The organism is Candidatus Methylomirabilota bacterium, from assembly GCA_036002485.1.
Lineage (GTDB): Bacteria > Methylomirabilota > Methylomirabilia > Rokubacteriales > CSP1-6 > AR37.
Genome location: DASYTI010000041.1, coordinates 1 through 46,933 on the forward strand (window position 1 = coordinate 1; position 46,933 = coordinate 46,933).

The 46,933-nt window shown below is 67.4% G+C and carries 46 protein-coding genes; 24 read left to right on the top strand and 22 right to left on the bottom strand.

Annotation, left to right across the window (positions count from 1 at the left end):
- A partial coding sequence (locus VGT00_04815) for an SDR family oxidoreductase (GenBank protein ID HEV8530715.1) occupies positions 1 to 515 on the top strand: 515 nt, incomplete at its 5' end.
- Positions 516 to 669: 154 nt separating this feature from the next.
- Here VGT00_04815 and nbaC read toward each other — a convergent pair.
- The gene (gene nbaC, locus VGT00_04820; protein ID HEV8530716.1) at positions 670 to 1,209 is read right to left on the bottom strand and encodes a 3-hydroxyanthranilate 3,4-dioxygenase; all 540 of its coding nucleotides are present in this window, start codon (positions 1,207 to 1,209) and stop codon (positions 670 to 672) included.
- Positions 1,210 to 1,304: 95 nt separating this feature from the next.
- On the opposite strand from nbaC, the gene VGT00_04825 reads away from it, so the two are divergent.
- Positions 1,305 to 2,087 carry an SDR family NAD(P)-dependent oxidoreductase gene (locus tag VGT00_04825; GenBank protein HEV8530717.1) on the top strand — a complete coding sequence of 261 codons (783 nt, stop codon included), beginning with the start codon at positions 1,305 to 1,307 and terminating at the stop codon, positions 2,085 to 2,087.
- Between the two features lie 189 nt (positions 2,088 to 2,276).
- On the opposite strand, the gene VGT00_04830 is transcribed toward VGT00_04825, so the two are convergent.
- Positions 2,277 to 3,425 carry an LLM class flavin-dependent oxidoreductase gene (locus VGT00_04830; protein ID HEV8530718.1) on the bottom strand — a complete coding sequence of 383 codons (1,149 nt, stop codon included), beginning with the start codon at positions 3,423 to 3,425 and terminating at the stop codon, positions 2,277 to 2,279.
- A gap of 91 nt (positions 3,426 to 3,516) precedes the next feature.
- Between VGT00_04830 and VGT00_04835 the strand changes: the two genes are divergently transcribed.
- The 4 genes from VGT00_04835 to VGT00_04850 all read left to right on the top strand — a co-directional run bounded on the left by VGT00_04835 (position 3,517) and on the right by VGT00_04850 (position 9,866).
- Positions 3,517 to 4,851, top strand: a complete 1,335-nt coding sequence (locus VGT00_04835; GenBank protein HEV8530719.1) for a TAXI family TRAP transporter solute-binding subunit — start codon at positions 3,517 to 3,519, stop codon at positions 4,849 to 4,851.
- A 90-nt stretch (positions 4,852 to 4,941) separates the two neighbouring features.
- Positions 4,942 to 6,291, top strand: coding sequence for a response regulator (locus VGT00_04840; GenBank protein ID HEV8530720.1), 1,350 nt, complete (start codon positions 4,942 to 4,944; stop codon positions 6,289 to 6,291).
- A 13-nt stretch (positions 6,292 to 6,304) separates the two neighbouring features.
- Positions 6,305 to 9,661 (top strand): response regulator, encoded by a 3,357-nt coding sequence (locus VGT00_04845; GenBank protein ID HEV8530721.1) that lies wholly within the window; start codon positions 6,305 to 6,307, stop codon positions 9,659 to 9,661.
- Positions 9,654 to 9,866, top strand: a complete 213-nt coding sequence (locus VGT00_04850; protein ID HEV8530722.1) for a hypothetical protein — start codon at positions 9,654 to 9,656, stop codon at positions 9,864 to 9,866. The genes VGT00_04845 and VGT00_04850 overlap by 8 nt, the downstream gene beginning before the upstream one ends.
- Here VGT00_04850 and VGT00_04855 read toward each other — a convergent pair.
- Entirely contained in the window at positions 9,851 to 10,387 is a 537-nt protein-coding gene (locus VGT00_04855) for a hypothetical protein (protein ID HEV8530723.1), read from the bottom strand. The two genes, VGT00_04850 and VGT00_04855, sit on opposite strands and share 16 nt — an antisense overlap.
- A 378-nt stretch (positions 10,388 to 10,765) precedes the next feature.
- Complete coding sequence (locus VGT00_04860) at positions 10,766 to 11,167, bottom strand: rhodanese-like domain-containing protein (GenBank protein ID HEV8530724.1); 402 nt, start codon at positions 11,165 to 11,167, stop codon at positions 10,766 to 10,768.
- Positions 11,168 to 11,413: 246 nt separating this feature from the next.
- Here VGT00_04860 and VGT00_04865 point away from each other — a divergent pair, with 246 nt between their 5' ends.
- From VGT00_04865 to VGT00_04875, 3 genes are read left to right on the top strand one after another with little or no spacing between them, the layout of a single operon-like run.
- The gene (locus VGT00_04865) at positions 11,414 to 11,821 is read left to right on the top strand and encodes a response regulator (GenBank protein HEV8530725.1); all 408 of its coding nucleotides are present in this window, start codon (positions 11,414 to 11,416) and stop codon (positions 11,819 to 11,821) included.
- Positions 11,818 to 12,447, top strand: a complete 630-nt coding sequence (locus tag VGT00_04870; protein ID HEV8530726.1) for a peroxiredoxin-like family protein — start codon at positions 11,818 to 11,820, stop codon at positions 12,445 to 12,447. The genes VGT00_04865 and VGT00_04870 overlap by 4 nt, the downstream gene beginning before the upstream one ends.
- The gene (locus tag VGT00_04875; protein HEV8530727.1) at positions 12,444 to 14,006 is read left to right on the top strand and encodes an ATP-binding protein; all 1,563 of its coding nucleotides are present in this window, start codon (positions 12,444 to 12,446) and stop codon (positions 14,004 to 14,006) included. Before VGT00_04870 ends, VGT00_04875 begins: the two co-directional genes overlap by 4 nt.
- Here the strand turns inward: VGT00_04875 and VGT00_04880 are convergent.
- From VGT00_04880 to VGT00_04900, 5 genes are all read right to left on the bottom strand, one after another.
- Positions 13,999 to 15,051 carry an LLM class flavin-dependent oxidoreductase gene (locus tag VGT00_04880; GenBank protein HEV8530728.1) on the bottom strand — a complete coding sequence of 351 codons (1,053 nt, stop codon included), beginning with the start codon at positions 15,049 to 15,051 and terminating at the stop codon, positions 13,999 to 14,001. The genes VGT00_04875 and VGT00_04880 overlap by 8 nt on opposite strands.
- A 56-nt stretch (positions 15,052 to 15,107) precedes the next feature.
- The gene (locus tag VGT00_04885; GenBank protein ID HEV8530729.1) at positions 15,108 to 16,106 is read right to left on the bottom strand and encodes an amidohydrolase family protein; all 999 of its coding nucleotides are present in this window, start codon (positions 16,104 to 16,106) and stop codon (positions 15,108 to 15,110) included.
- Position 16,107: 1 nt separating this feature from the next.
- The gene (locus VGT00_04890; protein HEV8530730.1) at positions 16,108 to 16,962 is read right to left on the bottom strand and encodes a TauD/TfdA family dioxygenase; all 855 of its coding nucleotides are present in this window, start codon (positions 16,960 to 16,962) and stop codon (positions 16,108 to 16,110) included.
- 46 nt (positions 16,963 to 17,008) lie between these two features.
- Positions 17,009 to 18,055 carry an LLM class flavin-dependent oxidoreductase gene (locus VGT00_04895; protein ID HEV8530731.1) on the bottom strand — a complete coding sequence of 349 codons (1,047 nt, stop codon included), beginning with the start codon at positions 18,053 to 18,055 and terminating at the stop codon, positions 17,009 to 17,011.
- A gap of 278 nt (positions 18,056 to 18,333) precedes the next feature.
- Complete coding sequence (locus tag VGT00_04900) at positions 18,334 to 18,588, bottom strand: hypothetical protein (GenBank protein ID HEV8530732.1); 255 nt, start codon at positions 18,586 to 18,588, stop codon at positions 18,334 to 18,336.
- A 202-nt stretch (positions 18,589 to 18,790) separates the two neighbouring features.
- Here VGT00_04900 and VGT00_04905 point away from each other — a divergent pair, with 202 nt between their 5' ends.
- Complete coding sequence (locus tag VGT00_04905) at positions 18,791 to 19,990, top strand: FAD-binding oxidoreductase (GenBank protein ID HEV8530733.1); 1,200 nt, start codon at positions 18,791 to 18,793, stop codon at positions 19,988 to 19,990.
- 195 nt (positions 19,991 to 20,185) lie between these two features.
- Here the strand turns inward: VGT00_04905 and VGT00_04910 are convergent, their stop codons facing one another.
- The 7 genes from VGT00_04910 to VGT00_04940 all read right to left on the bottom strand — a co-directional run bounded on the left by VGT00_04910 (position 20,186) and on the right by VGT00_04940 (position 26,547).
- Positions 20,186 to 20,542 carry a J domain-containing protein gene (locus VGT00_04910; protein ID HEV8530734.1) on the bottom strand — a complete coding sequence of 119 codons (357 nt, stop codon included), beginning with the start codon at positions 20,540 to 20,542 and terminating at the stop codon, positions 20,186 to 20,188.
- Complete coding sequence (locus VGT00_04915) at positions 20,539 to 21,279, bottom strand: hypothetical protein (protein HEV8530735.1); 741 nt, start codon at positions 21,277 to 21,279, stop codon at positions 20,539 to 20,541. Before VGT00_04915 ends, VGT00_04910 begins: the two co-directional genes overlap by 4 nt.
- A gap of 6 nt (positions 21,280 to 21,285) precedes the next feature.
- A complete protein-coding gene (locus VGT00_04920; protein HEV8530736.1) occupies positions 21,286 to 22,146 on the bottom strand; it encodes a DUF2167 domain-containing protein in 861 nt (286 codons plus the stop codon).
- Between the two features lie 58 nt (positions 22,147 to 22,204).
- Positions 22,205 to 22,639 (bottom strand): hypothetical protein, encoded by a 435-nt coding sequence (locus tag VGT00_04925; GenBank protein HEV8530737.1) that lies wholly within the window; start codon positions 22,637 to 22,639, stop codon positions 22,205 to 22,207.
- Positions 22,640 to 23,125: 486 nt separating this feature from the next.
- Positions 23,126 to 23,986, bottom strand: a complete 861-nt coding sequence (locus VGT00_04930; GenBank protein ID HEV8530738.1) for an ABC transporter permease — start codon at positions 23,984 to 23,986, stop codon at positions 23,126 to 23,128.
- Positions 23,986 to 24,909, bottom strand: a complete 924-nt coding sequence (locus VGT00_04935) for an ABC transporter permease (GenBank protein HEV8530739.1) — start codon at positions 24,907 to 24,909, stop codon at positions 23,986 to 23,988. Before VGT00_04935 ends, VGT00_04930 begins: the two co-directional genes overlap by 1 nt.
- Positions 24,910 to 24,918: 9 nt before the next feature.
- Entirely contained in the window at positions 24,919 to 26,547 is a 1,629-nt protein-coding gene (locus tag VGT00_04940) for an ABC transporter substrate-binding protein (GenBank protein ID HEV8530740.1), read from the bottom strand.
- 371 nt (positions 26,548 to 26,918) lie between these two features.
- On the opposite strand from VGT00_04940, the gene VGT00_04945 reads away from it, so the two are divergent.
- From VGT00_04945 to VGT00_04960, 4 genes are all read left to right on the top strand, one after another.
- The gene (locus VGT00_04945; protein ID HEV8530741.1) at positions 26,919 to 28,388 is read left to right on the top strand and encodes an amidohydrolase family protein; all 1,470 of its coding nucleotides are present in this window, start codon (positions 26,919 to 26,921) and stop codon (positions 28,386 to 28,388) included.
- 183 nt (positions 28,389 to 28,571) lie between these two features.
- Positions 28,572 to 29,333, top strand: a complete 762-nt coding sequence (locus VGT00_04950; GenBank protein ID HEV8530742.1) for a hypothetical protein — start codon at positions 28,572 to 28,574, stop codon at positions 29,331 to 29,333.
- An 18-nt stretch (positions 29,334 to 29,351) separates the two neighbouring features.
- Positions 29,352 to 29,606: a hypothetical protein gene (locus VGT00_04955; GenBank protein ID HEV8530743.1), complete on the top strand. Its 255-nt coding sequence runs from the start codon at positions 29,352 to 29,354 to the stop codon at positions 29,604 to 29,606.
- A gap of 61 nt (positions 29,607 to 29,667) precedes the next feature.
- Positions 29,668 to 30,339 carry a DUF1614 domain-containing protein gene (locus tag VGT00_04960; protein ID HEV8530744.1) on the top strand — a complete coding sequence of 224 codons (672 nt, stop codon included), beginning with the start codon at positions 29,668 to 29,670 and terminating at the stop codon, positions 30,337 to 30,339.
- A 211-nt stretch (positions 30,340 to 30,550) separates the two neighbouring features.
- Here the strand turns inward: VGT00_04960 and VGT00_04965 are convergent, their stop codons facing one another.
- Together VGT00_04965 and VGT00_04970 are read right to left on the bottom strand one after the other, a co-directional pair.
- Positions 30,551 to 31,786, bottom strand: a complete 1,236-nt coding sequence (locus VGT00_04965; GenBank protein ID HEV8530745.1) for an ATP-binding protein — start codon at positions 31,784 to 31,786, stop codon at positions 30,551 to 30,553.
- A 36-nt stretch (positions 31,787 to 31,822) separates the two neighbouring features.
- Positions 31,823 to 32,341 (bottom strand): hypothetical protein, encoded by a 519-nt coding sequence (locus VGT00_04970; protein HEV8530746.1) that lies wholly within the window; start codon positions 32,339 to 32,341, stop codon positions 31,823 to 31,825.
- Between the two features lie 249 nt (positions 32,342 to 32,590).
- Between VGT00_04970 and VGT00_04975 the strand changes: the two genes are divergently transcribed.
- From VGT00_04975 to VGT00_04985, 3 genes are all read left to right on the top strand, one after another.
- Positions 32,591 to 33,142, top strand: a complete 552-nt coding sequence (locus tag VGT00_04975) for a VOC family protein (GenBank protein HEV8530747.1) — start codon at positions 32,591 to 32,593, stop codon at positions 33,140 to 33,142.
- Positions 33,143 to 33,172: 30 nt separating this feature from the next.
- Positions 33,173 to 33,604, top strand: coding sequence for a VOC family protein (locus VGT00_04980; protein ID HEV8530748.1), 432 nt, complete (start codon positions 33,173 to 33,175; stop codon positions 33,602 to 33,604).
- Between the two features lie 133 nt (positions 33,605 to 33,737).
- Positions 33,738 to 35,228: a chlorohydrolase family protein gene (locus tag VGT00_04985; GenBank protein ID HEV8530749.1), complete on the top strand. Its 1,491-nt coding sequence runs from the start codon at positions 33,738 to 33,740 to the stop codon at positions 35,226 to 35,228.
- A 126-nt stretch (positions 35,229 to 35,354) separates the two neighbouring features.
- On the opposite strand, the gene VGT00_04990 is transcribed toward VGT00_04985, so the two are convergent.
- Positions 35,355 to 35,867, bottom strand: coding sequence for a DinB family protein (locus VGT00_04990; protein HEV8530750.1), 513 nt, complete (start codon positions 35,865 to 35,867; stop codon positions 35,355 to 35,357).
- Between the two features lie 18 nt (positions 35,868 to 35,885).
- Positions 35,886 to 37,070, bottom strand: coding sequence for a Xaa-Pro peptidase family protein (locus VGT00_04995; protein HEV8530751.1), 1,185 nt, complete (start codon positions 37,068 to 37,070; stop codon positions 35,886 to 35,888).
- Positions 37,071 to 37,101: 31 nt separating this feature from the next.
- On the opposite strand from VGT00_04995, the gene VGT00_05000 reads away from it, so the two are divergent.
- The 4 genes from VGT00_05000 (at position 37,102) to VGT00_05015 (ending at position 41,902) form a co-directional block, all read left to right on the top strand.
- Positions 37,102 to 37,788 carry a dimethylsulfonioproprionate lyase family protein gene (locus VGT00_05000; GenBank protein HEV8530752.1) on the top strand — a complete coding sequence of 229 codons (687 nt, stop codon included), beginning with the start codon at positions 37,102 to 37,104 and terminating at the stop codon, positions 37,786 to 37,788.
- Positions 37,789 to 38,016: 228 nt separating this feature from the next.
- Positions 38,017 to 38,955 carry an ABC transporter permease gene (locus tag VGT00_05005; GenBank protein HEV8530753.1) on the top strand — a complete coding sequence of 313 codons (939 nt, stop codon included), beginning with the start codon at positions 38,017 to 38,019 and terminating at the stop codon, positions 38,953 to 38,955.
- Between the two features lie 9 nt (positions 38,956 to 38,964).
- Entirely contained in the window at positions 38,965 to 39,861 is an 897-nt protein-coding gene (locus VGT00_05010) for an ABC transporter permease (protein ID HEV8530754.1), read from the top strand.
- Positions 39,854 to 41,902: an ABC transporter ATP-binding protein gene (locus VGT00_05015; protein HEV8530755.1), complete on the top strand. Its 2,049-nt coding sequence runs from the start codon at positions 39,854 to 39,856 to the stop codon at positions 41,900 to 41,902. Before VGT00_05010 ends, VGT00_05015 begins: the two co-directional genes overlap by 8 nt.
- On the opposite strand, the gene VGT00_05020 is transcribed toward VGT00_05015, so the two are convergent.
- Positions 41,892 to 42,494 carry an urea carboxylase-associated family protein gene (locus tag VGT00_05020; protein HEV8530756.1) on the bottom strand — a complete coding sequence of 201 codons (603 nt, stop codon included), beginning with the start codon at positions 42,492 to 42,494 and terminating at the stop codon, positions 41,892 to 41,894. The genes VGT00_05015 and VGT00_05020 overlap by 11 nt on opposite strands.
- Before the next feature lie 156 nt (positions 42,495 to 42,650).
- Entirely contained in the window at positions 42,651 to 43,472 is an 822-nt protein-coding gene (locus VGT00_05025; GenBank protein ID HEV8530757.1) for a DUF1989 domain-containing protein, read from the bottom strand.
- Positions 43,473 to 43,626: 154 nt separating this feature from the next.
- On the opposite strand from VGT00_05025, the gene VGT00_05030 reads away from it, so the two are divergent.
- From VGT00_05030 to VGT00_05040, 3 genes are all read left to right on the top strand, one after another.
- A complete protein-coding gene (locus tag VGT00_05030; GenBank protein ID HEV8530758.1) occupies positions 43,627 to 44,898 on the top strand; it encodes a branched-chain amino acid ABC transporter substrate-binding protein in 1,272 nt (423 codons plus the stop codon).
- A gap of 236 nt (positions 44,899 to 45,134) precedes the next feature.
- Complete coding sequence (locus VGT00_05035) at positions 45,135 to 46,073, top strand: branched-chain amino acid ABC transporter permease (GenBank protein ID HEV8530759.1); 939 nt, start codon at positions 45,135 to 45,137, stop codon at positions 46,071 to 46,073.
- 140 nt (positions 46,074 to 46,213) lie between these two features.
- The coding region (locus tag VGT00_05040) for a branched-chain amino acid ABC transporter permease (protein ID HEV8530760.1) at positions 46,214 to 46,933 on the top strand (720 nt) is incomplete at its 3' end.

Sequence of the window (46,933 nt, forward strand, 5' to 3'; positions counted from 1 at the left end):
TCGACATCCTCCTCAACAATGCCGGCACCTCGGCGGCGGCGGCCTTCGAGAAGGTGGACGACGAGACCTGGCAGGCCGACTGGGACCTCAAGGTCATGGGCGCGGTGCGCATGTCTCGCCTCGTGATCCCCCACATGAAGAAGCGCGGGGGCGGGCGCATCGTCAATATCACCACGGTGGGCGGCAAGGCGCCGCAGCCCCGGGCCCTGCCCACCTCGGTGACGCGCGCCGCGGGCCTCAACCTGACCAAGTCGCTCGCCAACGAGTACGCCGCCGACAATATCCGGGTCAACACGATCTGCATCGGGCTGGTGCGCAGCGCCCAGATCGCCAAGCGGGCCAAGGGCGACCTCGAGGCCCACTACGCCGAGCTGGCCAAGCTGCGCGTGCCCCTCGGCCGCGTGGCCCATGCCTCGGAGTTCGCGGACCTCTTCGCCTTCCTCGTCTCCGAGCGGGCGACGTACATCACGGGCGCCTCGGTGAACTTCGACGGCGGCAGCGGCATGACCGTGTAGGGCGGCTGAAAAAGGCCCATCTGCTTCGTTGGCGCCCTCGGTCGCACGCTCAACGTACAGGGAGTACGCCTCGCGTGCGACCTTCGGGCGCCGCCTCGCATCTGGACCTTTTTGAGCCGCCCTCCTCTTTCAACAAGGCTTAAGGCGGGAAGGCCTAGGGCGGGGGTATCGGGAGGGGCGCTTGGTTGCTTTGGATGTGGCCGCAGGCACGGCAGGTGCGGAGGTCCGCGCTGGCGTCGAAGGCTTCGATGGCGGCACGGAGATCGCGCTCGATGTCCATGGCGCTCATGGTCAAGCGATGGAGCTCCCTGTCACAGCGCTCGCAGAACCAGAGCAGGGATTCCTCGTCCCGGGCGCCGCGCTTAATCTCGATGACCAGGCCCCACGTATCGGCGGGGCGATGGGGCGAATGGGGCGTGTGGGCGGGGACGAGCAGCATCTCGCCCTCCTGGATGACGGCGTGCTGGCGCCGGCCGCCCTCGTCGATGTACTCGAGCGTCATGCCGCCTCTGAGCATGTAGAAGATCTCGTCGGAGGGATCATCGTGGAAGTCGCGCCGGCGGTTCGGCCCGCGGATGACCATGGCCGTGAACTGCGAGTCCTCCCAGATCACCTTGTTGCCCACGGGCGGCTCGAAGCTGGCGCGATTCTCCTCGATCCATCGCCACAGCCCCGTGCTGATCAGCGGCCGCATGGCCTGGTCTCCTTTCGAGCTGGATCGATGAACCCTCTGCGCCAGGGGAGCCGGCTTTCGTAGACTAACTCTGATCTGGAAATGGAGGCGGGAGTATGCGCTTGCCGGAACGGGTGACGGCCATCACAGGGGGAGCGCTCGGTATCGGGCGCGCGACAGGGCTGGCCTTCGCGGCCGAGGGTGCTCTGGTGGCACTCGGCGATGTCGAGCTCGAGGCCGCCCAGGCCGTGGCCAAGGAAATCGGCGAGGGTGGCGGCAAGGCCATCGCGGTCCGGGTGGATGTCGGTGACGCCGGGCAGGTGCAGGCCTTCGTGGAGCGGGTGGTCGCGGAATTCGGACGGCTCGACGTGATGTTCGCCAATGCGGGAATCGCGCATTCCGCGCCGTTCCTCGAGCATCCCGAGGCTCAGTGGCATCGCGTGCTGCGCGTCAATCTGACCGGCGTCTTCCTGTGCTGCCAGGCCGCCGCGCGCCAGATGGTCAAGCAGGGCGGGGGACGGATCATCACCACCGCGTCGATCAATGGCTTTCGCGGGGTCGAGAACCTCGTCGGCTACAACGCCGCCAAGGCCGGCGTGGTCGAGCTGACGAAGACCATGGCGGTGGAGCTGGCCCAGCATTCCATCACGGTGAACGCGATCGCCCCCGCCCAGATCGACACGCGGCTCACCCGGAGCCTTCCCGAGGAGGCGCGGCGCCGGCGAGTGGAGCGCATTCCGCTGGGACGCTTCGGCGAGCCTGAGGACGTGGCGCGGGCCGCCCTTTTCCTCGCGTCCGACGACGCGCGCTACATCACCGGACACACCCTCGCGGTGGACGGCGGCTATTTGGCGGGAGGGCTCTGGTCCGGCCCGAAGGGAAGCCCGCCCAAAGTCTGAAGGGGGCGGAGTCTGTCCTAGCAGTTCCCCAGCCCCGCGAGCGGGGATGTTCCGCTTCGAGCGCCGGCTTGCCGGCGCAGTTCTCAGATCGTTCGCCTCGGACGGCGGGGCCCCAGCCCCACGACGTCCTGCGGCTCGCACTGCGTCGGGGGAGGCTTCGGAAGGGGGCGGAGCCCCCCTCCGAGCTATCTACCGGCGAAACGCCGGCATGACCTCTCGAGCAAAGCGGGTGAGTTGCTCGATCATGACCTCTCTCGGCGTCCCGATGGCCCAGCCGATCATGACGTGGTCCAGCCCGGGGTACCGCTGCTCGATCTCTTTCAGATAGGCGACGATGTCTCCGGGCGGCCCGCAGAGCCACGCGCGATTGCGCACGCCGTTCTCCAGAGTGGCCGCGGTCGCCGACTGCGGCTGGCGGGCGACCACGGCCTTCACGTGCTCTTCGCCGTAGCGCAGCATGCCCAGAGGGGCCATGACCTTCGCGTGCTCTTCGAAGTACGGCCGCGCCTTCTGCATCGCTCGATCCGCGGTCTCATCGATGCACATCCGGAAGCCGAAGATCAGGTCCTCTCCGAGCTCGAGCTCTCGTCCGTGGCGGCGAGCCGCCTCCTGGTAGTCGCGGAACCAGCGCTGGACGAGCTCCTCGGCGGTAGCCGAGACGATGCCCTTGATGCCGTGCCTGGCCATGAAGTCCAGGCCCCGTGCGCTGCCGCTCACGATGGGCTGCCAGATCTCGACGGGCTGACGCACGGGTCGGGGCACCAGCGTGATCTCTTTCAACGGGTACCCGCGATAGGGCACCTCGGGGGGAATGGTGTATCGCTTGCCCTGGTGCGAGAAGGATTCCTCACGGAATGCCTTCAGGATGATCTCCATCTGCTCTTCGAAGAGCTCGCGGTTCGCCTCGGCGTCCAGCATCGGGTTGCCGAAGCTCTCCACTTCGCGGGTGTGGTAGCCGCGTCCGACTCCGAAGACGACCCGGCCCTTGGTCAGGATATCCGCGGTGGCGTAGTCTTCGGCGAGCCGGAGGGGATGCCAGGTGGGCACGACGTTGAAGGCGCAGCCGATCTTGATGCGCTCGGTGCGATGGGCGAGGTCCACGGCCAGCATCGGAATATTGGGGATGCACTCGTACCCTTCGTGCTGGAAGTGGTGCTCGGCCAGCCACAGGGTCTCGTAGCCCAGCGTGTCGGCGGCGCGGGCCAGGGCGATGGTGGTGTCGAACGCCTCGATGAGCCGGTCATTGGAATACCGCCGGTCATCGGCGGGCGTACCGGACAGGCCGCAGTGCTCGAGCTCGATATGACCGACGTAGAGCGTCGAGAACCGCGTGATCATCGCGGAGGAAGAATACGGGCCCCGACACGACTTGGCAAGAGGAGCGATTCCTTTCTGGCGGCGCCGGCAGCGCTGGCATAGCATGTCACTGATGCCGGCGCGCCGAAGGCTTCGGGACTGGTTGTCGCGAGATCACCTGTACATCTCCGCGCCCGCGCTCGTTTTCGTGATCGCGGCATTTGTGGTGGCCTGGTCCTTCATGAAGCCGGCTCCGCCGCGGCGCCTGGTCATGGCCACGGGACCGCCGGACGGCGTGTACTACCAGGTGGGACTCCGGTTCGGCAAATTGCTCGCGCACGAGGGGATCGCCCTCGACGTGCGGTCCACTTCGGGTTCGGTCGAGAACGTGCGCCTTCTTGAGGATTCCGACCGCGGTGTCGATGTCGCCTTCGTTCAGGGTGGCGTGTTGACGGCGGGGCCGTCATCTGACGTGCTCGCCCTCGGCAGCCTCTATCTCGAGCCCGTCTGGGTGTTCACGCGCGCCACGATCCAAGGCCATGATCTCAACGGGCTGAATGGTAAGCGCCTGGCCATCGGGCCGGAGGGGAGCGGCACACGCGCCCTCGCCGAGCTTCTTCTCGGAGCCAACCGGGTCACGTCGGCCTCCGCACAGCTCCTGCCCCTCACCGGGCTCGACGCCGTCAGGGCCCTCGAGCGCGGAACAGCCCACGCGATGTTTCTGGTCGCCGGGCCGGAGGCGCGCGCCGTCCGGGAGGCTATTCGCGGCCGGGGCGTCACTCTGGTCAGTTTCTCCAGAGCGGATGCGTATACGCGATTGTTCCCATTTCTCAGGAAGGTCATCCTCCCCGAGGGGGCGTTGGATCTGGCCGCGGATCTGCCCGCCAAGGATACGGTGCTGATGGCGGCGGCGGTCAACCTCGTGATCCGACGTGACCTTCATCCCGCCTTGAGCAATCTCCTCTTGATCACGGCGAGCACCGTCCACAGCCCGGGCGGCCTCTTTGAGCAGCCCCGACAGTTTCCCTCGCCGGATGGCGTGGACGTGCCTCTGAGTGACGAGGCCCGGCACTACTACCAGGCCGGTCCGCCGTTCCTGATCCGCTACCTGCCCTTCTGGGCGGCCACCCTGGTCGATCGGTTGAAGATCATGCTGGTTCCTCTGATTGCCGTCCTGTTTCCGCTCATCAAAATTGCCCCATCCGTGTACCAATGGCGAGTTCGGTCAAAAATCTATCGCTGGTACGACGATCTCGATGCCGTCGATCTCCTTTTGCGCGAAAAGCATTCGCCCGGCCAGAAGGCGACGCTTCGGCAGGAGATGGACCGCATCGAACGTGAAGTGCGACAGGTGGAGGTGCCGGCATCGTACCGAGAGGAGCACTATCACCTGCGGCTGCATCTTGAGTATCTTCGCGCGAAGGTCGCGGCCGCCGAAGGCGATCCGCGGTCGACCGGCGATATCTGAAGCGCGCGCACGGTTCCCGGCAGGTGTAGCCTTGCTCTCGCCGGAAGGGTGCGCTACGGTGTCGACGCGAAAGGCAGTCCAGGGGGCGGGATGCTGATCCGATTCTGGGGCACCCGGGGATCGCTGGCCAAGCCGGGACCGACTACGCTCCGCTACGGTGGCAACACGTCGTGCGTGGAAGTGCGCACGGCGGAGGGGACGCTCATCGTTCTGGATTGCGGCACCGGGGCCCACGGGCTGGGGCAGTCGCTGGAATCCGGCGGGTCACCGCAGCGCGGACATCTCCTCATCACGCACACGCACTGGGATCACATCCAGGGGTTTCCCTTCTTCGCGCCCCTCTTCGGCCCTCGCAACGAATGGGACATCTATGCTCCGGGCGGCCTCGGACAGGAGCTGGAACGAACCCTGGCCGGACAGATGGAGTACACCTACTTTCCCGTCACCCTGAAGCAGCTCGGCGCCACCGTCCGCTATCACGACCTCGTCGAGGGCAGCTTCGCGCTCGGCGGGGTGCGGGTAGTCGCCAAGTATCTCAATCATCCCGCCCTCGCCTTGGGATATCGTCTCGAAGTCGGCTCGGTGGCGGTCGTCTATTCGGTCGATCACGAGCCCCACGCGCCCCACGTCGTCGACGCGGCCACTCGGGCCCTCGCGGGGGTTGGCGTTCCCCCCGTGCATGCCGAGGATCGCCGTCACGTCGAGTTCCTGGCCGGCGCGGATCTCGTCATCCACGACGCTCAGTACAGCCTTGATGAGTATCCACAGAAGACGGGTTGGGGTCACTCGCCCGCCGAGTGGGCGGTGGACTATGCCCTGGCCGCCGGCGCCAAGCGCCTGGCCCTCACTCACCACGATCCCCTGCGGGACGACCAGGCCGTGGATCGACTGGTGGAGCTCTGCCGACGGCGGTCGACGGCGGCGGGAAATGGGCTCGAAGTATTTGGCGCCGCCGAGGGCCAGGTGCTGGAGCTTGCCGAGCGAGAGGGTGCCGAAGCTCAACCCGCGAGCCCGGAGGCGAGCGCAACTCCGGGAGCAGGACCGGCGACCATCCTCGTGGCCGATGACGATCCGACCATCGTGAGGCTCTTGACCCTCAGCCTGGAGCCGAGCGGCTTCCGCGTGCTCACCGCGAGCGATGGCGAGACGGCCTTGCGTCTGGCCCGCGCCGAGCGCCCGGCCCTCCTGCTCCTGGACTGGCAGATGCCGGGATTGAGCGGCGTGGAGGTGACACGCATGCTCCGAAAGGACGCAGACCCGCACCTTCGCGGATTGCCCGTCGTGCTGATCACTGCGCAAGCGGGTGTGGAGAACACATCGGTAGGCTTCGCGGCAGGGGTGACCGACTATCTGACGAAGCCGTTCCGACCCGCGCACGTGCGGGCGCGAGTACACGCGTGGCTCCTGCGGCGCGGCGTGGACTCCGGCGGCGGCGCATGAGCGAAGCTAGCGAATGACCACGGCACGGCTCGCGGAGACGAACCTCGACCCCCAGTGGGTCGCTTCCTCGAAGACCGTGTCGCGAGTGATGAGCCTGTTCGTATTGGCGGTCGGCGGCCTCGTCCTCATCGGATGGCAGCTCGACATCGCCGCGCTCACGAGCGGTCTTCGCAAACATGTCGCCATGAACCCCCTGACCGCTCTCGGTTTCATCGCGGGCACCGGCTCGCTGTGGCTGCTGCAGGCGCCCTCTGCCACGACGGCCCGCCGCGCGGCGCAGCTAGGGGCCGGCTTCGTCATCGTCATCGGCGGGACCACCCTGATCGGGTACGTGATCGGCGATAACCTCGGGCTCGACCAGGTCATGTATCGAGAGAAGCTCGGTACCAACCGAATCGCGCCTAACACCGGGCTGAACTTCCTGCTCATTGGTGCGACGTTGCTGCTGCTCGACTGGGAACCTCGGCCCGGGTACCGTCCGGCCCAACTCCTCGTCCTCGTCCCCACTACCGTCGCCCTGACGTCGGTGGTGGGATATGCCTACGACGTCGGCGAGCTCTACGGTGTCGCTAACTACATTCCCATGGCCCTCCCGACCGCGATCGCCTTCCTTGCTCTCGGTCTGGGCATTGTCTGCGCGCGACCGGACCGAGGGTTCGTGTCGGTCATGGCCAGCGTCCACGCGGGCGGTGTCCTGGCCCGCCGCCTGCTCCCCGCTGCGATCCTCATCCCGATCTTGCTGGGCTGGCTCCGACTGCTGGGCCAGCGGGCCGGGCTCTTCGGCTCCGAGCTTGGCCTGGCCATGGCGGTGGTGGCCAACATCGTCATCTTCGCGGCGCTGATCACGATCACTTCCGCATCACTGGATCGAGCAGACCGCCGGCGCAAGGTCGGCGAGCGCCGGCTGGCCACCCAGTACGCGACGACCCACATCTTGATCGAGTCAAGGACCGTCGAGGAGGCGATGCCCCGGATTCTTCAGGAGGTGTGCGAAAGCCTGGACTGGGTGGTGGGCGCTCGCTGGGCCGTTGATCCGGACGCGAAGGTGCTTCGCTGCGCCGAGATGTGGACGGCTCCGACCTGGAAGCTCCAGGAGCTCACGGAAATGAACCACCGCATCACGTTTCCGCCCGGCGTCGGGTTGCCCGGCCGCGTGTGGAGCGGAGTCAGAGCCGCCTGGATCTCCGATGTCGTCCAGGACCCCAATTTCCCCCGCGCCGGCTCTGCCGCCAAGGACGGGCTCCACGGAGCCTTTGGTTTCCCCATCGTGGGCTCGAGCGGGTTCCTGGGGGTGATGGAATTCTTCAGTCCCGAGATCCGGAAGCCCGACGAGGACGTGCTCAAGATGTTCGAGGCGGTGGGCGGGCAGGTCGGCCAGTTCATCGAGCGAAAGCGGGCGGAGTCCGACCTCGAGCACGCCAAGGAGGTGGCCGAGGCGGCGACCCAGGCCAAGTCGGAGTTCCTCGCCAACATGAGTCACGAGATCCGGACGCCCATGAACGCGATCATTGGCATGTCGACTCTGCTGATGGACACGCGACTCGACGACCAGCAGCGCGAGATCGCGGAGACGATTCGGACGAGCGGCGACCACCTGTTGACCCTCATCAACGACATCCTTGACTTCTCGAAGATCGAGTCAGGAAAGCTCGAGCTCGATCAGGCGCCCCTGGACCTGGCCGGGTGCATCGAGGAATCCATCCAGCTCGTGGCGTCGAACGCAGCGGAAAAGAGCCTGGAGCTCACCTACCTCGTCGAGAGCACAGTACCGCCGACCCTCGTCGGAGATGTCGGACGCCTGCGGCAGATCCTGGTGAACCTCCTGAGCAACGCGGTCAAGTTCACCCAGGCGGGAGAGATCGTGGTCACGGTGTCGGCGGCCCCGCGGGACGGGTCTCGGCACGAGGTGCATTTCACCGTGCGCGACTCGGGCATCGGAATTCCTTCGGACCTGTTCGGTCGTCTCTTCAAGTCGTTCAGTCAGGTCGATGCGTCTACCACGCGTCGTTACGGGGGCACGGGTCTCGGGCTCGCCATCTGCCAGCGCCTGTGCGAGCTGATGGGCGGCCGCATCTGGGCGGAGAGCGAGGTCGGCAAGGGTTCGACGTTTCATTTCACCATCGTGGCCGAGGCGGTCCCGGCCCCCGCGGCACGGCCGGGCGGGCATCGCGAGCTGGAGGGAAAGCGAGTACTGATCGTCGATGACAATCGCTCGAACCGTCGCATGTTGAAGCTGCAGACGGAGCGATGGGGGTTGCTGGCCCGGGAGACCGGATCGCCGCACGAGGGGCTCGAGTGGATCCGACGCGGAGATCCCTACGACGTGGTCCTCCTGGACTACCAGATGCCCGACATGGATGGCCTCGCCCTCGCCCGGGAGATCCGCCGTCACCGCGGTCCTGAGTCGCTCGCCCTCGTCCTGCTGTCTTCCATGGGCCAGGCCCTTCCCGCGGCCCATCGGGAGGTCGGCTTTGCCGCCGTGCTGTCGAAGCCTCTGAAGCTCTCGCTCCTCTACGACCGGCTCCTCGAGATCTTCGGAGAAGCTCCCGACGCTGCGCGGGCCGCGACCGGGGAGCCATCGCCGGAGTCGGTGACGCCCGCGGGCCCGTTGCGGATCCTCGTGGCCGAGGACAATGCCGTCAACCAGAAGGTCGCCCTGCGCTTGCTCGAGCGACTCGGGTACCAGGCCGATATGGCGGCCAATGGGCACGAAGCGCTGGACCACCTCGACCGCGCGCCGTACGACGTGGTTCTCATGGACGTGCAGATGCCCGGGATGGATGGCCTCGAGGCGAGCCGGGCCATCTGCGCACGCTGGCCTCCCCGCGAGCGCCCCCGCATCATCGCCATGACGGCGGAGGCGATGGAGGGCGATCGCGAACGGTGTCTGGCCGCGGGCATGGACGACTACGTCGTCAAGCCGGTGCGTCTCGATGAGCTGGCGCGAGCGCTCAGCCGGTGCCGACCGTTGACCACCGAGCGGATGGCCGAGCGGGCGTCCGTTGGCGACGGGACCACCACTCGAGATGCCCTCGATCGGCGGGTGCTCGATCAACTACGCGAGGATCTGGGCGATGCCGCCGCCTTGCGGGAGGTCGTCTCGACGTTCCTGGATCGCAGCCCGTCGGTGCTCCTCGCCTTGCGAGAGGCCGCGGCGCGAGGGGACGTGGCGGCGGTGTCGGCGAGCGCCCATGCCCTGAAGGGCACTAGCGCAACCCTCGGAGCCTTCGCCCTCTCTTCGCTGTGTGCCGAGCTCGAACGTCTGGCGCGAGCGGGAAGCATGTCGGACGTCGTGACCCAGGTGCCCGCGATCGAGGCGGAGTATGGCTCGGTCGATCGCGCGCTGCGGGCGGAGGCGGGTCGTGAGTGAGTCCGAGCGGCCAACGCAGTTCGGACGGACCCAGGCGCCGGACGAGGCGTGGCTGGCCAAGCAGCCCTCGGAACTGATTCTGGACCCCGATCTTCCCATCATCGCCCAGTGGAATGCCTTCAAGCGCATCGCCTCCGGCGCCTCCGCCGACGAGAAGCGGGCATTGTTCAACGGGACGGCGCGGCGGGTCTATCGGCTGGACTGACGGCCCGGCTCGCGGAGGTAGGGCGGCTCCCAGTCCGCAGGGTCGGGGAATCGCGCGGGTCCCAAGGGTCCGGTGACATCGAAAACCTCGACGAGCAATTGCGGAACCATGGGGATGCAGTGCAGATCGGCATTCTGCCGGTCCGGCCTCGCGGGCAGCTCCTCCAGGGAGTTGGAGAGGATGATCTCGATGCCGATATCCCCGGGCCGATCGATCAGGATGTCCCCGGCCCGCACCTGATCCAGATTCACGACCTCGCTGGCCTCTACCTGGTAGAGCACCAGGTGGGTGAGAACAAGGGACACCTCGCCCGTGTATCCGGTCAGCGGGCGCCGCCGGCCGCGGGTCCGTTGACCGCCGGAATGATCGAAGCACACCCCGTCCTCATGGTAGGAGAGGTGCTGCCCGGCGCCGGCTTTCGGCATGGTGCCTACCACGAACAGACCGTTGGGAGTTCGCGCGAGGCGGTAGAGAGTGACCACACCGCCATTGGGAAGGGCCAGATAGACTCGTCGTCTCATTCGGTCAGCCGGTGGCCTCCACGCGGGCGGCCACTATCGGTCGCGGGAGCTGCTCCTTCGGTATGCGGGCCGCCCGTGCTCTCTGGCGCAGTCCAGGTGAACACGCTCCCCCGCGGAATTGGCCGTCCACTTCTGCTCATCGAGGACCCACTCCTGACATACCGGGCAGATGGAAACTTTCAGCATCGCGGTCTCCTCAGTTCGAGCCCTCGTCTCGGGGCGCTCGTGCCTGCGGCAGCTCGGCCGCCCCTCATCTCGAAAACCTTCGGGGCGGGCTCCGCCGCCGATTACCCTCACCCCGGTAATCGGCCTTCCCGAGGCCAAAGAGGACCCCTCCCGCCGAGTCTTGCGAGGCAGGGATGACTCCTGCGGGGAGGGCTAGCTCTTCTTCGGGCGGTCCGCGACGGGATGGCCCGCCTTCTTCCACGCGGCAAAGCCGCCGTCCATCTCGCACACGGGCTCGAGCCCCATTTGCTGGGCAACGTCGGCCGCCAGGGCCGATCGCCAGGCGCCGTTGCAGAAGAAGACGAACTCTTTTCCGGAGGCAAAGACCTCCTTGTGGTAGGGGCTCTCCGGATCGATCCAGAACTCGAGCATGCCGCGGGGGCAATGGAAGGCGCCGGGGATGATGCCCTCCCGCTCGAGCTCGCGGACGTCGCGCAGGTCGACAAAGACCACGTCGTCGCGGCCGTAGCGGGCGCGGGCCTCGTCCAGGCCGATGGTCCGAATCCGCGATTTCGCTTCGTCGACCATCTGGCGGAACCCTTTACGCAGCTTCATCGGTCGAGCCCTCGTCTCGGGGCGCTCGTGCCTGCGGCAACTCGGCCGCCCCTCATCTCGAAAGCCGGCCTCAGTCTACCCCTCCGGGGTGGTCAGGTCTCACAATGTGACACGGGTGCCCAGGAAGGCCACCAGTGACGATTTTCGGAACGAGAATGCCCGGGGAAGCGTCCGCAAGCCCTTGGGTTTTCGAGGTTTCAGGAATGGCCTGGCCCTTGAATACAGTTGTCTGGGAGAACCTGGCCAATGTCCTCCGAGCATGCGTCCGCCGCCCAGATCCGTCGTCACCGTATCCTGGTCGTTGATGACGAGCCTCTGGTGACGCTGCTCATTGCCGAGGCTTTGGCCCTGGAAGGCCACGAGGTCGATACCGCCAAGAATGGTCGGGAGGCGCTGGAAAAGGTCTCCGCTTGCGCCTACGAGGCCATCCTGAGCGACCTTAGGATGCCCGAGCTCGACGGCGTGGGACTCTATCGGGAGCTCGACCAGCGGAACCCGGGTCTGCTCCGTCGGATCGCCTTCGTGAGTGGGACGACCGAGCCCGTCGAGTACGCGAGCTTTCTCAAAAAGACCGGCGTCCCCGTCCTGCGCAAGCCCTTTGCCATCGACGATCTCCAGCGCCTCGTCCAGCGCTTGCTCCAGGACAATCCATGATGTCTGCGGCTCTCCAGACCGCGGCAGGCGAAAGGGCGCCGCAGTTCACGCTGCCCTCGGTCCAGGGAGGCACGGTCGATCTCGCCGCCTATCGCGGGCGTCGAAACGTGGTCATCTGGTTCTCGCGGGGCTTCACCTGCCCCTTCTGCCGGAGCTACATGCAAGGGATCATCCAGGGATACGAGACTCTGCGCGCCGCGGAGACCGAAGTGATCCAGGTGGCGCCTAACCTTCTCGAGAGCGCGCGGAGATTCTTCGGGCTGGCCGGGGTCCCCTATCCATTCGTCTGCGATCCCGACAAGCGGCTCTACGCGATCTACGGATTGGGGGACCGGGGAGCGCTGGAGGCCACGCGCACGGCGGTGGTGAGCTTCGCCCGCGCCTTCACCACCGGAGACGGCGAGGCCCAGATTCGCGGCGCCTGGCTCGACGTGATGAACCGCAACTTCGTGCGTCGCCTCCACCATCACGCGACCACGGCACTGGAGCAGGGCATCTTCCTCATCGACAAGCAGGGCAGGATCCGCCACCGCACGCTCGTCGGGCCCATCGACCCGGTGCCGGACGGCCTGGAGCTGGCGGCCCTTACCCGAGTCCACTGCGCGGACGAGCTCCCGGCAACGTGAGCATCTCCAAGCGCCTCACGCGGCTGTGCGAGATCCTCGTCGCGCTTTCCGCGTCTCCCATCCCTAGTCATCTCTTCCAGACCCTCGCCGATCAGGCGGGCGAAGCCCTCGCGTGCGACTACCTCGCCCTTTGCCTCACGGACACCGATGGCAAGGGGTACCTCGTCCACTCGCTCGTCGGCGGGGCGTCGGGGGCGTCCCCCGTCGGGCCGTTCCCGCTCGACGAGGGTCTGCCCGGGCTCGCCATACGGTCGGGTCGAGTGATCCTGAGCGGCGACCTCGGCGCCGAGCTGGATCACATGACCGAGCTCGAGCGAGGCTGGGTCGAACTCGGCCTCCGTGCGGTGCTGATCGCGCCGGTACGGCGGGGCGGAGACGTGCTGGGGGCGCTGTGCTTTGCCGCCCGCGGGCCCGCCACCTATACGCCCGACGACATTCAGATGGCCTCGCTCATGGCCGCCGGCCTCTCCGCCGCGCTGGAGACATCGCGCGCCTATCAGGCCCTGGCCGATGAGCGGAGCACGCTGGCCGCGGTGGTCGGCAGCATGCAGGACGCCGTGGTCATGGCCAACCAGGACGGCATCGTGCTCCTCGCCAATCCCGCCGTCAGATCGATGTTGCAGCTCGAGCCCGAGGCCATCACCGGCCTCCCGCTGCCTGACGCGCTGACCAAGGAGCCGCTCCGTGCGCTGCTGGAGGCGGGCCGCCCGGGGACGGGCGAGGTGGCCCTGCCCGACGGCCGCACGGCCCAGGCGAGCGTGGTGCCCGTGAGCACGCCCTATGGCGAGATGGTGGGGCTCGCGGCCATCCTGCGGGACATCACCCTGCTCAAAGAGCTCGAGAACCTGAAGGACGAAATCGTGCGGTCGGTGTCTCATGACTTGAAGAACCCGCTGACCGTAATCTACGCGACCGCCCAGCTCCTGCTCCGGGCGGGGCCTGCCGATCCGCGCTTTGCCACGTGGTGCGAGCGCATCATGAAGACGTCCGACTACATGACGGAGCTGATCACCGACTTGCTCGACCTCGGCAAGATCGAGGCCGGCCTCGATCGCCCCACGGAGGAGGTGGACCTCAACCCCCTCGTGGCCGACGTGGTGGCTACCTTGCAGCCGCAGGCCGAGGCCGAGGACATCGCGATCACCGTCGAGATGCCTTCGCAGGTTCCCGTGTCCGCGAACCCCAGTCGGATCAAGCAGGCTCTGCTCAATCTCGTCGGCAATGCGCTGAAGTACTCACGGCCCGGCAGCTCGGTAGCGATTGCCGTCTCCATGAGCGACTCCTCTCACTCCGCGGGCGCGTCTGTCCCGGCGGTGGTCGTCACTTTGACGGACACGGGCATCGGCATTCCCGCCGCGGACCTGCCCCATGTCTTCGACAAGTTCTATCGAGTGAAGAGCCAGGCCACCAGCGAGATCCCGGGGACCGGGCTCGGTCTCGCCATCACGAAGAGTATCATCGAGGCCCACGGCGGCCGCATCTGGGCCGAGAGCCAGGAAGGCAAGGGCAGCACCTTCGCCTTCTGCTTGCCGGCGGGCGGGAGTCTCGAGCCTAGCTGACGAAGCGGGCCATGATCTGCTCGCCGAGGATGCGCATGTAGTGCGCCTGGCGGTCCATGCTGTCCGCGCGCAGGCCGACCCAGATCTTGCGGGCGCCCGCCTGGGCGATCTGCTCGATGCGGGCGATCCAGTCGTGGGCGTTGCCGGCGAGGGCGAAGCGCTCGAGGGCGTACTGGGTCAGCCCGAGCTGGTCCATCCACTTGGGATTCCGGCCTTCCTGGAGCACGTGGTCATAGAGCTCGTAGCCGTCGACATAGGTCTGGATCTTGGACTTCAAGTCCTCCGGGACGTGCTTGTCCTCGAGGCCGAAGCGCATCGAGTGGTTCAGGATGGACGACACCGAGGCCTTCACGTTCTGGACGGCCTTCTCGCGGTCCTCGTCGAGCGATGTCCGCGTGGTGAACCAGATGTCGACGTCGGACGGGTCGCGACCCGCCTCGCGGGCCCCCGCGTGGATCCGGGCGATGGTGCCCTGGATGACTTCGGGGAGCAGGCCGGTGCCGGCGATGACACCGTCACCGATCCGCCCGCCCAGGTGGAGCATCTTCGGCCCCTCGGCGCAGATCGAGATGGGAATGCGCGGGCGGACCACCGTGGACGCCCAGCGGACTCGCTGCGGGCGGCCCTGATACGCGCCCTCGCCCCTGGCGATGAGGTCGCGCACGCAGCGCACGTAGTCCTCGATGCGCGCGCGGGAGGCGACGCGGTAGCCGATGTTGAGCACGCCGCTGTCACCGCTGGCGATGTCCATGAAGGCGCGGCCACCCGTCAGGCTGTCGATGGAAGCCAGGAAGGAGGCCATGACCTGCGGCTCGCGGGTGAGGGGATTCGTGGGACGGAGTCCCACGCGGGCCCGCGAGGAGGCGAGAGCGAGCAGGGTGGCCCTGACATAGGCGTCGCCCCCGATGAACGCGGTGTCGTAGGTCCCGAGGGCCTCGGCCCCGTAGTCGTCGGCCATCTTGGCCAGATCCATGAACCGCTGCTTGTCCTTCTCGGGCAGGAGTGGAGTGCCCGGGCTCAGGCTGATACCGAACGAGACTTTCACGCGGATTGTTCTCCCGTGTTCCGAGAGCGACGGCGGCTTCAGGTGACGGGGCTGACCTACTTCAAGCCGAGCAGGGCTTCGAGATTGCGCCAGAGGATTCGCTCTTTCTCGTCCTGGCTGAGGCTCTTGAGCCCCTGTACCCAGGCCACGGGCGAGGGATGCCACGAAACGAACGGCCAGTCGCTGCCCAGCACCACGCGGTCGGCGCCCACCTGATCGAGCAGGAACCGGAGAGCCTCTTCGCTGCCCGTCACGGAGTCGTAATAGAGGCGGCGCTGATACGTGCTGGGCGGCTGCGGGATGCGTCGAGCCTCCGGACGGCTTTGCCACCCGCGATCGAGCCGGCCCATGGCGAAGCACGCGGGGCCGCCGCCGTGGGCGATGCACACCCGGAGATCCGGACACGCCTCCAGCACGCCGCCGGAGATCAGGATGGCCACGACGATGGCGTCGTCGAGGATGACGCCGAGGCTGTTGAAGAGCCCGTCGCGGGGGGTGCGCTGCATCAGGAAGTTGTGCTGCGGCTGCGGATGGAAGAAGAGGACGGCGCCCATGGCCTCGGCGGCCTTGAAGAGCGGCAGGAACTTCGGTTCGTCCCATTGCTCGCCGTTCACGTTCGTGTCGAGCTCGGCGCCCTTGAGGCCGAGCACGGTGACGGCACGCTCCAGCTCGTCGATGGCCGCCTTGACGTCCTGCACGGGCAGGGTGGCGAGGCCCGCGAAGCGCTGGGGCGACTGGCGGGTCAGGCCCGCGATTTCGTCGTTGACCTCGCGGGCGAGCTGGCGGCCCTGCGCGGGCTCGAGGTGGTAGCCGAAGAACGGGGTGTGGATCGAGACCACCTGCACGTCTACCCCCTGCGCGTCCATGTCGTTCAATCGCTCTTCGATGGTGAAGCGCACCTTGGGCGAGCTGAAGCCGGTGCGCTTGCCATTGCCCACCATGACGCCGAGGCCTTCGCCGGGCTCGTGCCGGTAGCCGTACCATTCCTTCCCGGCCTCGGCGGCCCGCCACAGCGACGGCGGGACGAGATGGGCGTGAATGTCGATGGCGCGCATGCTAGGCGGACGCGCGCGGGCCCGCGGCGGAGCGCTCCTTGATCGAGACGCGCCAGTGGATGCGGTCTTCCTCGGGCGGGTAGTCGCCCGCGGCTTTGTGGTACGAGCATCGGTTGTCCCAGATGACGATGTCGCCCTTGCGCCACTTGTGGCGGTACTCGCCGCCGGGCTGGATCATGTAGCCGGTCAGCTCATCGATCAACTCGTCGCTCTCCCGCGCGTCGACGCCCTCGATGCGCAGGATCTTGCCGGGATCGAAGTAGAGGCTCTTGCGCCCCGTCTCGGGATGGGTGCGGATGATCGGGTGGAAGACGGGCGTCCAGTCGCGGTCCTCCTCGTTGAGGAGGGCCGTGGCCTTGCGGCGGCCACCGTAGGTGAAGGCTCCCTTCCGTCCTTCGAGGCGCTGCTTGAGCCGGGGCGGCAGCGCCTCGTAGGCCGCGTACATGCTGGCGAAGAACGTGTCGCCCCCCGTGGTCGGCACGGCGAGGGCATAGAGCTGGGTCGCCTTGAACGGTTCTTGATCGTAGGCGCCGTCGGTGTGCCATCCCTCCGCGCCCCGTCGATAGATCGCCTGGTCGAGCTGGCCGTCCGGGCCGAACTTGTTCACGCCCAGCAGGGTGATCTCGGGGAAGTCCGGATGGCGCGTCATCTTCGACGGATGGGGGTGCACGATCCCGAAGCGGCGGCTGTAGCGCAGGAAGTCTTCGATCTGGAGCTCCTGGCCCGGCACCACGAGGACGTTGGCATCGAGCCACGCCCGGTAGATCGCCGCGAAGCCCCCGTCGTCGAGCGTCTTGACGTCGACCCCATGGATCTCGGCGCCTATCTGCGGGCCCAGCCGACGAACCTCGATCATCGCTACGTCCTCCCTCTTGGTGGAACGAGCCCATGGTGGACCCGACTCACTTGAACGCGGGCATCACCTCGTGCGTCAGGATCTGGAGGCTTCGCGTTTCCAGCTCCGGGGGAATGCGGCCGCCCGGATTCAGCTCGGCCACGATACCGTCCAGCCCGAGCTCTTCTCGCAGCTCGGCCAGACGATCGATCACGCCAGCGGCGGTCCCGAACACCACTTTTTTCGCGAGGATGTCGTCATACGAGAGGTTGGCCATACGCTCGGCCTGAAATCGCCGCCGGTCGGCGGGACCAGCCCCAGCCCGACCCACCGCCGAGCGGGCGAGTTCGGTCTGGCGGGCGAAGAAGGCGGCGAGGCTCTCGCGAGGCTCCTCCCGAGCTCCCTCGGCGGTGGTGGAGACGTAGACGGGGATGCGCAGATAAACGCTGGGTTCACCGGGATGGTCCGCCTCGCGCCAAGCTTGCCGGTACGGCGCGAGCTGCGCCTGCAGATCGGGGATCTCCGTGGCGCGGAGCCCGATGAAGATGGGCAAGCCCAGCCGGCCGGCCGCGGGAAACGTCTCTTCGCTGGTGGCGGCCATGCGAATGGGCGGATGCGGCACCTGATACGGACGAGGGGCCACAGTGGCGTTCTGCACGCGATAGAACTCGCCCTCGTAGCTGAAGGGCTCTCCCTTCCAGGCCTGCCGGATGATCTCGAGCCCTTCGCGGAAGCGGGCCTGGCTCTCGCCATAGGGCACGCCGTAGGTGTCATACGAGCGCACGACGCCGCTCCGGCCAATCCCGAACTCGAAGCGGCCCTCGCTGATATGGTCGATGGTCGCGACCTCTTCGGCGATGCGCAGCGGATGGTTCAAGGGAAGGACCTGGACGGCCGTGCCCACCCGGACTCGGCGCGTGCGCGTGGCGATGGAGCTGGCCACCTGAAGCGAGGCGGAGATCACCGAGCGAGCAGGGGTGAAATGGATCTCCCCGAGCCAGACGCAGTCGATGCCCCAGGCCTCGGCCCGGTCGGCCTGCTCGAAGATGTCCCGGAACGACTCGACTTGATTCGCCCCGTAACGAATTTCCTCGACGAAGATCCCGAAGTGCACGCCTCGATACTCGCCCGCGGGTGAGACGCAGTCAAGGGGTAGGCAGGAGCGTGAGCTCGAACTCAGCTACGAACTGTAAGAATCTCCTACACTCTGGCCGCCGCGTGACTCAACGAGCCTCCAAAGGAGTGCTCAAGAACTCGCAGGCGGCTCAAAAAGGTCCAGATGCGAGGCGGCGACTGCGGCGGCACCCCGAGGCGTACTTGCTGTACGTTGAGCGGGTGCCGCCGCAGTCGCCAACGAAGCAGATGGGCCTTTTTCAGCCGCCTGCCCGCCTGCTAGAGGTCTTGGGCCAGGCGCTTGATCTCCCGGCGGAGATAGTCCCACTGGCCGACGAGAGCTCGAACTACTTCGGGTGCGCTCCCGGCACGGAGGCGCTTGATTTCGCCCGTCAGAATGTTCCGGTAGCGGGTGGTCTTGCTCAGAATCGCGTACAGCCGCTTGTCTCGCTCCTCGAGGGTGGCGAGGAGGTCGATGTCGAGCTCGTCTATGGTGCGGCGGTGCGTTGTCGTCACTGATGCGGCGCGTTTCATGGCTTTAGTGCCTCCTCCTTCAATTCTTCCGACACTTCCTCATGGAGACAGTTCAGGAAGCATCATCCATACCGCGGGCACGAATGCTTGAATGATCGATGATTGCAAGCCGCCGCCGCCCACCGGTCCCGCAGATCGTAAAATTCGGCTACGCTCCGACTCTACCGAGCTGGGGTAACATGCCCGGCATGCGGGCGACGCGGTGAGCCAGACGGCTGACGTGGTGGTGGTGGGCGGGGGCGTGAACGGCGCCAGCATCGCCTATGCGCTGGCCGCGCGGGGCGTGAAAGTCGTGCTGGTCGAGAAGGGCGCTCTGGCCAGCGGCGCCTCGGGACGATCGAGCGCGCTTGTTCGCATGCACTACACGAACGAATGGGACGCCCGGCTGGCCTGGGCCAGCTTCCCCGTGTTCAAGCACTGGACCGAGCTCATGGGTGGCCCCCCGGTCTTCACCCATACCGGCTTCGTGAATGTCGTGGCGCCGCGGTACGCGGACAACCTGCGGCTCAACGTCGAGATGCTCCAGGGCCTGGGAGTCAATACGACCGCCCTCACGGGCCAAGAGCTGAAGGAGCTCCAGCCCTTCGCCCATGTCGACGATGTCGGCGCGGCCGCCTATGAGCCGGAGAGCGGCTATGCGAATCCCGCGGAGACCGTCGAGGGTTTCCGCCGGCGGGCCACAGAGCTCGGCGCGCGCATTCTCCCGTGGACGGCGGTGACGCGCGTGGTCTGCGAGGAGAGCCGGGTGACCGGGGTCGAGACCTCGGCCGGACGCATCGACGCGGGCAGCGTGATCGTTGCGGCCGGCGCGTGGTCGACGCGGCTGTGTCAGGAGTTCGGCCTGGCCCTTCCCGCGCGGCCCAAGGCCATTGACACGGTCGCCGTGACGCGACCCCCCGAGCTTCGCGACCCGCACATGATCTTCATCGACAATGTCCAGGGAAACTACTTTCGCCCGGAGGCGGGCGGGCTGACCCTCGTGGGTGTCCCGTGTCAGGAGTGGGACATCGAGCCGGACACCCTGGGAACCGGCCTGCCTCCGCAGGCGTCCGATCTCGGCGCCCGGCTTCTCATGCATCGCATTCCGTCGATGGAGCGCGCGACCTTGGCCCGCGGATACCGGGCCTTCGATGGGTACAGCGCGGATCGCCACGCGATCCTGGGACGAGTGAACGGACTTGACGGTCTGCTGCTCGCCACCGCCTTCAGCGGCTCCGGGTTCAAGATCGCGCCCGCCGTCGGCATGTGCATGGCAGAGCTCGTCACCGAGGGGTGCGCCAAGACCGTCGACATCGAGCCGTTCAGCCTCCGCCGCTTCGCCGAAGGCCGGACGGTCGAGGGGCCCTATCCCTATGCCGTGCGGCCCGACTACATCGATCCCCAGACGACAGCCGGCGTCTAGTGCACTGTCCTGTAAGTTCGGGACCCACGTTTGGCACCGAAGTTACGAGGGAGAAGTTGTCCCATGGCTGGGTCTCGAATCTCCGGGACACTGCACTAGCAGGCTGCTGAAGAACCCGCAGGTTGCTCAAAAAACCCAGCAGCCGAGGGCGCCAACGAATCAGATGGGCCTTTTTCAGTAACCTGCCAGGGGCTCCTACGCGCCGGAATGCGAGCGCATGGCCCACGTGTAGGCCGCGTTCAGGTCTTCGATCTTCCGTGCCGCCAGTGACCTGAGCTCGGGCCCCAGCCCCTCGGTCCGGTCCGGGTGGTATTGCTGCACCTTGGACCGGTACGCGGAGTAGATGGCCTCGAAGGGTGCGTCCGGGCTGACTCCGAGGATCTCGTGGCAGTGCGCCCGGACCCATTCGTGGTGGGGACCGTCGAAGCCGGTCGCGTCTTCTCCAGTCACGACATCGCGACTCCGGGATCCCCGCCGGCCCAGCCACCGCGAGATGATTCCGTACCCGAGCAGGAGGCCGAAGACGATCGTGAGCAGCTCGGCCGCGCTCATTGCGCGGCTTTCACGGTGGCGAGATAGGAGCGGAGCTGCTCCTGCTCGGGCCCGTCCGGGCTCGTCTCATCGATCAGGTCCTCGGTCTGGCTCTCGAGGCGTGAGAGGAATCGCTCCTTGACGTCGGAGGCCGCGGTGGCGAAGAGCACCTGGGCTCCGTCGGCCTCGATGGGCTGAGGGGTGGTGATCTTGCGGACGAGGTTGGGGAGGAAGGCCGGACAGACAAGGAGGTCGAGGCTCAGCCAGGCCGCCCGCGCAGTGGTGAGGCGCAGACGTCGACGCTGACACCAGAGCACGACGATGGCGGTGAGGGTGGTCGGATACACACCGATGGCCGTGTAGACCACCGCGGCATTGGGGCCCATGGAGAGAGTGAGGGCGGGGGCGAGGACGAAGAGCAGCAGGAAGGCCCAGGTGGCAAGCACTCGCACGACCAGGAGCGAGCCTCTGAGCTCTTCCACGGCCTCCAGGGCCGCCTGGAGCGCGGCGGAGTCGACCCAGCGCCGGCCCCAGGGAGCGATGAAGGCGCCGCGATACGGGAAGACGAGTGGGCTGAAGGCGAGCACCCGTCCGGCAATGGTGAAGGGGCTCTCGCTGAAGACGGTGGCGAAGCGGCGGCGTCCCGCCTCCACGAGGAGGAGATGACGCGGCGACAGCAGGATCGCCGAATCCCAGACGTACAGGAGCAGAGCGACGATCCAGATGACGTAGTCGGAGCTCCGCACCTGGTCCAGCACGGCGGACTACCCCCGGCGAAAGAGCTTGCGGAGAAAGGCGAGGATCGTTCCGCCCGCGGCGACCGCGCCGAAGATCAGGAACTTGCCGAGCGCCTTGCCCGCCCCGGTCTTCATGGCCACCGCGGCCGCGCCACCGAGGACCAAGGCCCCCAGCCCGAATTGCGCGACCCGATCGCCCGACCTGAACTCCGCGTAGCGCTCGCCCGGCACGAAGTCGTAGGCGATGAGCGATGTCTTAAACACGGCGGTGTTCTGATTGAGGCTCTCGGGGTCGGAGACGAGGGTCACGTGCATGACCCCTCGGCGGCTGAGAATACGCGTGGTGTAGTTGACGACGGTACGGCCGCTCCCCGTGCGGAGCCGCACACCCCACTCCAACCGCTTGGTGTTGAGATCGTAGTGGGGCGCCACCGTCCAGCCTTCTGTATAGATCGGGGGCATGCCCAGGCGCTCGCGCTCCTTGTTGCCCGGGCCGTCGCTTTCCTTGAGCGACTTGAGGAGGGCATCCGGATCCAGCTTCTCGTCGTCCTTGACGTATCCGGTGTCCTCGAAGTAGAAGACGGCGAACCACGAGAAGTCCTGCGCCGACAGCGTGAAGTGATTGTCGCGCGGCGGATTCCGGTTCAGCTCGAGAAACCGGCGCGTGTTGGGGCCATCGAGGAAAGCCTGGCCCTCCGGGACCTTGATGGTGGCCAGGCTGCCCACGCGTCCCTCCGTCGGTCCGCGTTGCCAGGCGAGGGCGAGGATGTCGCGGGCCAGCTGCTCCTGGCTCGGGGGCTGCTGAGACAGGACCGGCGTGGCCATGATGAGCACGGCGAGCACGGCGGTGGCGGCGAAGACACGGCGAACGAGACGATGGCGAGTCATGGAAGCTCCCTTCCGCTCGAGCCGCGCTCGAGCACAGCGACGTGGGGAAGCGCGGTGCTCAGCTCGCTCGCGCCGCGAGGTGACGCGCGGCCTGAAAGCCCTTGAGAATCATGATCACCACGAAGACGTGGAAGCCCAGGCCCAGCCAGTCGTGGGCGAGAACGGAGATGAGACCGTCGAGCCCATAGAGACTGACGCCCAGGAGGAAGGCCCAGGCATGTCCGCGAACCGCGCGGGTGCCGAGCAGCACGAAGCCGCCGATCAGGGGCCCGTCGAAGAGAAGCGCGGCCGTCCAGCCGCGGCCCGCCCGAGCGGCCAGCGCGTCGACGATCTGGGTCATGCCAAGCCCGATGATGAATCGCCAGTCCTGCCCGGCGAAGGCCAGGACCGAGTTGACGAGCGACAGCGAAGCGATCCAGTAGAACCAGAACGCGCCTCGCCGGCTCTGCGCCTCGAGCTGCTGCTGCTCGGTGCTCGCGGGCGCGGCCGCCACGGTCGTCGCGGGGGAGGCTGGTGATGCGGGCGGCGCAGGAGGAACGCTGGTGACGAGTCGAACGGCGGGCGCGGACGCGCCCATGCTCGTGGCTCGAGGCGCAGCCGGAGGCCCGCCGGGAGCGGGCCGCTTGAAAGGGCTCGGTCCGTCTATCCGCGGGCCTATGGGGGCTTCAAGTGGCTCCATGTGCGCACCTCCGTCACCGCCGGTGACAATCCTGTGCAGTCCGGGGGTCTTTCAGACCCGGTTCTGGGCGTCCTAGCGGTAAGAGGCAAACCATGTGCCATGGGCAGCCGCCTAGATGTCTATCCGAGTAATTCCCATGCCCTCGCGAGCAGGAATGTTCCGCTTCGAGCGCCGGCTTCGCCGGCGCAGTTCTCAGATTGCTCGCCTCGGACGGTGGGGCCCCAGCCCCACGACGTCCTGCGGCTCGCACGGCGTCGGGGGGAGGCTTCGGAAGGGGGGCGGAGCCCCCCTCCGAGCTACCTAGATCCCGCGCTCGAGACGCGGATCGAGCAGATCGCGGAGCCAGTCCCCCACGAGGTTGATGCCAAGGACGACCACGAGGATGGCCAGTCCCGGGAAGAGGGCGAGCCACCAGCCCGTGGTGAGGTAGTTGCGCCCCTCGTCCAGCATGGCCCCCCAGCTCGGCGCCGGTGGCGGCAGGCCGAGGCCGAGAAAGCTCAACGATGCCTCGGCGATGATCACGCGCGCGATGGAGAAGGTCGCCACGACCACGATGGGCGCCCAGACATTCGGAAGGATGTGACGGAAGATCAGGTATCGGTCCGCCGCCCCCAGGGCACGGGCGGCCTCCACGAAGCCGCGCTCCTTGAGCGAGAGCGTCTCGCCGCGCACGATGCGCGCATAGGTGATCCACCCGCTGACGCCGAGCACGAGGATCAGGTTGGCCAGGCTGGCCCCGAGCACGGCGAGGAGGGCGATGCCGAGCAAGAGCACGGGAAAGGCCAGCTGGATGTCGCCGAGCCGCATGAAGAGGTCGTCGGACCACCCACCGCGGTAGCCGGTCCAGAGCCCGATCGGCACGCCCAGGATCGCCCCGATCATCACCGCGGTGAGCCCGATCCAGAGCGAGACGCGCGCGCCATAGAGGAGCCGGCTCAGGACGTCGCGGCCCAGGGTATCGGTCCCGAGCGGATGCGCGCGGTCCCCACCCTCGAGCCACATGGGAGGCGACAAGCGTCCGAGCAGATCGTTCGTCACGGGATCCGCCGGCGACAGGACGGGCGCCATGACGGCAGCGATCAAGGCCGCGGCCAGCGCGAGCAGGCCGAGGATGGCCGCGCCGTCACGACCCAGCCGCCGCGCGGCGCCCGCGCGCGGCATCAGGAAAGCCGGACCCGCGGATCGACCACCGCGTAGAGGAGGTCCACGGCAAGGTTGACGAGCACGAAGATCAGGGCGAAGACGAAGACGCCGGCCTGGATGACGGGAAAGTCGCGGCCCGGTATAGCCTGGACGATGAGGCGCCCGAGCCCCGGCCACGAGAAGACGGTCTCGATCACGATGGCGCCGCTGAGCATGAAGCCCACGGACAGACCCGTGACGGTCAGGAACGGGATGGCCGTGTTCCAGATCGCGTGTCGATAGAGGATGAGGCGCTCCGGCAGTCCCTTGGCGCGCGCGGTGCGGATGTAGTCCTGGGGCAGGACATCCAGCAGCCCGGCGCGGAGAAGACGCACATTCTGGGCGAGGGGGGCCGCGGCCAGCGTCACCGCGGGCAGGATCAGGTGTCGCCACGTTCCCGCGCCGTACGCGGGCAAGAGCCCGTTCAGCTGGACGGCGAAGAGAAGGATGAGCACGAGCCCGAGCCAGAAGCTCGGCATGGACTGGAGAAACAGCGAAGCGAGGCGACTGAGATGGTCGGGCGCTCGATTCTGATGGGTGGCGGCCACGATGCCGAGCGGGATGGCGAGCAGCGTGGAGAGCATGGTGGCCGCCACGGCCAGCTCGACGGTGGCCGGCCAGAGATGCTCGAGCACGAGCGGCATGGCCGGGCGCCGCTGCTGGATCGACTGCCCGAAATCCCCCCGCAGCATGGCGACGAGGAAGTCCAGGTACTGGACATGCCACGGGCGGTCGAGCCCCAGAAGGTGACGGGTATGAGCGATCTCCGCCTGGGTGGCCGAAGGATCGACGAGGAGCGCGGTGGGATCGCCGGTGAGGCGGACGAGAAAGAACACCGCGGTCACCACACCCCAGACGACGAAGAGGGTGTGGAGCAGCCGACGCAGGAGAAAGCGCGGCATCCCGGCCCGCTACTTCGTCAGGGTCACTCCGCGGAAGTCCATGTTGAGCTCGGTCAGGGGCGTGAAGTTGACGACCCGAGGGCTGTGGGCATAGATCTTGATTTCCTGGTAGAGCGCCACGACGGGGGCCCAATCGCGGACGCTGCGCTGGAGATCGGCAAGGAGGGTGAGGCGCTTGCGTGGGTCGAGCTCCCGCCGGGTGGCCTTGTAGAGATCGAGGAGCTCCGGCGGATACGGCGCCCAGTTGATCAGTGAGAGCGCCGTCCAGTCCCGCAGGTAGTCGTCAGCGTCCAGGTTGTTGCTGGTCCGGCAGCCCGTGAACCCACCGTCATGGGGCAGGGTACCCTTAGTCAGCGTCTGCAGCAGCGTGGCGAAGTCGATGGGCTTGATGGTGACCTGGACCCCGAGGCCCTTCAGCATCTCGGCCACGGCCAGCGTCACCTCGTCGAAGGCCTGCCCGTAGTGCTTGCTCGGGAAAAGGAGCTGGAGGGCCAGGGGCGTGCCGTCCTTCTCGAGGACGCCCCGTCCGCCGCGATCCCGCCAGCCCGACTCCGACAGCATGGCCTTGGCCCGCGCGATGTCGTAGGCGTATGGCTCTTGCGCCGCGTATCCTTGGGAGACGCTGGAGACGGGTGAGGCATTGGCCAGGGCATAGCCATGGAAGACCTTCTTGATGATGGCATCGCGATTGACGGCGAGATTGAAAGCCATGCGGACGCGCGCGTCCGTGAAGAGCCCATCCCGGCCGCCGGAGTCGAAGGCATCCTTGGTCCGCCCGTTGAGGTACAGGCGGCAGTGGAGCTTCTGCGGGCTGCTGACGATCTTCACGGTGGGATCACGCGCCAGCACGGTGGCGTCGAGCGGGAGCACCGCGTCCACGAGACCGACCTGGCCCGCCCGCAGGGCGGCGACCCTCGCCCCCGCTTCCGGGATGACCTGGAGTCGCAGGCGGGCGAACTGCGGCGGGACGCCCCAGTAGGCGGAGTTTCGCTCGAGCCGCATGGAGTCCTTGCGCTTCCACTCCACCAGCTTCCAGGGTCCCGTCCCCACCGCGCGGTCGTTGAGCGCGTCGACCCCGTTCTTGATCGTGTAGTCCTTGGGGACGAGCGGCTCCCGGCCGATGAAATCCCAGAGGTTGGGGGAGGGATCGCTCGTGTGAATCCGTACCGTGAGGTCGTTGACCTTTTCCCATCGCGTCACGAACGGGAAGGCCTTCTCGAAGGAGGTGGCGGCGGCCACGTCCTTGACGCCCCAGCGATCCAGATTGCGCCGAAACATGCGGTCGAGGTTGAAGAGCACGGTGTCGGCGTTGAAAGGCTCGCCATTGTGGAAGGTGACGCCCGGGCGCAGGGTGAACTCCCAGGCCAACGGGCTCACGGCCTTCCAGGACAGGGCCAGGCCTGGCCCCGGCTTGCCGCGGACGTCGACATCCACGAGGCTCTCGTAGACCTGTCGGATGTACGTGGAGCGAATGGAGCCCATGCCGATGCGCGGGTCCATGTTCGTGGTGTCGTCGGGGAGCGCGACGATGAGCTCGCCCTCCGCATCGGCGGCGGGGTGCGCGGGGCTGGCCCCCAGCAGGATGGCCAGAGTGAGGAGGGTCAGGGATCGGACTCCGCTTCGCGTCCTCTGCATCATCGCGTCTGTCCTCTCGTTGGGGCCTGCCACGGTGGTGAGCCGAGCCGTTCGAGCCGGATGGGGCTCCCACTACACACCAACCCGAGCGCCCCTGTCAACGCGGGTCCTGGGCCAATTTGCTTCGCCACATTTACTCAGCTCTCGCCTCGCGGCGGAGCCGCTCAGCTCGAAATGCCACGCTCTCGGTCGCCAGCGACGCTCAACGTACATACAGGTACGCTAGGCAAAGCTGGCTCCCCCGGGCGTGGCCCTTCGAGCTGAGGGGTGCAACCCCGAGGCGAGGGCTGAGTAGACACGCCTCGCAACTTGACCCAGGACCAAGCTTGACTTCAGTCTGCCCGTGTTCTAGAACCCACTCAGGGGGAAACGTCATGGCCTACTCCACGGATTCGAAGTCAGCGGCGGTCCGCAAGCGGCTCGATCATCCGGTCATCGATGGTGACGGCCACTGGCTCGAGCCCATTCCCATCTTTCTCGACTACCTCCGTGACGTGGGAGGCGCCTCCGCCGTCGAGAAGTTTCTGAAGAAGGCCAAGGACACGAGCTGGTACGAGATGACCCTGGCCGAGCGGATGGACAAGCGGCCGCATCGGCCCACGTGGTGGGGCGAGCCCGGCAATACCCTCGATCGCGCCACCGCCATGGTGCCCAGCCTCTTCCACGAGCGCCTCGACGACTTCGGGATCGATTTCGCGCTGGTCTATACCTCCCTGGGCTTGTTCTTCGTCTCCAATCCCGACGAGGAGCTGCGCCGCTCCGTGGCCCGCGCGGTCAACCGGATGAACGCCGAGATGTTCCGGCCCTATGCGAAGCGGATGACGCCGGCCGCGGTCGTCCCCGTACATACGCCCCAGGAGGCCATCGAGGAGGCGACCTACGCTGTCCGCGAGCTCGGGCTCAAGGTCATCATGATCGCCAACCATGTGCGCCGTCCCGTCCCGGCCGCCGGCCGCGAGGTGGCCGATCCCACGGCCCATGCGCGCCAGTACATCGACTCGCTCGGCCTCGAGAGCCCCTATGACTATGATCCGTTCTGGAAGACCTGCGTGGACCTGAAGGTGGCCGTGACGGGCCATTCGGGGAGCATGGGCTGGAACGGCCGCGAGTCGATCCACAACTTTACCTACAACCACATCGGGCACTTCGCCAATGCCAGCCACGCCTTCGCCAAGGCGCTCCTCCTCGGCGGCGTCACCCAGCGCTTCCCCCAGCTCCGCTTCGCTTTCCTCGAGGGCGGGGTGGGCTGGGCCTGCAACCTGCTCACGGACCTGGTGGGGCACTGGGAAAAGCGGCGCCGGGAGGCCGTGGAGAGCCAGGTGCGGCCGACCAACCTCGACGTGCGGATGCTGAAGGATCTCTTCGCGCGCTTTGGCGGCCGAGTCTACGAGGAGAAGATGGACGAGCTCCTGGGCTGTCTCAGCCTCGTGGAGGCGTTCAAGACGCCGGAGGAGCTGACGGAGCGCGCCTACAAGGAGCAGATCGACGACTTCGCGTCCTTCCCCGTCGCCTCGGCGCAGGAGCTGCGCCAGCACGTCTCGGAGCGCTTCTACTTCGGCTGCGAGGCCGACGACGTGACGACGGCCTGGGCCTTCGACCGGCACGGCAATCACCGGCTCCGGCCGATCTTCAGCTCGGATGTGGGGCACTTCGACGTGGTGGACATGACCGAGGTGCTGGAGGAGGCCTACGAGCTGGTCGAGCACGGCCTCATCACCGAGCAGAACCTGCGCGAGTTCGTGTTCTCGAACCCCGCGCGGCTCCACACGGCCATGAATCCGGACTTCTTCAAGGGCACGGTGGTCGAGGACGCCGTCAGGAAGGAAGTCGGCTCGCCCTCCTAGGTAGGACTGATCCGCCCGCAGAAGGCCCGAGCTGGGCGCCCTCTTTCCGTCCAGCTGAGCCCGAACGATCTTCGGACCAGCATGTCTCGGCCCGCCACCCGCATCATTGATTTCAGTGAATTCCGCCATCGCGTGGCCGTCGAATAGCGCGAGGGTCTAATCTGAAGGTGAGGTCCGCCAAGGATGACAAAGGTGATCGGCGACCCGAAACGCTCCGGCCGGGCCGCGCTGGGTCTGACGGCGATGCTGGGCCTGCTTGCCCTGGCTGCCGCGCTCGTGTCGCTGGGCTGCGCTTCAAAGGAGCGAGTAGCAGAGATCCAGCCAATCGGTCGCGAAGCGCCTCCTGCCCAGGTCTCCCCGGTGGCACCGGGCGAGACGGTTTCACCGGAGGCCAAGACCACGGAGGCGCCCATCGCATCGGCACCGGCGGAGCAGCCTCCAGGAAAGGACAATGGCGGCAGCCCGGCGAAGCAAGAGACGGCACCACCCGTGGCCACCGCGCCGAGTCGGCCCGAGGCGACGCCTCCGGATGTCAAGGCTCCGAAGGATGTCACGCCTCCGAAAGCTCCGGCCCCTCCCGCGCCCAGCGAGCCCCCTCGAGCGAAGAAAAGTCCCGAGCCGAGCCCGAGCAAGCCGGCCGCGACGCCCACGCTGGATCTGAAGTCACTCGAGAAGCGACTCCGGGAGACGAAGGCGATCGGAATCTTCACCAAGCTCTCCCTCAAGAATCAGGTCGATGATCTGCTGGACCAGTTCCGAGCGTTTCACCAGGGCAAGGGTGGAACCAAGCTCGCGGAGCTCCGGCAATCGTACGACCTGCTCATGATGAAGGTGCTCTCTCTGCTGCAGGACAGCGATGCGCCACTGGCTCGAGACATCGTGACGTCGCGCGAGACGATCTGGAGTCTGCTCGCCGATCCCGCCAAGTTCGCGACGCTTTCATGAAGGAAGAGGAGTCACACTATGACCACGCGTGCGAAGGGATGGGTCCTGGCCGGTGTCGCGGCGACGCTCATGGCCGGCCCGGCGGTGGCGCAGGAGAGCGCGGCCGTCCTCAAGGATCTTACTGCGGTAATTGCGCTCCAGGGCATGTCGTGCGGACAGGTCGTGGGGGCGACCAAGCAAGGCGAGAATGACTACATCGCCTCCTGTCAGGACGGCAACCGCTATCGCGTCTTCACGAACGCTCAGGGGCGCGTCGTCGTCCAGAAGCAGTAAGAACGCCCGCGCATGAATCCCTCGCTGGTGAGCCGGGAGGGATCACCCGTATAATCGGCTCATGATTTTCCTGCCCGCGGCCGTTCCCCTGCTCGTCCTGCTTCTGGTGGTGCTCCTGGTCGTCCTGGTGGTGCTGGTGGAGCTGCGGGTGCTGTCCTATGCGTACCAGAAGATCGGGATCCGTCCGCGCTACGTGTTCCTGATCATGCTGCTGACCCTGGTGGGGAGTGGGGTGAACATTCCCCTCTACCAGATACCGGCCGGCCGGACGGTGGCCCCGCAAACGACGCGCCTCTACGGGATTCCGTACCCGGCACGCGAGGCGAGGCACGCGGGCGTGACCGTGGTGGCCATCAATGTGGGGGGCGCGCTGATCCCGGCCCTCCTTTCCATTTACCTTTTTCTCCGGCTGCGCCTGCGGGGACGCATGATCATCGGAACCGCGGTGGTCGCGGTGGTTGTCCACCAGCTGGCCCATGTGGTCCCCGGCGTCGGCATCGCGGTGCCCATACTGGTCCCGCCGGTGCTGGCGGCGGGGGTTGCCCTCATCCTGGCCTACCATCGCGCGCCGCCCGTGGCCTACGTGTCGGGCACCATGGGCACTCTCATCGGCGCCGACTTGCTCAATCTCGGGAAGGTGGCGCACATGGGCGCCCCCATGGTGTCCATTGGCGGAGCCGGGACCTTCGATGGCGTGTTTCTGACGGGAATTCTGGCCGGGCTGCTCGCCTGACCCGAGCCTCGTCCCCTCCGTAGCGCGTTTCTCGCTTCGCTAGGCTTCCGCCTTCGACAAGGTGAGAAACGCGCGCACCACGTGCCAGGGCTGGCTCCAGGTGCTCGCCTCAGCGGCGAACGCGCCGAGACCGAGGCCCGCGCCGGCGAGCAATGAACGCCCGGACATGCCACGCGAATCTGGCATCATCCATCTCCCTGTCCAGCCGTTGTCATGTCCCGTCCCCGTCAGGAGCGGGAGACCGCTTCCGAGACACGGCAGAATCCACGATCGCCTGGACCTGATCGAGCGCGAAGGGCTTGCGCAAGACGACATCCACGCCCCTCGCCTGCGCGTCGGCCGGGCGCATGCGGTGGAAGTACCCGGTCATCAGGGCCACCGTGGTGTCTGGGCACCGGCGCTTGAGCTGCTCCGCCACCTCGAGACCGGAGACGCCCGGCAGGGACAGGTCGACCATGGCGAGGTCAAACGTCCAGGTCCCGAGCTCGGCGAGCCCGGAGTTGCCATCCGCGCGCGCCACCACGGAGTGACCGTGCCGGGTCAGGAGATCGCGGAGCACCTCGCGCACCTCCTCGGCGTCGGCGATGAGCAGGATCTGCGCTCCGGACGTGGAGGGTCGTGCGGCGGCGACCGGCGCGGTGACGTTCGGCTCCGGGGCGCGCTCCATCGACGCGGGGGCCAGGGGCAGCCAGATGGTGAACGTGCTGCCCTTGCCCGTCTCGCTCTCGACGCTGAGCTCGCCCCCGTGTCGGTCCACGATGGCGTAGGCCCCGCTCAGGCCGAAATCCGGTCCCTTCTCGCCCTTGGTCGTGAAGAAGGGATCGAAGATGCGCTGGCGGACCTCCTCCGACATGCCCGCGCCCGTGTCCGCGACGTGGCAGGCCACGCGCTCACCCTCCGTGCTCGTGCGGAAGGTGAGGGTTCCGCCGTCGGGCATGGCGTCGAGGGCATTGTCGGCGATCGTGGTCAGGACATGGCGGAGCTCCGCCGCGTCACCCGCGACGAGGGGGAGCGGAGCCGTCTCCGCGTGGACCTCGCCGGAGATGTTGCGCGCGGCGAGCCGCTCGCTCCAGCGGGAGCGGGCCGAGGTCACGATCTCGGACACCAGCTGGTTGAGGTCCACGGGCTCGAAGGGGCGGGCCGGGCGCCGGCGGCTGAAGTCCTGGAGCCGGCGGACGGTCGAGGCGCCTTCGAGCACGACTTGCTCGATCATCCGGAGCGAGCGGTGCACCAGGGGGTCCTGGACATTGGCGAGGAGGATCTGGGCCCGGGCAAGGAGGCCGGAGAGCGTGTCGTTGAAATCGTGCGCCAGCTCGCCGGCCATCTCGCGGAACGCGCTCACGCGCTCCTGCTGCACGGTCCGCCGATGAGCGGCCACCAGCTCGTCGAGCCGGGCGCGGATCTCGTGGAGGGCCGCCCCTCGGACGTCCAGGTCACGCGGATCCATCGAGCCAGCTTCTTGTGTCATGCGCGGTCCGCCTGATCAGCGGTTTGGCGTCCTCGCCTCATGATCGAACGGGCTCGCACTGGGAGGCCCCTGGATCTTGTGGGCGACCTCATTGACGAGATCCTTCACCTCACCCAGGAGCTTCGCGGCTGCCTCTCCGGCCTCGGCGCGCTCCGTCCGCAGGCGGTGGTTCTCCGCGCGGACCATGATGACCTCCTCGCGGACCTCGTCACGCTGGCGCTCCGCCGCGCTGGCCTGCATGCTGGTGCGGTCCACCTCGGCGCGCAGCATGGCCACTTCCTGACGGAGCTCGTCACGCTGGCGCTCCGCCGAGCTCGCGAGCATGCCGATACGCTCCACGTCGGTGCGGAGCTTGGCCACCTCCTCGCACAGGTTGGCATACTCGCGCTGGGCGGATTCGGCGAGAGCGCGATGTCGGGCACTTTCCTCGCCCAGGGTCGTGATCGCCTTGATCACGTTCAGCATCTCGTCGACCCATTTGGTCAGGGAACCGGAGATCTCGGAGCTGCTGGGGGGCGGGGCCGGGTTGTCCATGCGATGCTCTCCTCTCGTCTCGCTACGTGCGAGTCCTGCCTGCCTTCCCGGAGGCGGGTTCTCCGCGGAGCGCGCCCCGGGCCCGTTTGCCGGGATGTGTATTCTACCGCAAAGGGTCTGAAAATCACGAGGCGGCCGGCAACTACCCGAGAGCGTGGGGCCGGGGTACCGTGGTATGATCCGCGACGTGCAGAGGGAAGGGCTCGAGCCGATCGAGGCCTTCGCAGGCAAGCCGATGGTGGAGGGGTGATGATGACGACACAGGCGGCCGTCTCGTTCAGCCATTTCGGAATCCACGTGACCGATCTGGCCCGCATGGAAGACTTCTACACGCGCGTGCTCGGCCTTCTCGTGAGCGACCGCGGGAATCTGCCGAACGGACCCACGCTCCTTTTCCTGTCCCGCGACCCCGACGAGCACCATCAGCTCGTGCTGGTCACCGGCCGGCCTCCCGGCCTCGACTACAATGTGGTGAACCAGATCTCCTTCAAGCTGCCCACCCTGGCCGATCTCCAGGGCATGCACGCTCGGGTGCGCGAGGAAGGGATCAAGGAGTTCCGGATCGTCACCCACGGCAATGCCTGGTCGGTCTACTTTGCCGACCCGGAGGGCAATCGGGTCGAGCTCTTCGTCGACACGCCCTGGCACACGCCCCAGCCCTTTGCCGAGCCGTTCGACATCGAGGCGCCCGTCGAGACGATCATGAGACAGACCGAGAACATCTGCCGGAGCCGCCCGGGGTTCGTCTCGCGCGGGGACTGGCGGAAGAGCCAAGTGGCGAGGATGGACGCAGCCGGGTAGCGGGAAACTCAATCCCACAGGAGAGATCTCATGGCCAAGATCAAGCACATCGCGCTGTCGACCCAGGACGTGGACAAGACCGCCAAGTTCTACATCGACGTGTTCGGGATGAAGGAGATCGGCAAGATCGACAGCCCCAACGCCCGCGGCTACTATCTCAGCGACGGCGACCTCAATCTGGCCATCCTGAATTTCAAGAATGACGCGGTGGCCGGAGTGGAGCGCGGCAAGGGCTTCAGCGGCATCCATCACATCGGCTTCCAGGTCGAAAGCCTCGAGGCCATCGCCGAGCGGCTGGCCGCGGCGGGCTCGGAGCCGCGCCATGACGTCAACGAGGCCCTCGGTGTCGGGTATGGGAAGGACAAGCACGGCAACGTCGAGGTGAAGTACAACGGCCCCGACGGCGTCATGGTCGACGTCTCGGAGACGGGCTGGGTGGGTACCTCCGGATTCAGCGTCTAGCGCGTCGTTCTCATCCCTCTCCCCCACCGGGGGAGAGGGCAGGGTGAGGGGGCGCCCGATGGCCGTGCCGCCTCCTCCGCCCTCGACAGGATTGTGAAGAACTGCGGCTATCCAAGGCCTACCTGACTCGCCGATGAGAACCCTCGTCCGCGGCGGGTGGGTGGTTGGCTTCTCTGGCCACACCCACACGCTCACCCCTGATGGCGTAGTCGTGTACGAGAACGACCGCGTCCTGCATGTCGGCCGCCGCTTCGACGGCGCCGTCGACACCGAGATCGACGCCCGCGACCGACTGGTGTCGCCCGGCTTCATCGACACGCACGTGCACTCCGGGCATCGCGCCTCGCACCGGCTCATCACCGACACGGGGCGGCCCGACTTCTACGGCCAGCCCTTCCTGGAGATCACCGTGCCGCGCGAGGGCACGCGGGTGGGGGGCGATCCCCGCTACGCGCGGCCCACGGACACCGACGCGGACGCGGGCAATCGATTGCTCGCCACCTTCACGGTGGCCGAGATGCTGCGCAACGGCATCACCACCTTCATGGAGTTCGGCAGCCAGCTCCGGGTGCAGGAGGCGCTCCTCAGCGAGGTGGATCGGCTCGGCATTCGCGGATATCTCGGCGCGGGCTATGACTCCGGCCGCTGGGTCGGCGACGAGCACGGCCGACTCAAGCGCGCGCTGAACGAGGCCGCCGGTCAGAAAGAGTTCGAGAGCGCGCTCGCCTTCATCAAGCGCGTCGACGGCGCCGCAGGCGGTCGCGTCCGTGGGCTCCTGGCCCCGCGGGAGGTGGAGACGTGCAGCCTCGATCTCCTGCGCGCCACCCGCAAGGCGGCCGACGAGCTCGGGATGCCCATCGTCACCCACGCCGCCTACAACGTCATCGAGTTCTACGAGACCCTGCGCGAGCACCGCATGACCCCGGTGGAGCTGATGGAGAGCGTGGGGTTGCTCGGGCGCGACCTCACCGTGGGCCACGGCAACCTGGTGGCGGAGAACGCGCTGCTGAACTACTCGGGCGGGCGAGACCTCGAGCTGATGGGCCGGTACGGCGTGACGGTGTCGCACTGCCCCGTGAATATCGCACGCCGCGCGCGGTATCTGGACTCCTGGCCGAAGTACCGGGCGGCCGGCATCAATCTGGCGCTGGGGAGCGACACGTACCCGCGGGATCTCATCATGCAGATGCGCGTCGCCTCCTATGTCGGCAAGGTGGTGAGCCACAACCTCTTCGCGGCCTCCGCCGCCGATGTGTTCGAGGCGGCCACGCTCGGGGGCGCGCGCGCGGTTGGCCGCGACGATCTCGGCCGGTTGGCGCCCGGCGCCAAGGCCGACATCGTGATCATCGACCTCGAGACCCGCGACAGCCTGCGCTTCGGTCCCGTGCGCGATCCGATCAAGGCGCTGGTCGAGTGTGGCATCGGGGACGACGTGGTGACCGTGATCGTCGATGGCGTCGTTCGCATGCGCGATCGCGTCATTCCCGGCGTGGATCTCGCCGCGCTCCGTAGTCAGGCGCAGCAGGCGGGGGAGGCGGTGTGGTCGCGCGTGCAGGAATGGGATCCGCTCGGGCGCACGGCCGAGCAGATCAGCCCCTGGTCCTTCCCCCTCGCTACCGAGTGATTCGCGCTCATCGAACCGCCCCCTCACCCTACCCTCTCCCCCGATGGGGGAGAGGGATTCAAGGAAGCCCTAGAATAAAATCCCTCTCCCCCGCCGCGGGGGAGAGGGGTAGGGTGAGGGGAATCCTTACGCGGTGAGCTGGCCCGAGGAGATGATCTGGTAGCTGGCCATGCCGGTATCGGGCGGCGAGCCGCTGATCATGGTCACCATGGTCGCGATCTCGCTCCGATGATGCGTGGCGTGGTTGGCCACGTGAATGAGAAGCGGCGCGAGGGGAACCCGAAAGGCTTTCCCCTCGGCGTTCTTGTACTCGACGACTCGCTCCAGCTCAGCGGGCGTCAGCGACTCCAGGAAGCCCTTCTGCTCGTTCTCGAAGGGGGCCCAGAGGGAACGGACGGCGGCCAGGGTGGGCAGCTCACTACCGGCCAGCGGAGCGGGCGAGCTGCCTTTCCAGCGGTTCAGCCACAGCCGGTCGGCTCCGTAGATGTGGCCGAACATCCGGGCGATGGTGGGATGGCTGAACTGTTTACCGACATCGCGGCTTGCGATCTCGTCGCCGAGCCCCGCCACGAAGTCGAAGAGCCGGTGATTGGCCCACCGGTGATACCCATAGAGCTCCTGCACCCACGGGATGGCCATGGCCGTTCTCCCTTTCCACTAAAGTAGCTTCGCGTCGTAGGGATACGCGCAGATCAGCTTGGGCCCGTCTTTCGTCACGAGCACCTGGTCCTCGAGCTTGACGCCGAAGGGCGCGCCGACCTTGCCCGCATAGCACTCGAGGCACAGCACCATGTTCTCCTTGAACTCGCGCTGGGGCATGATTCGCCGCGGCCCCCTCGTGTCGTCAGGGTAGGGAATGCCGGGGCCTTCATCCTCGAGCCCCGCCTGGTGCACCATGGTCGGATAGCGCTGGGCCGCGTACGCCTCCGGCAGGCGAGGCGCCTTGCCCGCGAACTCCTTGAAGGTGATCCCCGGCCTGACGAGCTCGTGCATGCCCATGACGCAATCGTAGGCGACGCGATACGCCTCCTTCTGCTCGGGCGTGGGATGGTCGCCACACAGAAAGGTCCGCGAGACGTCGATGATGTAGCCTTCGTAGCCGTGGGCATCGGTGTCCACGCCGACCAGGTCACCCGGTTGCACCGTCTTGTCGGTGGCCTCGGTCAGCCATGGATTGGTATTGGTGCCCGAGGAGACGAGCCGCGTGAAGAGGCCTTCGCCGTGGCGGCGGAGGAGGGCATCGCTCAGAACCGCGAGCAGCTCGTACTCGCGGATGCCGGGACGAATGGCTGCCTCGAACTCGGCCAGGACGGCGTCGCCGATCCCGCCGTTGATCGCGAAGAGCTGGACTTCCTCCGGCGTCTTGACCTCGCGCGCATCGACGCTCGCCGGGAGCACCTCGACGATGGGTATCTTCTCGTCCTGGAGGGCGAGGAAGCCGGTGGTGTCGAGTCTGTCGACGGCGAGGCGCTCGTGCTCGAGGCCGAACTCGGCGAGGGTAGCGCGAATCGAGCGCGCCCACTCGCGGGCCTTGTCGCGCGCGGCGAGCCCGCCGTACTGCCACGTGTAGGCCGGGCGCACGTCGGCCACGACCTTCTGGGAGACGTGGACCGAGCCCTTGTACTCGAAGAGAATGGGCGCGCCCTCGGCCGGGACGATGCAGTAGCGCGCGAAGGTGCCGGCCGTCCACACCCCCATGACGTCCGCCCCCGTCGCGTAGCGGATGTTCGCCGTGGTATAGAGAAGCGCGACGGGCAGATCGTGCCGCTTCATCATCGTCTGCAGGCGCGCGAGCCTGCCCGCGCGGAGCTTGGGGAAGTCGATCTCGCTGCGGTTCGGCATCGTGAGCTCAGGGGCGCGGGAGTGATCGAGCATGGGCCAGAGCATAGCGCATTCTGATCGGCCTGAGAGAGGGGCCATCCTGCGTCGATTCCTGATCGCCCTGGAGAGCGCGCTGGCCGCCTCGGCCGCCGGTGACCAGAGCACCGCGGCGCCGCTCGGCGAGTTCGCCCGCCTCACGCGCTCGATCGACGCGACGAGCCGCTGGCCGGGCCGCAACGTCTCGCTGGAGCGTCTCCCCGTCTGCCGGTTCTGGGAGAGTGCCCTGGAGGCGGGAGTGGGCGGTCCCGCGGAGCCACTCATCTCGGCTCTTCGGGAGCTCGGGCCGTCGCTATCGTGGGCGCAGAACCCGAACTACCGGCGCCACCCTCCCGGTCCGACGTTTCTCGACAACTACGGCTACGCCGTCATCGTCGGACCCGCCGACGGACCGCCGGCCATCGCGGTCGATCCGCGCCTGGCCCTCGGCGTGCTTCTCCTCGGGCCGGGGACCCATTACCCGCGGCACGAGCATCCGGCGATCGAGATCTACTTCACGCTCACCTCGGAAGGGGAGTGGTGGAAGGGAGCCGGGCCGTGGCGCCGAGAGCCGCTGGCCACGGCCATCTATCACGCGCCGAACGTGCCTCACGCGACGCGCGCCGGCAGCTCGCCGCTCCTCGCGCTTTATCTGTGGAGCGGCAACCTCGCGACTCACGCGAAACTGACTCCTGCTGACTGAGGCTCCGCCGCCGCGCTGCCCCCTCGTTCAACTCAGCCCTCGCCTCAGGGCTTCGCCCTTCAGCTCGAACCGCGGCCCTCTCCCCCGATGGGGGAGAGGGATAGGAACAAGAGCTCACAGGAAGGGAGAATGATTCTCCTCTGTATCCCTCTCCCCCGTGAGGGGGAGAGGGCAGGGTGAGGGGGCGCGTTGACGGCGCCAGCGGACAGGGGTAGGGTGGCCTCCACCGTGGCGCGATTCGTGCTCAAGCACCTGGCTTTTCTGCTCCTCACGCTCCTCGTGGTGTCCTTCCTCGTCTTCACCCTCAACGAGTTTTCCCCGGGCGACGTGGCTCGGAAGATCCTGGGCGCCTACGCGACCCAGGAGCAGGTGGAGATCCTCACCAAGGAGATGGGCCTCGATCGCCCGGTCCTGGTTCGTTACGTCGAGTTCCTCGGCAAGCTCGCCTCGGGTGATCTCGGGAACTCGACCCGCTTCAAGGTGCCGGTCAAGGACATCATCTGGAGCCGGCTGGCCAATACCGCCTTTCTCGCCGCGCTCGCCTTCGCCTGCATCGTGCCCCTGTCGATGCTCCTCGGCATCGCGGCTGGGATGCGCGAATCCTCGCCCCTCGACCGCGCCATCCTGATCTTCAGCACCGTGGTCGCCTCGGTCCCGGAGTTCGCCCTCGGCGTCTTTCTCGCCAGCGTCTTCGTCGCCGCGCTGGGCTGGCTTCCCGGCACGGCCACGCTGGTGGCGGGCGGCGGTTGGTCCGTTGCCTCGCAGCTCGTGCTGCCCGTCGCCGTGATCGTGCTCTTCGACGCCGGCTACGTCGTCAGCATGATCCGCGCGTCGATGATCGAGGTGATGCAACGCCCCTACATCCGCACCGCCGTGCTGAAGGGCATGAGCTTCCGCCGGGTGGTCGTCCGCCATGCCCTCCGCAACGCGATGATCAATCCCGTCACCGTGATCCTCCTGCAGATCAACTATCTGATCTCGGGCGTCGTCGTGGTCGAGACGGTCTTCGCATACCCGGGCTTCGGCCGCATGATGCTCGAGGCCGCGCTCTTCAAGGACATCGCACTCGTCGAGGTCGGCGCGCTGGTGGCCGTCGGGGTCGCGGTCATGACGCAGATCCTCGGCGATCTGGCCTACATGCTGCTGGATCCGCGCATCCGGGCCTGAGGCGCGCGCGTGTCCGTTCCCACCACCGTCGAAGGTCTTCCCGCGGTTCCTGCGCAGGTGCCGCTCGGCTTCACGCGGACCTGGGCGCGCCGTCTCGGGCGTCTCCGCGAGTCGAGGCCCGCCCTGATCGGCGTGGGCATCATCGCCTTCTGGGTGATGGCGGCGGTGCTGGCCCCGGCCATCGCCCCGTATCCGCCCAATGCCAACAACATGGCCGCGCTCGCGCACCCCACCCCGTCGGTCGCTCACTGGCTCGGCACCGATCACCTCGGGCGGGATCTCCTCTCGCGCATCCTGTGGGGCGCGCGGACGGTGCTGACGGTGGCGCCGCTCGCCGTGCTGGGCGCGGCGATCCTGGGCTCGCTCCTCGGGCTGATGGCCGGCTACTACCGCGGCGTCATCGATCTCGTGATCATCCGCGCGTGCGACATCGTGCTGTCGTTCCCCGTGATCATCCTCTACATGATCATCCTGGCCCACTTCGGCTCCTCGGCCCTGAACATCATCGGCGTGCTCACCCTGACCAAGGCCCCCATCATCGCGCGCATCGTGCGAGGCCTCACCATCGAGCTGCGGGAGCGGGAGTATGTGGCCGCCGCGAAGATGCGCGGCGAGTCGCCGCTCTACATCATGCTCGTGGAGATCCTGCCCAACGCGCGCGGGCCCCTGATCGTCGACATGTGCCTGCGCACCGGCTACAACGTCGTGATCATCGGGGCGCTGGGATTCCTGGGCATCGGCCTGCCCCCGCCCGATCCCGACTGGGGCGGCATGGTCAAGGACACCTACGGCATGATGTCGGTCTGGCCGCACATGGCGCTCTTCCCCTGCGCGGCCATCTCCTCGCTCGTGATCGGCTTCAACCTCCTGGCCGTCGGTCTCCGCGAGATCGGCCTCCGTGACTGAAGCGCCGATTCTCGCTCTCGAGAACACCCGCATCTCGTACTTCAGCCGTGCGGGCGAGGTCAACGTCATCCCCGATCTGAGCTTTTCCCTCGCCTCCGGCGAGGCCATGGGCCTGGTCGGCGAATCCGGATGCGGCAAGTCGACGGTGGCCCTCAGCATCGTGCGCTATCTCGGCCGGGCCGGCCGGATCGTGGGCGGGCGGATCGTCTTCGAGGGGCGCGACGTCGCGACGATGACGGAGGGCGAGCTGCGCGCGATGCGCGGGCGGCGCGTCGCCATGGTGTACCAGGACCCGATGGCGAGCCTCAATCCGGTCATGACGGTGGGCCGTCAGCTCGTGGAAGTGCCGGTGCTCCACGAGGGCCTCGACGAGCCGACGGCCCGCGCGCGCGCGCTCGAGATGCTTGCCGAGGTCAGGCTGCAGGACGGCGAGAGCGTGCTGGGGCGCTACCCGCACCAGCTCTCGGGCGGCCAGCAACAGCGCATCGTGATCGCCATGGCCCTGATCGCCGAGCCCGCCCTCCTGATCATGGACGAGCCGACCACCGGGCTCGACGTGACGGTGGAGGCCGCGGTGCTCGAGCTGGTCCGCGAGCTTCGCCAGCGTCACGGCACCTCCGTCCTCTTCATCAGCCACAACCTGGCCACGGTCGTGCGAGTGTGCGATCGGATCGGCGTCATGTACGCCGGCGAGCTGGTCGAGGAAGGTTCGATCCGGCAGGTCTTCACGAATCCGCGCCATCCTTATACGCGCGGGCTGCTCGACTGCCTGCCCTCGCTGGATCGCGACAAGCGCCAGGCCCCCCTCGTGCCCATCCCCGGCCAGGTGGCGCCGGCTCTCGCGCGACCCGTGGGCTGCAGCTTTGCCGCGCGCTGCGCCCATGTCGAGCTCGGACGTTGCACGTCGCAGGCGATTCCCGTCCTGCCGCTGGCCGGTGAGCCGGGACACCGGGCGCAGTGTGTGCGGGCCGCCGAGCTTCCTCGATGGGAGCGCAGGCGAATCGCGGCCGGTACGGTCGCCGAGCGGACATCTGGTGAGGCCGCCGTGAGGATCGACGGCCTCGAGAAGCTCTACGGTCAGCGCCGGGGTATCTTCGGATCGGGGCGCGCGCCGGTCCGTGCCCTCAACGGCGTCGATCTCCTCGCCACGAAGGGCCAGACCCTCGCCATCGTCGGCGAGTCCGGATGCGGCAAGTCCACGCTGGCCAAGGTGCTCACCGGCCTCGAGACGGCCAGCGCCGGTCTCGTCGAGCTCGCGGGCACCGAGGTGGGCTCGGTCCGCGTGGAGGCCCGGCCACTCGCGCTCAAGCGCAGCATCCAGATGGTCTTCCAGAACCCGGACAGCACGCTGAACCCGAGCCACAGTGTCGGCTACGCGATTGGTCGGGCGCTCCGGCGCCTGCGTCGGCTGTCCGGGGGCGACGAGGCGAGCGAGGTCACGCGCCTGCTCGACGTCGTCAAGCTGCCGCCGGACCTGGCGGGCCGCAAGCCCGACCGGCTCTCCGGCGGTCAGAAGCAGCGCGTGGCCATCGCGCGAGCGCTGGCCGGCAATCCCGAGGTGATCGTCGCCGATGAGCCCGTCTCCGCGCTCGATGTGTCCGTGCAGGCGTCCATCATCAACCTCCTGAACGAGATCCAGGCCGAGCGAGACGCCACCTTGATCTTCATCTCCCACGACCTCTCGGTCGTGCGCTATCTCGCCGATCACGTCGCGGTGATGTATCTGGGCGCTGTCGTCGAGTTCGGTCAGGTCGCCGACGTCTTCGCGCCGCCCTTTCACCCGTACACGGAAGCGCTGCTCTCCGCCGTCCCCGTGTCCGACCCGGACGCCCAGGGCGCCCGCATCGTTCTCGAGGGTCCGCTGCCGAGCGCGACCGAGATTCCGCGGGGCTGCCCGTTCAGCGGCCGATGCCCACGCCGGGTGGGCGCGATCTGTGACGAGGTCCCGCCGCCCACGCTGCAGCTCGCGAGCGGCCATCGCATCGTCTGTCACATTCCGGCGGACGAGCTGATGCAGCTCCAGAGCGCTCCTACTCGATGATGAAGTGGGCCTCGGTGGTCCGCCCCGTCCGGCCGTTGATGGGCAGGATGTCCTGCGGACAGGCGGAGAACGCGACGACCAGATCGATCTCCGCGCGAAAGACCGCGTAGCTCCCCGGCGTGGAGACGGGCTCTCCCCACGCGAGGGTCCCGTCGGCCGTCCAGGGAATGTTCATGAACAGGTTGAGCGGCGACGGCGTCGCGGGGACCGTGATGCCGAGGCCCGCGAGTCCCGCGTGCAGATTGTCCCGGCAGTTGTCGTGATGGCCTTCGACCCCGAGCAGGCGGTAGCGCGGAACGTCGCAGGCCGCCATGAGCGTGTCGTGGGCGCCCCCCGAGGTATCCTCGACCAGCGTCAGGATCGGACGCCGCTGGTTCGTGAGGAACGTGTCGCCCACGGCGGCCCGCAGCTTCATGAACCACGCGCGGCTGGCCTCCATCGACATCCACTCCGTGACGTCGCGCGCGCTGAACGCCCACGTGTCGACCACCTGCGTGCCGTGGGTATTGATGATCTTGACGCGCTGGCCGGCGGCCATCCGCGCGGCCGCGCCGCGCCGGGCGGGGATCGTGAGGAGCTGCGTGGTCGCCATCGGTCCTTCCTCCTTGCTCGCTCGCGGCTAGGTAGCTCGGAGGAGGGCTCCGCCCCCCTTCCGAAGCCTCCCCCCGAACCGGTTGCGCCGGCGAAGCCGGCGCTCGAAGCGGAACATTCCTGCTCGCGAGAATCTGGCGATTACTCGGACAGACTCCTACCCGTGGCGGAGGCCGTGGTCTCCGCGATAGTCCGAGACCGCGGGAGAGCGCCAGCCCGCGAGCAGCGCCAGGTCCGGCCGCCAGATCTCCACGCCGAGCGGGCGGCAGGTGCGGAGCGGATCGCCCGCCTCTTCCCCCCACATCTGCACGGAGAGATCGCCGTGGGGACAGGTCGAGATCGCGCAGAGCACGTCGATCTCGGCGAAGAACTCGATGAAGTCCCCCTTCTTGGCCGGGCTCGCCTTGACGAAGTAGCGGTCGTCCGCGGTCAGGCCCGTGACCTGGAAGATGTTCAGGACGTCGTGGACGTCGAGCTCGGTCAGGCGGTACGGGGCCACCGCGCGCACGAGGTTGGAATGGCAGCAGAGGTCGAAGTCCTCGCCGTTGAGCATCTTGTGGACGTAGGGATCACAGCGCGTGCCGAGCAGGTCGTGGCACCCCGCCCCGTCCTCGTCGCGACCGTAGCGGATCGTGTCGTTGGTGATGGTCAGCATCGGCCGGAGATACGGCAGGCAGGACCACAGCCGGTCGTGGGTGGTGACGTGCGCGCGGTGGAGCTGCTTGGTCCGCGCCGCCCAGAAGCGCTCGCGCGGGTTGGCGAGGTTCCACGCGTTGAAATCGGCGACCTGCGGACCCTCCACCGCCACGATACGGAAGATTTGACCCGCCCGCACCGGCCAGGCCCGGCCCGAGCGCATGGGGACGATGAATTGCTCGACGGGCGTCCGTGCTGACCCCGCCAGGCGGTCATAGAACTGGCGATCGACCTCGATCGGCGAGCCCGGCTTCGGTTCGTAGATGACCCGCGGTGGCGCCATGCGATCCCCTCCAGTTGACGCCCCCCAGGATAGCCCAGGAGGCCTTGCAAGAAACCCCTTGACAGGATGCCCCCGAGTCTCCAGCATCCGGCCAAGCTCGGGGCTGATCCGCAGCAACTGCTCACGCCGCACTTTCACGCGGAAGGGGGACGTCATGTGCAGGTGGAGATGGCTGGGAATATTCTGGGGCGCCGCGCTCGCCGTAGTGGCCACGATTCCGATGGACGCCACCGCTCAGCAGTGTCCGAAGGGCAAGCTTCGCATCTACACCTCGTGGCCGATGCAGGGGGCGATGATCCCCGAGGGCACGGGCATGAAGAACGGCGTCGATCTGGCGGTGTCCGAGGCCGGCGGCGCCGTCGCCGGCTACTGTCTCGAAATCATCAATCTCGACGACGCCTCCCCGCAGACGGGCAAGTGGGACGGCGCGGTCGAGGCGGAGAACGCGAACAAGGCGGTGGCCGACCCGCTCGCCATCATCTACATCGGGACCTACAATTCCGGCGCGGCCAAGGTCTCGATCCCCATCAACAACCGCGCCCACATGGCCCAGATCACCCCGGCCAACACTTATCCGGGGCTGACCAAGAAGCAGGGCGCCGCGCCGGGTGAGCCCGAGATCTATCGACCGATGGGGTTTGTCAACTACTTCCGCCCGGTGCCGGCCGACGACATCCAGGGCGCGGTCGGCGCCAAGTGGGCGAAGCGCCTCGGCGCCAAGAAGGTGTACGTCCTCAACGATCAGGAGCTGTACGGCAAGGGGATCGCCGACGTCTTCGAGGCCACCGCCAAGAAGATCGGGCTCGCCATCGTGGCCAACGAGGGCATCGACTGGAAGCAGCCCGACCAGAAGCCCGTCCTGACCAAGGTGCGCGCCTCCGGCGCCGACCTCGTCTACATGGGCGGCGTCATCGAGACGGGTGCGCAGGTCATCATCCGCCAGATGAAGGAAGTTGGGCTGGTGGCGCCCCGGGTGCGGTTCATGGGGCCGGACGGCCTCCTCGAGGAAGAGCTGCTCAAGGGCGCGACCTGCGAGGTGGCCATGGCCACCGAGATGCGGGTGACCTTCGCCGGTCTTCCCTTCGAGAAGATGAAGGGGATCGGGGCCAAGACCTACGAGGAGTACAAGAAGCGGTTCGGGAAGGAGCCCACCGCCTACGCTCTCTACGCCGCGGAGGCGGGCCGGGTCGCCATCGACGGGATCAAGCGCGCGGCCTCGGCGATCGAGCGCGCCAAGGACATCACCGAGAAGCGGGAGGCGGTGCGCAAGGCGATCTCGACCACCAAGAACTTCGACGGGATCAACGGGAAGTGGAGCTTCGACGCCAACGGTGACGTCGACTACGACACGATGTCCGGCTTCAAGGTGGTGAAGGCCGACACCCCGATCGGCTGCAAGTTCCAGTTCGAGTCCATCCTCGAGTAGGGTCCGGGGAGCTTTGGGAGGAGCGTTAGCCGAGACTATTCATCAACGTGGCTCCGTCTGCCCCCTCACCCTCCCCTCTCCCCCGATGGGGGAGAGGGATTGGAGTCTGGCGGACTCTTTTCGGATCCCTCGCCCCCGGAGGGGGAGAGGGGCAGGGTGAGGGGGGGCATATGATGACGAACACGCGTTCATGAATAGTTCAGGCTAGCGCTCTTCCCCGAGCCGAGCCGACTCACTTGAACTGGCACGAGGTCCTGATCCAGCAGACGATCAACGGGGTCACCCGCGGGGCCGTCTTCGCCCTCATCGCCCTCGGCTACACGATGGTCTACGGGATCATCGGCCTGATCAACTTCGCCCACGGCGATGTCTTCATGCTGGGCCTCTTCATCTCGCTCAGCTACTTCACCTTGCTCGGCATCGCCACCACGCTGCACGGCTGGCACCTGGTCGCCGTCCTGCCTCTCGTCTTCCTCCTCACCATGCTGACCACGGGGGCGATCAACGTTGCTATTGACCGCGTGGCCTACCGTCCCCTCCGCCACGCGTTTCGGCTCGCGCCGCTGATCACCGCGATCGGCGTCTCGTTCATGCTCGAGAACCTCGCCCTGATCTGGAAGGGCCCCGCCCCGATCGCCTACCCCGATCTGTTCCCGTCCGTGGACATTCTCCGGGAGTGGGTCGGCATGGAGTCGCTGCTGTTCATCACGACCAAGGACGTCCTGGTGCTGGCCACCACCATTCCCCTCATGGTCGCGCTCCAGTACTTCGTGACCCGGACACGGTGGGGCAAAGCGATGCGGGCGACCGCGCAGGACAAGGAGACCGCGCTGTCCATGGGGATCGACGTCGAGAAGACGATCATCCTGACCTTCTTCATCGGGGGCGCCCTGGCGGGAGCAGCCGGCCTCATCCAGGGCCTCTACTACAACATCGGGATGTGGTGGATGGGCTACCAGGCCGGCCTCCGCGCCTTCACGGCGGCGGTGCTGGGCGGCATCGGGAGCATGCCCGGGGCGGCCCTCGGCGGCCTGCTCATCGGCTTCCTCTCCGCGTGGAGCGACCAGTACATCTCGGCGCGCTGGACGAACGCGATCGTGTTCTCGATCCTGATCCTGGTCCTGGTCTTCCGACCGCAGGGACTCCTCGGCGAGCGCTCTCCGGACAAGGCATGAGAAACAGAGACCAATGGTTGTCCCGTCCGCCCGCATGAGTGATGCGGTGGGGGGGTCTGGGGGAGGAGCGGCGCCGCCCCCCCCAGATCCGGATCGATCGTGATGCGATCGCGGTCAGCGGCGCACGTATGAGCAATGCGGTGGGGGGGTCTGGGGGAGGAGCGGCGCCGCTCCCCCCCAGATCCGGAACGATCGACTCTCGCCTGCGCCCATTTCCCGCGGCCCTCCTCCTCACCGGCCTCATGGTCTACCCGTTCCTGGACCACTTGCTGCATGCGCAGACCGTCCACGCCGTGACCGACGCCATGATCTATGTCCTCCTCGCGCTGGGACTGAACATCGTCGTCGGCTACGCGGGGCTCCTCGACCTGGGCTACGCGGCCTTCTTCGCCATCGGGGCCTATACCATGGGCCTGCTCAATTCCCCCGTGCTCGGCTCGCCGCTGTACGGACATGCCTGGAGCTTCTGGGTGGTGATCTGGATCTCGGCCCTCGTGTCGGCGGGCCTGGGCGTCGTGATCGGCGCTCCAACTCTCCGGGTCCGAGGTGACTATCTCGCCATCATCACGCTCGCCTTCGGGGAGATCATCCCCGTGGCCATCCGGAATCTCGGGGACATCACGATCGACGTGGGCGGCTGGCGCCCGGTCGAGCGGCTCAACCTGACCGGCGGCGAGAACGGCGTGAACCCCGTCGGGCGGCCGTACCTGCCCGGCGTACCGTTCGAGACCGATCCCGTGCCCTGGTACTTCCTGATCCTCGTCATCGGCGCCCTCTCGCTCTGGGCGATGAGCCGGCTCCAGGACTCGCGCCTCGGCCGTGCGTGGATGGCGATCCGCGAGGACGAGACGGCCGCCGAC

What these genes read in the sequence shown, in the direction of transcription:
- nbaC (HEV8530716.1), bottom strand. Translation starts at nt 1,209, where the DNA reads ATGCGGCCGCTGATCAGCACGGGGCTGTGGCGATGGATCGAGGAGAAT.
- VGT00_04825 (HEV8530717.1), top strand. Translation starts at nt 1,305, where the DNA reads ATGCGCTTGCCGGAACGGGTGACGGCCATCACAGGGGGAGCGCTCGGT.
- VGT00_04830 (HEV8530718.1), bottom strand. Translation starts at nt 3,425, where the DNA reads ATGATCACGCGGTTCTCGACGCTCTACGTCGGTCATATCGAGCTCGAG.
- VGT00_04835 (HEV8530719.1), top strand. Translation starts at nt 3,517, where the DNA reads ATGCCGGCGCGCCGAAGGCTTCGGGACTGGTTGTCGCGAGATCACCTG.
- VGT00_04840 (HEV8530720.1), top strand. Translation starts at nt 4,942, where the DNA reads ATGCTGATCCGATTCTGGGGCACCCGGGGATCGCTGGCCAAGCCGGGA.
- VGT00_04845 (HEV8530721.1), top strand. Translation starts at nt 6,305, where the DNA reads ATGACCACGGCACGGCTCGCGGAGACGAACCTCGACCCCCAGTGGGTC.
- VGT00_04855 (HEV8530723.1), bottom strand. Translation starts at nt 10,387, where the DNA reads ATGAGACGACGAGTCTATCTGGCCCTTCCCAATGGCGGTGTGGTCACT.
- VGT00_04860 (HEV8530724.1), bottom strand. Translation starts at nt 11,167, where the DNA reads ATGAAGCTGCGTAAAGGGTTCCGCCAGATGGTCGACGAAGCGAAATCG.
- VGT00_04865 (HEV8530725.1), top strand. Translation starts at nt 11,414, where the DNA reads ATGTCCTCCGAGCATGCGTCCGCCGCCCAGATCCGTCGTCACCGTATC.
- VGT00_04870 (HEV8530726.1), top strand. Translation starts at nt 11,818, where the DNA reads ATGATGTCTGCGGCTCTCCAGACCGCGGCAGGCGAAAGGGCGCCGCAG.
- VGT00_04885 (HEV8530729.1), bottom strand. Translation starts at nt 16,106, where the DNA reads ATGCGCGCCATCGACATTCACGCCCATCTCGTCCCGCCGTCGCTGTGG.
- VGT00_04890 (HEV8530730.1), bottom strand. Translation starts at nt 16,962, where the DNA reads ATGATCGAGGTTCGTCGGCTGGGCCCGCAGATAGGCGCCGAGATCCAT.
- VGT00_04900 (HEV8530732.1), bottom strand. Translation starts at nt 18,588, where the DNA reads ATGAAACGCGCCGCATCAGTGACGACAACGCACCGCCGCACCATAGAC.
- VGT00_04910 (HEV8530734.1), bottom strand. Translation starts at nt 20,542, where the DNA reads ATGAGCGCGGCCGAGCTGCTCACGATCGTCTTCGGCCTCCTGCTCGGG.
- VGT00_04920 (HEV8530736.1), bottom strand. Translation starts at nt 22,146, where the DNA reads ATGACTCGCCATCGTCTCGTTCGCCGTGTCTTCGCCGCCACCGCCGTG.
- VGT00_04930 (HEV8530738.1), bottom strand. Translation starts at nt 23,986, where the DNA reads ATGCCGCGCGCGGGCGCCGCGCGGCGGCTGGGTCGTGACGGCGCGGCC.
- VGT00_04935 (HEV8530739.1), bottom strand. Translation starts at nt 24,909, where the DNA reads ATGCCGCGCTTTCTCCTGCGTCGGCTGCTCCACACCCTCTTCGTCGTC.
- VGT00_04940 (HEV8530740.1), bottom strand. Translation starts at nt 26,547, where the DNA reads ATGATGCAGAGGACGCGAAGCGGAGTCCGATCCCTGACCCTCCTCACT.
- VGT00_04945 (HEV8530741.1), top strand. Translation starts at nt 26,919, where the DNA reads ATGGCCTACTCCACGGATTCGAAGTCAGCGGCGGTCCGCAAGCGGCTC.
- VGT00_04950 (HEV8530742.1), top strand. Translation starts at nt 28,572, where the DNA reads ATGACAAAGGTGATCGGCGACCCGAAACGCTCCGGCCGGGCCGCGCTG.
- VGT00_04955 (HEV8530743.1), top strand. Translation starts at nt 29,352, where the DNA reads ATGACCACGCGTGCGAAGGGATGGGTCCTGGCCGGTGTCGCGGCGACG.
- VGT00_04960 (HEV8530744.1), top strand. Translation starts at nt 29,668, where the DNA reads ATGATTTTCCTGCCCGCGGCCGTTCCCCTGCTCGTCCTGCTTCTGGTG.
- VGT00_04965 (HEV8530745.1), bottom strand. Translation starts at nt 31,786, where the DNA reads ATGGATCCGCGTGACCTGGACGTCCGAGGGGCGGCCCTCCACGAGATC.
- VGT00_04970 (HEV8530746.1), bottom strand. Translation starts at nt 32,341, where the DNA reads ATGGACAACCCGGCCCCGCCCCCCAGCAGCTCCGAGATCTCCGGTTCC.
- VGT00_04975 (HEV8530747.1), top strand. Translation starts at nt 32,591, where the DNA reads ATGATGACGACACAGGCGGCCGTCTCGTTCAGCCATTTCGGAATCCAC.
- VGT00_04980 (HEV8530748.1), top strand. Translation starts at nt 33,173, where the DNA reads ATGGCCAAGATCAAGCACATCGCGCTGTCGACCCAGGACGTGGACAAG.
- VGT00_04985 (HEV8530749.1), top strand. Translation starts at nt 33,738, where the DNA reads ATGAGAACCCTCGTCCGCGGCGGGTGGGTGGTTGGCTTCTCTGGCCAC.
- VGT00_04990 (HEV8530750.1), bottom strand. Translation starts at nt 35,867, where the DNA reads ATGGCCATCCCGTGGGTGCAGGAGCTCTATGGGTATCACCGGTGGGCC.
- VGT00_04995 (HEV8530751.1), bottom strand. Translation starts at nt 37,070, where the DNA reads ATGCCGAACCGCAGCGAGATCGACTTCCCCAAGCTCCGCGCGGGCAGG.
- VGT00_05000 (HEV8530752.1), top strand. Translation starts at nt 37,102, where the DNA reads ATGGGCCAGAGCATAGCGCATTCTGATCGGCCTGAGAGAGGGGCCATC.
- VGT00_05020 (HEV8530756.1), bottom strand. Translation starts at nt 42,494, where the DNA reads ATGGCGACCACGCAGCTCCTCACGATCCCCGCCCGGCGCGGCGCGGCC.
- VGT00_05025 (HEV8530757.1), bottom strand. Translation starts at nt 43,472, where the DNA reads ATGGCGCCACCGCGGGTCATCTACGAACCGAAGCCGGGCTCGCCGATC.
- VGT00_05030 (HEV8530758.1), top strand. Translation starts at nt 43,627, where the DNA reads ATGTGCAGGTGGAGATGGCTGGGAATATTCTGGGGCGCCGCGCTCGCC.